The sequence below is a fragment of the Sporichthyaceae bacterium genome (assembly GCA_036269075.1).
Classification (GTDB): Bacteria; Actinomycetota; Actinomycetes; order Sporichthyales; family Sporichthyaceae; genus DASQPJ01.
The window spans coordinates 57,672-101,520 of sequence record DATASX010000087.1 but is presented as its reverse complement, the minus strand read 5'-3'; the positions used below and the strand labels follow the sequence as shown (position 1 = coordinate 101,520).

Here is a 43,849-nt window from a genome sequence, read left to right as displayed (position 1 = left end):
CAGTCATCGCCGGCCACATGCACGAGGACCTGGCCGCAGTCGCGGCCGTCGACTGAGCTCGAGAAAGGGACAGGGCGGAAATGGACGCGACCAGCACCTACCTCGCCGATGCCGGACGGTACGGGAAGATGCGCTCCGGCGAGCCGGTCGCAGCGGCGTCGAACTCCTTTCGCTGGGGTTCTGGCAGAACTTCGGCGGCGACCGCCGGCTCGAGGTGCAACGGGCCGTCGTCCGCCGCGCCTTCGACCTCGGGATCACGCACTTCGACCTGGCGAACAATTACGGACCGCCCTACGGCGTCGCCGAGGAAAACCTGGGGCGGTTGCCGGCACAGGACTTCCGGCCCTACCGGGACGAGCTGATCATCAGCACCAAGGCCGGGTGGGACATGTGGCCTGACCCGTACGGCGACCGGGGGGTCGCGCAAGTATCTGCTCGCCAGTCCGGACCAGTCGTTGCAGCGGCTGGGCCTGGACTACGTCGACATCTTCTACTCCCACCCTGTTCGCGGACGCCAGCCACTTCAGCCGGGCCTCAGGGCGGGCCACCGGTGCCGCCACGGCCGATGTGGCGACCGGCCCGGCACCGGCCCGCCGGATGCTGCCGCGATCCCCCTAGGCGGTGGGGGATCGCGGCAGCGCCTACCGCACGGCCGGCCGATTCCCGCACTGCGCCGGCGTGCGCTTCTTCCGCGCCGATCGAGCGCGGGAGAGTCCGGTCAGTCGGCAGGCTTGAGCTGGATGTTGACGGATTTGGTCTGGGTGTAGAGATCCATGGCCTCGGCGCCCAGTTCGCGTCCCCAGCCGGACTGCTTGAAACCACCGTGGGGAAGGGCTGTGTCCAGGGCGTTGTAGGTGTTGACCCAGACGGTTCCGGCTCGCAATTGTTGGGCCACGCGGTGCGCGCGGGAGAGGTCGTTGGTCCAGATGCCGGCGGCCAGGCCGTACTCGCTGTTGTTGGCGACCTGGATCAGTTCCTGCTCGGCGGAGAACGGTTGGGCGACGACGACCGGCCCGAAGATCTCCTCACGCACGACGCTGAAGTCCGGCTTGACGTCGACCAGCACGGTCGGTTGGACGAAGTACCCGGTGTCGCCGTGCCTGCCACCGCCGGTCAGCGCGCGGGCCCCGTCGGCCAGGCCTTGCTCCAGGTACCCGGTGACCCGGTCGAGTTGCTGCTGCGACACCAGCGGGCCGACCTGGGTTGCCGGGTCCAGACCGGGCCCGAGCTTCGCGGCCGAGGCGATAGCGGCGACCTGTGCGGTGAACTCGTCGAAGATCCGGTCCTCTACGTACAGCCGCGTTCCGGCGACGCAGGACTGCCCGTGGTTGAACAGCCACGCCATCGTCGAGCCGACCGCGGCGGCCTCGAGGTCGGCGTCGGCGAAGACGATGTTCGGGCTCTTGCCGCCCAGCTCCAGGGAAACCTTCTTGAGGTTGCCCTTCGCGGCCTCGACGATCCGCTTGCCGGTCTCGACCGATCCGGTGAACGCGACCTTGTCCACGTCGTCGTGGGCGGCGAGTGCGGCTCCGGCGTCGCCGAACCCGGGCACGATGTTGACCACGCCGTCCGGGATGCCTGCTTCCAGCAGCAGTTCACCGAGCAGCAGCGCGCTCAGCGGCGTCTGCTCGGCCGGCTTGAGAACCACGGTGTTCCCGGCTGCGAGTGCCGGCGCGATCTTCAAGGCGGCCATCACCAGCGGGAAGTTCCACGGGATGATGGCACCGCACACCCCGATGGGTTCGCGCAGGGTGTAGGCGTGGAACTGCCCGTCCGGGACCCAAGGGACCGAGACCGGGATGGTGCGCCCCTCCACCTTCGTTGCCCAGCCTGCGTAGTAGTGGAAGATGTCGGCGGCCCAGACCACATCGACCACCTGCGCCACCAGCGCGGACTTGCCGTTGTCCAGCGCCTCGAGGTGGGCGAACTCCTCGGCCCGCGCGAGCATCCGCTCGCCGATGCCGAAGAGCATGCGCTGCTTGACGTTGGGTGCCACTCGGTGCCACACCTTGGACTCGAACGCGCGTCGGGCCGCGGCTACTGCGCGGTCTATGTCCTCCGGCCCGCCGTGGGCCACGTCCGTGAGCCGCCCGCCGGTCGCCGGGTCGAACGTCGCGAAGGTTCGACCGGAGGCCGCGTCAACCCATTTCCCGTCGATCAACAATCGTTTCGGCGAGGAGATGAAATCCGTGACCGACGGGAGCGTCGGGTGTTCGAGGGTTGCGCTCACGATTCCTCCTTCAAGAGCTCGAATCGGCGGGTTCGGCGCGAGACCGATAGTAGGTGTGCCCGACGACACATAGGTGTTCCAAGTTGGAGCACTTCTGCACCCGGGCGGCCCGGCGGAGTGGCGGCGAGAACTCAGTTCTGACGTACTGTCAGTTTGGAGCCGCGACAGTCGCCCGGGCCAGAAGGTCGGCGCGCAGCACGTGTTTCAACACCTTGCCGGAGGCCGTTCGGGGGAGGTCATCGAGCACGAAGACACGCTTGGGGACCTTGTAGGGCGCAAGTCGGGCCCGGCAGAACGCGTCCACCTCGTCCAGCCCGAGATCGGCTCCGGCCGCGGTCACGACCGCGGCGGTGACGATCTCGCCCCAGCGTTGGTCGGGCAGGCCCAGAACAGCCGCGTCGAGCACCGCCGGGTGGTCGACGAGGACGTTCTCCACCTCCACCGGGTAGACGTTCTCACCGCCGGAGATGATCATGTGCTTCTTGCGGTCGACGACCTGCAGATAGCCGTCGGCGTCGAGGTATCCGAGGTCGCCCAGGCTGAGCCAGCTCGCTTCGCCGAAGCGGCGGGTGGCCTCTGCGGTGGCCTCGGGTCGGCGATGGTAGCCGTCCATCATGACCGGGCTGACGAAGATCTCCCCGACCTCGCCTGTCGGCAGCCGTTCGCCGGTCTCGTCGAGGATCAGGGTCGCCATCCCGGGGAACGGGCGCCCCGCCGTGCGTCCTCGCTCCGGGCACTCGCGATGGTCCACGAAGGTCGCGACGCCGAGCTCGGTGGCGCCGTAGAACTCGATGAGGGCGGTGGCCGGAAAGGTGTCGAGAACGGCGTGCATGGTCTCGGCGAGCAGGGGCGCGCCCGCCACCACGACAGAGCGCAGTCCCGTCCAGTCGTCCCGGTCTCCGGTCGCCGCCAGGTGTTGGCAGATCCGCTGCAGCATCACCGGCACGGCGAACCCGACGGTCGTGCACCGCTCCGCGCGCAGTGCCGCGACGGCTAGTTCGGGTGTGAACGTCTCCAGCACGACGACCGTGCCGCCGAAGAACAACTGGGCCAAGGAGAACAGCGCGGGCGCCTCGTGGAAGAGCGGCCCGGGGATGAGCATGACGTCATCGGGGCCGAATCCGAACCCGTCGTGGCAACGCCGGTGGTGGTCGACGAAGCCGCGGTGGCTCTGGACGCAGCCTTTCGGCGCACCGGTGGTCCCGGAGGTGTAGCACATGAAGAAGGCAGCCGCCGGGTCGATGCTGCCCGGCGGTTCGCCGGGGTCGGCCGACTCCAGCAACTCGCGGTACTCGCTCGACCCGAGCAGCAACTGCGCAGGCGCTGGGGTTCCGGCCGGCAGGGCGGCGGGCATTCCGGCCGCTGTCGGGTGCCGACCTTCGTCGACCAGCAGCAGCCGACAGCCGGAATCGGCCACGATGTACGCCAGTTCCGGTGCCGTCAGGGCGGGGTTGACCGGAACCCCGACCACTCCGGTCTTGGCCAACGCCAGGTACCAGGCCAGGTAGTCGGCGTGGTTGGTCAGGAACAGTCCGACCCGATCCCCGACGCCAAACCCGAGACCGCGCAGGGCGGCGGCGACCCGGTTGGTCCGCTCGTTCAGCATCCGCCAGGTCCAGCGGGCCCGCCCGCACACCAGGGCCAGTCCGTCCGGGTCCTGCTGCGCCTTCCACCGCAGCATCCCGCCCATTGTGCGGTCGTCGACGCTGCAGTACCGCGGGTCCGCGCCGGTCATGGTCAGTCCGGCACCCGGACCGCGTAGTTCGCGACCGCAACCGTGTCGCCCTCGTCGTCGGTGGCGGTGATCGCCACGACCGCGTAACTGCGTCCCGGTTCGCGGGGATGGAGTTCCCGGATGTTGCCGGTGCACCGCACCCGCGTGCCCACCTTCACCGGCTTGACGAGCTTGGACTCCATGCGGAAGACCGTGGCGCCCGCGGACCGCCACTGCCGGTCGATCAACGAGGCCATCATCGACATGGTGAGCATGCCGTGACCGGCGGTCTTCGGCGTGCCGAAGACCTGCGCACGGGTGTTCCACTCGATGTTGGTGTGCACCGGGTTGAAGTCCAGGTGCGCCAGCGCGGCACGGTCGATCACCTCCTGGGTGACCTGGTGCTCGACCGGCGGGAACTCCTGATCCAGCGTCAGATCCTGATAGTGCAGCGCAGTGTTCGACACGGTGTCCTCCTCACATGCTCGCATAGCGGACGAGTTCGGCACGCGTGGGCGGGATGATCAATCGGGTCCGCCACACTGCTTTGTGGTCGCCGGCCTCGTTGTGGAGATCGACGACGTCCTCGATGTAGGTCTTCCCGCGCCGGATCCACTTGTCCCGGTGGGTGATCGTCGCGCTGATCGTCTCGCCGACCACGAACGGCTCGTACAACTCGATGAACTGGCCCGGGTTGCGGGCTCCGGGGGAGCGCAACCAGGACCCGATGCCGGTGTCGATGCAGTAGAAGACCACCTGCACCACGAACAGCGGGTGCTGCCACAGTCCGCCGCGGCCGCGGGCGTACTCGGCGTCGAGGTACATCGGGTCGGTCTCCAAGCAGGACCGATTGAACGCGACGATGTCCTCCTCCTCGACGAGGAAGGTCCGCATCCCGGGCCCGGAATCGCCGACCCGGACCTCGTCCCAGGTCTCGTAGCGCTCGACACCCTGACGGAAGTCCCATTCGAAGTCGAACTGCTTCTTGGTCGTCGCCAACGGCTTGAGCCGGGCGATGTCCTCCGCACTCACAAGCGCTTTCCTTTCTCGCAGCGGATCACTCCGGCAGGTCCTTGGTGATGGTGATGGATCCGGCGTCGGTGCGAATGCGGCCGTTGTAGGTGCTCATCACGACCAGCCACTGATTCAGGGCGATGTCCTCGCCGAGTTCGTCGGCCACCTGTTCCAGGTCGACGTGGATGTCCTCGTTACTGATCACGTGCAGGTACGGCCCGCGGTCGACCACCTGCACCGGTTGGCCCGCAGTGAGCAGTGCCTCGACCGTCGCGTCCGCCTCGGGGCTCTTCATGAGCACCAGGCCGACTTCGTAGGCAGGTTCGGAGGTAGCGGTCGGCATCAGGCACCTACCTCTGCGTCGATGTGCAGGTCGGGCTGCGCGGAGAGCACGGCCTTCAGCAAATCGCTGAACTCGGCGGATCGTTGAGGGAACCTGGCGTGGACGGCGCCCAGCAGTTCGGTCGCCGCGACGACGGCAGGGGTCCAGGATTCGATCCAACCGCTGACGATCTCCCGATTGGCCGACGCCGACGGGACCTCGGCGGCAGTCACCATGCGGACCAGTTCCTCGGTCCAGGCACGGTTTCGCCGACGGTCGCGTTCGGTGGTGCGCACGATGGCCGGGGTGACCCCGTCCCCGTGCAACGGGGCGTGGCGGCCGATCAGCCTGCTGACCGCGGTCTCTGTCGCGATCGGGTCGAAGACGAGGTTGAGCACGACGGCGACCTCGGCCCAGTCGTCGGTGACGTGCATGAGGCGTTCGACCAGTTCGCGCAAGGGTTGATACACGGGATCGGTCAGCCACACCTCCTTGGCCCCCGCGTCGCTGAACGAGGGCATTGCCGTCTCAATGGCCAGCAGGTAATGGACGACGTCCTGCGCGTGGCGCAACCGGTCGAACGCCTCGAAGGTGAAGGCGGCGGACAGGGCGTCGGTCAAGCACTCGCGGGACGCGCTGAAGACCGCGCGGAACAGGCCCCACTCGACGAATGACCAGACCCGGTAGTGCCGGGCCATCTCCTGCAACCACACCGGGTCGAAGTCTTCGAAGGTGCCCTCGGCGACTGCGTCCTCGGTGGCCCGCTCGATGGAGCGCTCCTGCTCGGCCTGCAGCTTCGTGAACGTGCGTTGCCACAGCTGCGACGGGTCGCGGAAGTCGAACCAGTCCGGGTGCCGCAGCCGGGTGGACTCCACGCGCCACGCCGGTCGTCCCTCCGGCGTGCGCAGCATCCCCGGGTCGATGTCCCAACCACCGTCGATGCTCGGTTGGCCGTACAGGTTCACGGCCTCGTACTCCGAGACCCGGCGGCGGCGGGGGGTGATGTAGGTGAAGTCGCGCGGGGCTTTCGCGGTCGCGTCGGCGGCCATCCCTCAACCCTCCGATCCGTCGGTCGGGGCGGCCGAGTCGTCGGCTGCCCCCGCATTCTGGGCGGCCAGTACGCGCAACGGGTCGACGATCTCCACACCCAACTTCGCGATGTCGTCGATGGTCCACATGGGCTTGGTGTCGTCGACGTGCGGCTGCGCCACCAGGGTCCTGCCGTCGGCCCGGAGCAGACCGTTCTTGACGATGTACTCGTCCAGGCCCCAGCCGTCGAAGATCTCGTCGAAGGCGCGCATCTGCAGGTAACGCTCGGGGCAGTTGTCGAAGATCTCCTGGCACGGTTGCGAGCAGAACGCGTGCAGGCGGCCGGCGTGCTCGACCACGCGGGCGGTCGGCGCACCGGGATGCGGGAACACGGTGGGCATCGCGCAGACTCGGCACAGCGGTGGCGCTGCCGGGAAGGCCTGGAAGGGGATCATCCCCGCCTTCGGGTCCTGCAGGGCGCGGTAGCCCTCCCAGAACGAGCCGTAGATCGCGTGCCAGCCGGGGAACTGCTGCTCCATCCACTCCATGCCGCGCTCGTCCAGCCCGGGGAAGCGCCACCAGTGGAACGGCCAGGTGGCGGCACCGACCATGGCCGCGGTGTGCGGCAACCACTGCAACCGCTCGGCGGCGTGGGCGAAGTGCTTGGGGATCTTCAGACCGAAGCGCTCCAGCTTTGCGATGTAGCCGCTTACCCAGTCATCGACGATCCACTCCTGCCACTTCTCCACGTAGTTGATCCGTTGCGGGGTGAAGTACATGTACAGCGCGCCCAGCAACGGGTCGAGGAATGCGTGCTGGCACCAGAACGCCCGGTCGAAGGCCTCCTGCGCCAGCGGCAGGTTCTCGTCGACGCTGAGCACCGCTGCCAGTGTCGAGTACCCGTTGGCCATGTGCCGGGCCTCATCGGACTGGATCGACAGGAAGACCCCGGGCGTCACATCGTCGCCGTTGAACGCGGCGACCTCGGTCAGGGGCACGAACAAGGGGTTCGTGTAAGCGGTCTCGGTGACCACCGACAGCGTGATCGCACTCTCGATCGGGTCGTTCACGAAGTAGTTCTCGAAGCAGCACCGCGAGGCGCGGCCGAACACGTTCGACCCGCGCACGCGCATGCCGCGGTCGAAGCCTTCGGAATCCTCGGCGTGGCGGGCGAAGTGCCGCAGCAGGTACAACTCCTGATTGACGTGCCGCTGCTCGTCCAACGCCTGAGTGAGATAGCCCTGGCGCAACTCAGGGTTGTCGACCGTCTCGACCAGTTGCGCCATGTTCTTCATCGCGCCGTACTCGGCATAGACGAGCATGGGCAGGACGAGCTTCAGCGCCTCCATCCAGCCCCGATCGGACCGGGCTGCGGCGCCGGTGCGCGAGAGCACATCCTCGAGGGCCCCGTACTGGCGCTCGTCCTTCTCCTGCTCCATGGACAGGTACTCGCGCACCAAGGTCCGGAACGGATCCTTGGTCTTGCCAGGGATCTTGAACTTCGTCGGGTACCGGGTGGAACCGGGCACGTAGCTCGGCGCCCAGTCGAAGTCCTTGATGCGGTCATGGGCCAGGACGGCCGTCGTCATCGCAGCATCCTCACGATCTCCGCCCGGCCGGCCCGACCGGAAAGTCGGAGGTACCGGCACGGAGGGGGTTGACCTGCTCGGGCGCTCTCTCACCTACGGGGGACTGCGGCGCAGCGCAGGGCGATCGTAGGTCGGGCACAACGGTCGCGGGTGTGCCAAGTTGACGCACCTGTGCCGCCCGCCAGCGCCTTGTCGCCCAGCTGCGGACGGCAGCGGGAAGTTGTGTCAGGTTGACACAGCGGACTGCACTGCGCAGGCGTACTGTGACTGTGCCCGTGGCACAGGCGCGCCCATCCGAGCGGGCCCGAGTACCTCCGAAATCCTGGGGGACGAGCGAGATGGCCGACCCGTCCGAGACCAGCCTGAACGGTCTGCTGCCCGGGGCACGGGATCGGCTGCGGGCGCTGGTGGACGGGCGCCTGCTACGGCCTGACATCGAGAGATCGTGGCGGCGGGCGATCGACAGCGGCCTGGAACCCGGCGTCGACCTGTCGACATTGAGTGTCGCGGACATCGACCGACAGAGCCGACTGGCCGTGGCCGCCAAGCCAGTGCTCGACCAACTGTCCGACGACTTCGACGGCACCACGTACTGCCTCGCGTTGGCTGATCACCGCGCCCGCATCATCGAACGCCGATTCGGCGAGATGCAGATCGGGACCATGCTGGACCGTCTCGGCATGGTTCCTGGTGCGGAGTTCCGCGAGGAGAACTCGGGCACGAACTCGATCGCCACGGTCGTCGCCCTGGGCAAGCCGCTCACCGTGACCGGTGACGAGCACTACGTCGACGCGCTGCGCAACTTCTCCTGTTACGGACACCCGATCCTCAACCCGGTGACACAGGCGTTGGAAGGCGTCCTGGACATCTCCTGCCCCGTGGGCACGGGCAACCCCTTGATCCGGCCGCTGCTGGTCCGATCGGTTCGCGAGATCGAGCAACGACTGCTCGAATACGCCTGTGCGGCCGACCAACGGATGCTGGACGTGTACCGGACCGCCACGCAACGGCGCGGTCGACCGGTTCTGGTCCTCGGCGACACGGCGGTCCTGGCCAACCCGGCGGCGATGGAGATCTTCGACGCCGTCGACCAGGCCGCGTTCCGCGAACTTGCCAACTCCGCCCCTGCGCACGACCGGCGCACCCACACCCTGGTGCTGTCCTCCGGCGCCCGGGTGCGGGTCGAGGTCCGGCGCATCGACGGGACCGGTCGGGTGCTGTTCGAGTTCGAGCGGTTGGACGAGCACGGACCGCCGGCCCGCCGTGCGGGATTCTGTGCCCCAGTCGAGGATCTCGTCCGTTCCCTGGAGCAGGCGCGCACCCGACGCCTGCCGGTCCTGGTGTGCGGTGAGCCGGGTACCGGGCGCACCACGCTGATCCGCGAACTCGCCGCCTCCCATCCGCCGGCCGTGATCGAGGGATCCGACGTGGTCAACCTCGGCGAGTCCGCGTGGCTGGAGAAGTTCCGCGACCTCGTCTCCGGTGAATCTCTCGTGGTCGTCGAGGACCTGCAGCTGGTGCCGCCTGCCGCAGTGCGCAATCTGCTGTCCCTGCTGGAGCAGGACGCGGTCTGGTTCGCGTTGACGACGGCCCCTACCAGTCAGCCGTCGGGCGAGCACGCCATGCTGATGGCGCACTGCCCGGTGCGGATCGATCTTCCGCCGTTGCGGTCCCGGTTGCCCGAACTCGGGCGCTTGATCCACGACCTGGTCGGGCACCTGTGCCCGGGTTCGACGGTGCGGTTCCTACCGCAGACCGTCGAGGTGCTCGCCGCGCACCAGTGGCCGGGTAACCTGCGGGAACTGGAGAACGTGCTGCGCAACGTCCTGCGCAACCGGTCGGCCGGCGACATAATCCCGACCGATCTGCCGCTGGAGTACCGCGGTGGGGTCCGGGCCAGACGGCTGACCACGGTCCAGCAGTTGGAGCACGACGCGATCATCGCGGCTCTTGATGCCTGCCGCGGCAACAAGGTCGCGGCTGCCGAACGCCTGGGCATGAGCCGGTCCACGCTGTACCGGCGCATCCGCACCCTCGGCGTTCCGGACGCCTGACCTTCGGTGACCGCCGTCGGCGGACGAGATCGGCCGGCCGAGTCGAAGCTCGGCCGGCCGGTGCGCTCAACTCGAACCGATCACTTCCATGTGTGATCGCGCTTCGCGCTCAACACATGTTCAATCGCCTCGGGAGAAAAAGCTCGTTCCTCGCTTTTCTCCGCTCGGCTCATTTCCATGTGTAGATGACGTATTGACTGTCGTCGGGGCTGAATCCGTTCGGCGAGCCGTCGGGGTTCGAGACGGTGTTCGTGGACGTGTACTTGTACATGAACTCGCGGCCCTGACCCCATTCCTTGTTCCAGTTGTCGCCGGTGCGCTCGCCCTGCGACCAGCTGAACCGTTGGTCCAACGAGCTGTCGGACCGGTAGACGTCACCGTTGCCCAACTGCGCCATGAGCCGGTCGCGGGTCAGGTTGGGGCCGATCGCCTTGGCGGCCAGGGCGAAGATGTTCGCGCCCACATAGCCGGCCTGGACGATGTGGTGGTTGATGCCGCGGTTGCCGCGGGCGTACTTGTTCATGGTTGCGATGAACTCCGGGCCCCACAGCTTGTACGTGGTGTTGGTCCAGTAGCGGTTCACCGGCCACTGTCCGAACAGTGAGCCCAGGACCTCGGCTGCCAGGTGGTTACCCGAGATTCCCTTCGGCGGGTAGTAGCCCTGCTGCGCGGCTTCCACGATGAACTTCGCGATCGTCGCCGGGTTGATCACGTAGTGGATGATGTGCTCCGGCGCCGCCGCGCGCATCGCCAGCACGTACGCCGACATCGAGGTCTCCGAGATGGAGACGTCCGCACGCTTGACCATCTTGGCGCCTGCCGTGTCCATGACCCGCTGGACCTGGTTGCAGGCCAGCTGCATCTCCGGCGAGGTGAGGCAGATCAGCCCGTAGGTCTTCGGCTTGATGACATTGGCCGCCCAGTGCGCCCCGGCCATGGCCTCGTGGATCATCGACATGTGGGTCGGGAACATGAACGGGTCCTGCCACTCGGTCTGCGAGTAGGCCCAGATCCCGACCACGGGGATGTGGTACTGCTTCAGATCGTCGTGGATCGACGCGCTCGCCCAGGTCGAGTAGGTGAGGAAGGAGAAGATTCGGTCGACGCCGACCAGCTTCTTGATGCACGCCTTCGACCGGGCCACCTCGCCCGGCCCGTCGTCGCAGTCGATCACGGACATGCGCCGGCCGAGCACCCCGCCACGGTCGTTGATCGCCGACAGGGCACCGCGCACCCCGTTGATCATCGGGGTGATCAGCACGTTGCCCAGGGCCATGCCGTGCATGTTCACGGTGCCCAGGGTTATGGACTGCTTGGTGATCCCGACGTCGGTGGCCCCGTTGGCCTGGTCGTAGATCTTCTGGTTGGCCGCCTGCTGTGCCGCGTTGGTGTCGATGCTGTGCACCTGGTCGGCTGCGGCGGCACTTACGGCGGCCTGCGCCGCCTTCGGGGAAGCTGCCTCGGACTTCTTGGCCGGAGCCCCGGCCGACTTGGCGACCGCCGGCTTGGCCGCCGACTTGACCGGGGCGGTCGCCGGCTTCGTGTCGGTCTTGGTGCCGGTGGCCGGTGCGGATTTCGCGGCCGTGGTGGTCGTGGCGGCGGCCGCAGCGGGCTGGGGAGCGGTAGCTGCTGCCGGGGCCGCGTTCGTGGTGGATGCAGGTGCTGCGGGGGCGGCGGCCTGTTGCGCCACGTTGTTGCCGGAACTTCCACCGCAGGCGGCCAGCATCAGCGCCATGCTGGCAATCACCGGTACGGCGGTCGAAGCTTGCTTCCGCATTCCTTTCCTGCCGAGATTCATCCTTACTCCCTGCTCGTCGGGCGCGATGCACTGGGGTTGCGCGCAACATTAGGAAGAAAAGCCCGATGTGAGGTGCGTCAACTTGACACATCCCGGCCAGGGTGTTCAGAGACAAATCCGCAGGTCAGTGCCTCGTGTTCGGATTGCGGGGGCGCGGTGGTCCGCCGCGGTCGCGGAAGGGCGTGGCCCCGTAGTTGCTTGCAGTTGCAGTTCGCTCCAGTTCGGGCCCGGCCGTCCAGGTACCTCATCGGGTCTGACCTGCGCGGATGACTCCGACGACCTACCCCGAACCCCACCTGTCGGAGCTTGAACCTCGCTTCCCGCAAGGCAGCACGGGTTCGAATCCCGTCCCGGGCACGCGTGCGTCGACCTCGCGGAGGAAGCGCGCGGGTTCCGGACCTCAGTTGAGCCGGCCCGATCCGGGCTCGATGAACCGGAGCTTGTCGGGGTTGGCGACAGCGCGAATGCCGGTGACCGTCCCGACCTCGCCGACCTCGACGGAGATCAGTGCGAGCGGGCGGTCCGGGCCGGACAGCAGGATGCCGGTGCCGGCGTTGACCTCGATCAGTTCGGCGCGCATGTCCTCGGGCCGGATGCCTTGGTAGCCGCGGCCTCGGACCCCGACCAGCCACGCAGCGACCTTCGCTGCGCCGTGAATGGGGCGCAGGGCCGCACGGACCTTGCCGCCGCCGTCGGTCCACAGCGTGACGTCGGGGGCGAGAACTTCCAGCAACTCGTTCAGGTCACCACCGAGGGCGGCGGCGAGGAACTTCTCGGTGGCCGCGCGGCGTTCGTCCGGCCCGGGTCGAAAGCGCGGGCGGCGGGCCTGGACGTGCTCGCGGGCGCGGTGGCCCAGTTGCCGGACCGAGGCCTCGGAACGGTCCACCGCGTCGGCGATCTCGTTGTACCCGAAGCCGAACACCTCCCGCAGCACGAACACGGCGCGCTCCAAGGGGGTCAGCGTCTCCAGCACCACCAGCATCGCCATCGACACCGAATCGGCCAGCACCGAGTGCTCGGCGACGTCCGGGTCGGTGAGGACCGGCTCGGGCAACCACGGACCGACGTAGGTCTCGCGCTGCACGCGCGCCGAACGCAGCCGGTCGACGGCCAGATTGGTCGCGATGCGCACCAGGTAGGCCTTCACGTCGGCCACTGCGCGTCGCTCGGCCGTCGACCATTTCAACCACGAGTCCTGGACCACGTCCTCGGCGTCGCTTGCCGTGCCGAGGATTCGGTAGGCCACCGCGAACAGCAACCTGCGGTGGGCCAGGAAACTCGCCTCGGCGTCCACGTCGGCGCCGCGCCCGTCGGGGTCGACCGTCATCCGAGACCCCGCGTGGCCGAACCGCCACGAGGCAGCGGGATCGGCCCGCCGTACCGACTGATGAACTTGAAGCCCGGCAACGGCAAGGCGCAGAAGGCCTCCTTGTAGGTCACCGCGCGGCGGCCGGTCAACACGGCTCGCCGCGGGCGTTCGTCGGGGCGGGTGAACTGGATGACCGCGTCGTGGCGGCCGAGGCTGACCGGTTGGTGGACGTAGCCGTACCGGAACGGTCGCGGCTTGCCGCCGCGGAGCTCCCGCGCGATCGAGTCCGCGGCGTGGATCGCGCTCGGGACCGCCGCGCCGCAGGTGCCGTGCATGGTGCCCCAGTTCTGCTCGATCACGGCGGCATCACCAACGGCGTAGACGTTTGTGTGCGAGACCGACCGCAGGTAGGCGTCGGTCACGATCCGCCCGCGCTCGTCAACGGCCATCCCGGCCTCGCCGGCCACCGTGGACGCCCGGACGCCGCAGGTCCACAGCACCGCGTCGGCATCGAGCACCTCCCCACCGGCGAGTTCGACCGCCGCCGGCAGCACCTTGGTCACCTCGGCACCGACACGGACCGCCACACCGAGGCGTTCGAGCGCGGCCTCGACGTAGGACCGGGCCTTGGCGCCCATCATCGCCCCGGGCCCCTGCCCGCCCACCAGGACCACCCGCACGTCGGGATAGGACTCGGCGATCTCCGCCGCCGATTCCACGCCGGTCAACCCGGCGCCGACCACCACCACGCTGCCCGCCGCCGGCGCGGCCAGGTGCTCCGCGAGCCGGACTGCGCACGACGCGTCGTCGAATGTGTAGGCGTGTTCGGCGACACCGGGAACTGACTGGGTGTCAGTCACACCCCCCAGCGCGTAGACCAACCGGTCGTAGGCAAGGACCCGGCCGCCGTCCAGAGCCACCGCCCCTGCCGCCGCGTCGACGCCGGTCACCCAGCCCTGGACGAACTCGACACCCGAACCGTGCAGCATCTCCGGGATCTGCAGGTCGGCCAGGTCCTGACCGGTGGCCGTCTGGTGCAGCCGCACCCGTTCGGTGAACCGGGTCACCGGGTTCACCAGGGTCACGCGGACGTCGGCGCGCCGGGTTCGCCTGGCCAGGCGAAGCGCGGCCGTCATGCCGGCGTAGCCGGCGCCCAGCACAAGCACTCGGTGCTCGCTCATCTCGATCATCCTCCCGCTCTGCGCCCGATATTCGGAGCGTCGAGACAAGGGACGGATCGGGGTCGTGGTTCGTGACATCAGCATCGTGTGGCGGGGGTCACAAACAGCGCAGGACCGTCGGCTCAGTTCGTCCTGCGGTAGCGGATGTGGGTCGTCAGTGGTGAGTGCAGGACCTCGACAGGTTCGAAGCCGAAATTCTCGACCCCGTCGAAGATCCGCTCACCGGAGCCGAGCAGTACCGGGGCGATGTCCAGGGTGAGTTCGTCGATGACGCCGGCAGCCAACCCCTGCCGGACGACCGAGGCGCCACCGGCGATGTCGACGCCGTCGCCGGCGGCGACCTCGAGGGCTGCGGCGTAGGCGGCGTCGAAGCCGTCGGTGACGAAGTGGAACGTGGTGCCGCCCTGCAGCTGGATCGGGTCGCGGGCTTGATGGGTGAGCACGAACACCGGCGCGTGATACGGCGGTTCGGCGCCCCACCACCCGGTCCAGTCCAGGTCCCAGGGTCCGCGGCCGGGCCCGAACATGTTGCGGCCCATGACGTAGGCACCACGCGGGCGCAGCAGCCAGTCCCGCGCCGTCACGTCCGCGGCGGTGGCCCGCGGATCACCGATGTGCCAACCGTGCAGTTCCAACCCGCGCCGCCCGATCGGGTCCTGCAGACTCTGATCGGGACCGGCAACGAAACCGTCCAACGAGATCGACATGTGGCACGTGGTTGCCCGCACGCATCCCCCAGATCCGCGACCCCCGACGACCAGCCCAACGTTAGCGACCAACGCGACAGACCCGCCGTCCGCTACCGCAACGATGCGGGCTCTCCCTGCCTCGCCGACATGGTGGTGGGACCTTATCCTCGGGGCCATGACGATTCGCCGCATGGACAACGTCGGCATCGTCGTCGACGACCTCGACGCCGCCGTCGCGTTCTTCACCGAACTGGGCATGGAACTGGAAGGCCGAACGCCGATCGAAGGAAGCTGGGCCGGCAACGTCGTCGGGCTGCACGACATGCGGAGCGAGATCGCGATGATGCGGATCCCGAACGCCCCGGGCCGGCTGGAACTGGCGAAGTACCACAACCCGAAGGCGATCACCCCCGACCCGGCGATCGCCCCGGCGAACACGTTGGGCCTGCACCGCGTCATGTTCGCCGTCGACAACCTCGAGGACACCCTGGCCCGGCTCCGCCCCCACGGCGCCGAACTCCTCGGCGCGGTAACGCGCTACGAGGACAGCTACCTGCTCTGCTATCTCCGCGGCCCGGCCGGAATCATCCTCGCCCTGGCCCAGCAACTCACCTGACACGGCGTCAGGACCGGGACCGACGGCCTTGCCTCAGGCGACCGCCGCGCCGTTGCGCAGTGCGGCGGCTTCGATCAAGTCCGCCGACCGGCACTGGCCGGGTCGATCCTCACGCAGCAACGCACCGGTTCGGGCTGCGGCCCGCACCGTTGTCGGCTCCAGAGCCGATGTCAGTGCTGCACACAATGTTGAGACCGACAAATTCTTGAAGCACAAGTGGACCCCTGCGCCCAGTTGCTCGACCCGGCTGCCCCAGAACGGCTGGTCGAAGAACACTGAACAGACCACCGTCGGTGCGCCCACCGTCAGCCCGGCCGCCGTGGTGCCCGCGCCGCCGTGATGAACGACGGCACGGCAATGCGGGAACACCTGATCGTGATCGACCTTGCCGACGACCCGCAGCCGATCGTCGGAGGTGGCCGCGACCGAGCTCCATCCCGAGCTGAGCACGATCCGAATTCCCAACCTCTCGGCGGAGGTTCGGACGACGTCGAGGACGCGCTCATCCGCGACCGGCATGCTGCCGAAACCCACGTACACCGGGCTCTCGCCCGAGCCGATCCACTTGACGAGATCGTCGTCCAACGCGGCGTCCCCGAGCGCCTGGTGCAACTCCGGACGGAGCGAGAAGAAGCCGACGACGGGCGTCGAAGCCCGAGCGGGCAGCTTCGGCACCACGACGGGACTGAATGCCTGCAACGTCTGATCCCCGCGGCGGGCCATCCGTACGGCCGTTGCGCGCCAGGTCGGCCCCATTCCCAGCCGGCGTCGCAAGCCGTGCGGATCACCGCCAAATTTCGCCCAGCACAGGCTCTGGAACAGGTGACCGCCGGCCAGGTTCAGGAATCCGGGAAGGGAACGGCCCGTGACCACCGGAGGTAGATAGGCGCTCGAGGGTCGGTAGGGAGCGAAATGAACCGCGAAGAACGGCACCCCGGCGGCTTCCGCGCACGACAGCACAATGTCGTCGGCGAACACGCCCGCGATCATCACCTCGGCGTCCGCGCAGACCTTGGGGATGTCCTCGATCAGTTGTGGTCCGGCTTCGCGCGCCATTGCCTCCATCCGTCGGCCCAGCGCCCGGAAGTCCCTCGACGCCAGCCACTCCCGGGCCTCCGGTACCTCGAGCACGGGTCGGATGTCGGGCCCGATGCTCTCCGTGCGCAGGCCCGCGGAAATGCCCATCCAGACGAGGTCCGGTGGCACACCGAGGGTCACCTCGTGACCGCGCGTGCGCAGTTCGTCGGCCAGCACCATCATCGGCTGCACGTCGCCGCGCGAACCCATCGCCACGACAGAGATACGCATGTTCACCTCGCAAGCAGTTGTGGGATGTCAGACGTCCTCGCGGAGCAACCGGTACGAGGCCCCGGCGAACAGCGCGCCCGCCCACGCGACCGAGACGATCAATGCGGCGGCCCGCGACCCGATGTGCCATCCGTGCGGATCGGCCCAGATCGCCTCGCCGGCCTCGGCCGGCAGGTAGGGCCCGATCCACCGTGCGCCGGCTTGGGGCAGCAACTGGACCAGGAGGGGCAGAGCGAAGAAGATCCCGACCAGCGCGCTGATGGCGGCGGCGGTGGTGCGCAGCAGGCTTCCCAGGGCGAGCCCGATCACGCCGAGCAGCATCATGTACAGCGTGGCCTGGAACCCGGCCGTCCACAGCTCCCGATCGGTCGGGTCGACCGCCCAGCCCTGCGCCCGCAGTTCGGCCACCCCGACGAGCATCGCGGTCGGAGTGCAGACCACGGCGATCGCGGCGACGACGCCAACCACCACCAGCAATTTGGCCCACAGCACCGGCATCCGAGTCGGCACCACGGTCAACGTGGAGCGGATCAGCCCGCTGGCGTACTCCGCCGTGATCACCAGCACCCCCAGGACGCCCACGGCCAGTGGGGCCAGCCGGATACCGACGAGCAGGACGACCCCGGGGTCCAGCGGTGCCGTCCCGGAGCCGTCCGGAGCAGCGCCCGCCGTGGCAGCCGCCATCGGGGCCAGCCCGACCACACAGGCCGTGGCCACCGCCGGGCCGATCCGACTGGACCGCAGCGAGGCGAACTTCGTCCACTCCGAGCAGATCACCCGCCACTGGGTACTACCCAGCCCGGAAGCGCGGGTTCGCACCCGCGTCGCGACGGGGGCTGCCTCGCGCGCAGCACGCAACGACGATGCCGCCCGCGCGGAGAACCGGCGCGGCCCTGCCCCAGCTCGTGACAGAGGTCCCCACCCCGCCTTCACGAGGCAGCCCACCCCGAGGGCCTCGCACGCGAGTCCGTAGGCGGACCACATGCCCGCGGGCTCGCCGACGACCACCAGCGTGGCGGCGGCGATGAGCGCGACGCCGTACCCGGCCAGCATCAGGTTCGCCCTGGTCGCCTTGTCGCCGGAGAGCGCGGCCTGCGTTCGGCTCATCGGGTGGCCGAGCCGACCAGCCCAGGGGCAGCGCTCTGCGCCGCCGACCGGAACTCGACCGAGTGGCTGGTCAGCTCCAAGAACGCCTCCTCGAGCGAGACCTGTGCGACGCGCAGTTCGTGGACCCGAAGTCCGTGCTGCCAGGCGAGATCCCCGATCTGCTCGGGGCTTCGCCCGCGAACGGCCAACACGCCGGGGGCCGTCGGTGTGACGCTCACCGCGGCGCCGGCGAGCAGAGCAGCCAGCCGCGGACCGTCCGGTGTACGCACCAGCACGTGCTCGGGAGCGGCGCGAGCGACGAACTCCTCGACGGTGGTGTCGGCAATGAGGCGACCGCCGCCGATCACGATCAACCGGTCGGCCGTCAGAGCCATTTCCGAGAGCAGGTGGGAGGAGACGAACACGGCCCGACCGGCCGCCGCGAGCTTGCGCAACAGGTTGCGGATCCACCGGATGCCCTCGGGGTCCAGGCCGTTGCCCGGCTCGTCGAGCATCACGGTCGCCGGGTCGCCGAGCAGTGCCGCGGCGATGCCCAGGCGCTGAACCGTGCCGAGCGACAGGGCGCCAGCGGCCATGTGGGCAACCTGGGTCAGCCCCACCAGTTCGAGGACCTCATCGACCCGTGCCCGGCCGATCCCGTTGGTCTGGGCCAGCGCACGCAGGTGGTCCACCGCGGAACGCGCCGGGTGTACCGCATTCGCCTCCAGCAGGACGCCCATCTCCGTCATCGGCGCGGCAGCGCGGCGATATTGATTTCCGTTGACTCGCACCCAGCCGGACGTCGGGCGGTCCAGGCCCGCGATCATCCGCATCGTGGTCGACTTCCCCGCCCCGTTCGGGCCGAGGAAGCCGGTCACGATCCCGGGCGGCACGGTGAACGACAGACCGGCGACCGCCGCCTTGTCCCCGTAACGCTTCGACAGGTTCTGGACCTCGATCAAACCTGCTCCATCGATGCGGCGGTCCGGGACCGCGTTTCGATGTGGGCGCCTGCGACGTCGAGGTCGGGCACCGGCGTGCCGACCGCCGTCCGCACGGCCGCGAGCACGAGCAGTTCGGCCAGTGCCCGGTGCAGCCCGTCGAGGAACTCGCGTGGCTCACCGATCCCGGCCTCGGAGCTGGCCACCGACACGAGGAGCCGATCCGGGTAGCTGGTGAGCACCACGATCGGCCCGGTGCTCCCGCCGTTCGCCGGCCCGACGACGTACCCGCCCTCGATCGGGACCCCGGCCAGGGAACCTGTCGGGCGCACCACGCGCAGGTGGGACACGATGATGTTCGACCGCGCCGTGGGCGTCCTGCGTTCGTTTCGCCTCTGCCGTCGGAGAATCGCGTCGAGCAGCGGGGGCGGGATCTGGTCCAGCCACTCGCCGATCAACTCCGGCCCGCCTGCCACCAGCAGCTGTTTCGCCCGCGCGGTGACGGCGCCGATGGTGATCAGCCGTTCCCAGGGGTCCGCGACGTCGGTGGCAAGAGTGGTGGTCAGGAACGCGACCCGGTTGCCGAACGTGCGCGGTGCCGCGCCTGCTCGGTCCAGGCCGAACGGCACGCTCACGACCAGGGACCGTGTGGGAAGGCAGTCGCGCGCGGACAGATAGGCCCGCAGCGCCTCGGCCACGAGTGAAAGCACGACCTCGTTGATCGTGACGCCGGCGGCCTCCTTGACCCGCATCAGATCCGGGATCGCCAGGCTGGTCCGGGCGAAGGTGCGCCGGCCGGCCGAGTCCTCGTTGAGGATGCAGAACGGGGTGTCCTTGGGATCGGGCGGCACGATCGGTGACGCCGCGGTCTCGGCCTTCGCGGCGGCAGCGACGGTTCGGCTCGTGCGGAGCAGGGCGGGCAGGCGTCGGGCCGTACGTGCCTGGTGGGCCAAGCCCTCCCCGACCAGCTGCCCGATGCGCGGCGCTCGCCCCGGTTGCGGGGCTGACCCCACGTCAGATCCCATCTCGCCGAGCAGGATCCGGATTGTGTTCAGGAGAGCGAACCCGTCGGCGACGCAGTGATGGATGGTGAGTAGGACCGCCTGTCGGCCGTCCTGCAGGCCGTGGACCAGCGTCAGCCGCCACAGCGGGCGCCGGCTGTCGAGGCGACGGCCGGCCTGATCGGCGCAGTACGCGTCGAGCGCCTCCGCGGTGCCGGGGGGCGGCAGGACGTGTTCGTCGATGTGATCGGCGACGCTGAACGCGGGATCGAGGACGTACACGGGTTGGCTGAGACCGAACGGAACTGCCACCACGCGCGAGCGGAATGCCGGCAGCGCGTCCAGCCGGTCGGCGACGTGGCGGCGCAGCCGGTCGACGTCCAGTGGGGCGGTCGTGGAGTCCCCGCCCGGTCCCGGCCGCAGCTGCCAGAGCATCATCACGTTCATCGGCGCCTCGTCGGTCTCGACGGCACGCAAGGCGTTGTCCAGGCCCGTCAGCCGCTGGGCCGGCGGCCGGCCGGCAGGAGGCAACATCAGCAGGAGCAGACAGCAGGCCAGCAGCAGCACCGCCAGGGCCAGCCGTCCGACCTGATGTTCACCGCGCCCGAAATCCGCGGCGGCGATGGTGATCAGGACGGCAGCGTCGGTCGCGAGAGCGCCAATCACCAGCGCCCAGAACCGATCCATCCGAGCCCCGGCCGGGGCGACCAGCGCCCACAACGCGGCACCGCCGAGGGCGGCAGGCGGGCCCCACCAGGGAAACATCCAACCCGGGCGCCCGTGGTGGAGCCAGAACTGCGACTCGAGAACACCGGCGATCAGGCAGGCCACCAGCCAGGCTGTCTGTACCTGGAGCCGTGAGGGCTTCCGCAGACCGGTGCTCATGCCACCGCTACCAATGCCATGGCCTCGATGTACCGCGCGGCCGCGACGGCACCACCTGCTGCCTGGAAGGACTCCCCGACGTGCTGGGCGCACTTGCGGTGGAGCGGGTCGTCCAGGACACGGTCCAGGGCCTGTCCGAGGCGCTCGCTGGTGATGCGCCCGAACGGCACCCGGACGCCGGCGCCCGCGGTTACCACCTGGTTCGCGATTACCGGCTGGTCGTCGCACATCGGCGCCACCACCAGGGGCACGCCGTAGCGGAGCGCCTCGCAGACGGTGTTGTGCCCCGCGTGGCAGACGACCGCCGAGCAGTAGGGCATGAGCTCGAGCTGCGGGACGGCCGGCAGCACCAGCACGTCGGCGGTGGCAGGCCGGCGCCCGAGGAGGCGGCTGGGGTCGACGATCACGCCTTGCAGCCGTGCCGAGCGCTCGGACAATGCCTCCAGAGCAGTGGTCAGGAACCTTGACCCGGCGCCCGGGTTGGCTGTGCCGAGGCTGACCAGCGCGAGCTTGCGATTGCGATCGCGCCATTGCCAGGGAAAGCCGCCGAGCGTGGGCCTGGCTTCGATCGACGGGCCCACGAAGCGGATCGGCCCGCACTGCACCCGTGGCGAACCGGCGAGCTCCGGCGAGGTGAACGCGATGATGAGGTGCGGGGAGAACCTCGGGTCCACGCCGTCGGCGGCGGCGCCGGTCCGGGTCCGCAGTTCGGCGAAGAGTTCGGTCACCCAGGCGTCGAGGAGCGGCACACTGTCCAGCGGGCCGGTGAACTCCGCCGACGTGGTCGCCGAGGTCACCCACGGCAGACCGAGCCGCTCGGCCACCAGGGCGCCCGCCACGGTCTGCTGATCGACGATCAGGACGTCGGGTTGGAACTGCTCGACCGCGGCGAGGACGCCTGGCGTCATCATCTCGCCCAGGGGGATCAGGAACTCCTGCCAGAGGAACTGGAAAGCGGCAAGACCGCGCTGGCCCGCCGGGCGCTGGAGCAGCTCACCGGAGGAGTCGCGGGGCACCGCGCAGTCGAAGACCCGGGCCCTCGGGCCTGCGAGCCGCTCGACGATCTCCGGCATGCCGGCCCAGGCGACCGTGTGCCCGCGCGCGACCAGCTCCGCGGCTACTCCGAGGGTGGGGTTGATGTGCCCGACCAGGGGCGGCACCACGGTCAGGAACCGACTCATGAGGCCCGCCGGTCTGCGGCGTGGGCCGTCGGCGAGACCGCGACGCCTTGCTCGGCCAACCAGTCCAGGATGAGCGCGCAGATCTGTTCCGGCGCCTCGGCCAGCACGAAGTGTTCCTGATCCGGGACGATGGCGCTGCGGCAGTCGGGCAGCGCCTTCTCCATCTCGGCGGCCAGGCCGACCATCTCGGAATTCGCGCCGTAGACAGCGAACACCGGGCACTGGATGCGACCGAAGTCCTCCGGTGCGAGGATCTCGCCGCTGGCCGGGATGTCGTCGGCCAGCGAGGTGGTGGTCAGGAACCGGGCCGCTGTGCGGGCCAGCCGTGCCATGTGGGGGCCGTAGGTGGCGGAGATCTCCGCGATGCTCTCCTCGAGCACCAACTCCGTCCTGCCGCGCGTCAGGTTGGCGACCATCTTGACCATCCAGTCCGAAGTCGCCGGTTCGGATTCGATCGCGAAGATGCTGGCAACCCGCTCCGGGCGCCGCGCGGCCAGGCCGAACACGACTGCCCCGCCGAAGCAGTTGCCGACCAGGTGGACGGGGCCGGCGACACCGAGTTCGTCGAGCAGTGCTTCGAGGTCGTCGATGAATCGTTCGAGCTGGTAGCCCGACGTCGGCCGGCTGGAGCGTCCGTGGCCGCGCTGGTCGTACATCACGACGTCGAGGCCCGCTTGGGCCAACACTGGAGCGATCGTGAAGTAGTAGCTCGCCAAGCTGTCCGCGGGCAGGCCGTGCACGAGCACCACCGGTGGACCCTCGTGCGGGCGCATGCGCTCCACGTGGAAACGCACCTCGTTGATCTCATGGAATGTCATCGAAGGATCGCCTCCGCCGGCGCCAGGTGATCGGTGACGTGGTCGGCCAACTGACCCACCGTCAGGGCCATGAGCTCGGGGAGTTTCTTGCCCGCGACGAACTCGGCCAGGTTGATCTGCTCACCCCATCGGTCGTGCAGCATCACCGCGAGACTGACCAGGTCGATGCTCTCCAATTCGAGGTCGTCGAGGAACAACGTGTCCCTGGTGATCTCGACCTGGAACGGACCGAGGTCGGCGAGTATCTGCGAGAGCATCTCCGAGATCTCGACGAGGACCCGGTCGCTGGTGGGGTGAGGGGTCATGCTGTGGCCATCCTCTCGCGGTGGTGGCGGTACTCGATTTCCGCTGTCGTGGGTGCTTCGGCAGCCAGAGCCACGACATAGTCGCGTGGGGGCAGCCCGGGCCGGTTGGTGAGGCGGTGCAAATCAACCCGATGGTTCAGACGCTTGCCTGACTGATCGTCAGAAAGCGCGACCCAGATCTCGCGCTCGGCCGCCGAGACGACGGCGAAGTCCCGTGGACGGCCCTGAAGCCCCGTTCCGTGCGCTTTGGCAACCGCCTCCTTCGCCGTCCAGAAGCGGGTGAACCAGAGTTCGGGTGAATCCCCGGCCGCGACGCAGGTCGCCAGCAGTTCGCGCTCCGCGGGGCACAGTGCGAATTCGACCGTGTCCGTCGGGCGCGGGCAGACCTCCTCGACATCGATGCCCACGCCCCAGCCCTGTCCCGGACGAACGACGGCAACGGCGGCCTCGGCGCAGTGCGCGATGGAAACCTCGAGGCGGGGGAGCACCCGGCCGTGCATCCCTTGCACCCAGGGCTTTCCGTGCTCGTCGTTACCCACAGCGATCTCGGCCGGCCACACCGCGCCGGCGCCGTCGGCCCAGAGCAGGTGGCGCACCGCGTCCTTGGCGGCCAGCCGACCGAGCACCCAGCCCCGGCGCCCGCGGGGCGGCCGCCGGTCGTAGGTCTCCCGCTCGGCTGTGCCCAGGTAGGCGCGCATCACGAGGTCCCGGGTGGCGAGGTCGGGCCAGAGGTCCTGCACCAACACCCACCCCCCGGGCTGGATCGCGCCGTGCGCGGTCGTCTCCACGCGGCGATAGACCGCATGGGTTAGCGGGTCGGAGTCGAACCGGCGGTCGCGCCAGGCCGACACCTGCGCCCAGACGACCTGCCCGCCCCCGGGCCCCGGCAGGGACAGCTGGACGTCGGCCGCCACTGTCTTCTCGGTCAGCTCGACGATTCGGATGTGGCAGGCCACCTCGGTTCCGGGCGGCGGAGTGAGCCCGTGGAACCGGATCTCGCGCATGCTCACCGGGAAGACGACCGCGCGGTGCGGTTGGGTCTCGAAGACCCAGCAGCCCAGGACCTGCCCGACGTTGTCGAGCAGCGCCCCCGGCGCCTCGGGGGCGGTGATGATCCCGCGGATGTGCAGCTCGCCGATCGCCGTCAGCTCTGTGACGCCTTGGAAGGCCGGGCCGTGGAACATCCATCGCTGGTCGTAGATCCCCGCGGCGGTGAACTTCGGGCGGCGCTCGGAGGCGGGCTCGATCGGCCACGGGGCGGGCGCGGGCGGGTACGCCGCCGCGAGTTCCACGGCCCCCCGCGCGTAGGTGCCGAACGCCGCGGACAGGCGGCCGTCGGCCTCCGGCTCGAGATTGATCTCCACGTCCTTGGCGGGGATCGCGGGCACCCACTCGCCGAATCGCAGGTCGTGCAGCGCCACCGGCACGCTGTGCGGCGCAGAGGCCCCGGCGGCCTCGAGCAGGTGCACAGCGATCGTGGTCGCGGGCACGACGGGGAACCCGTCCGCCGCGTCCGGCCAGCCCGGACGTCGGCTGAAGAAGCAGTGGTCCATCAGGTACGGCATGGCCTCCACCGAGACGCGCAGGACGGTGGTCCGGCGCGCGGGGGCAGCAGGCAGTGGTTCCTGACGGCCCGTCAGCTGCGGGTGCGACACCGGCCGGGTGGCCAGGGCGTCCCGGCCGGCGGTGAGCAGCGCCAGGGCGGACCGTTCGGTCTCCTGCATCAGGGCCTCGAACTCGGCCAGCGCGGGAATGCGGCCGGCGAACTCGGACAGGTCCGGGCGTCCCGACGGAGCCGATCGCGGACCGATTGCGGCGCGCAGAACGTCGAGGTCGGCGGGGTCCAGCGAGATCAGTGGGCCACCGAGGTTCAGCCGGACGGCCGGGAGCGCCCGCCGCTCGACGGAAACCACGGGGGCTGGGCGCAGGCAGGCCAGGTCCGGATCGGCGCCCTCGACCCACATCGCGGTGGCGACGATCCGCAGCTGGGCCAGGCCGTCGCGCTGTGCTGATCCGGCAGCGACAGCGAGGTGGTCCCGGTCGCGCAGGATGTCGCTGACCAGGGCGGTGACCTGGCCGACGCCGAGCTGCACGAAGGCGCGGAATCCCTTGTCGTACATCGCCGCCACGAGCGGTCGGAACCGAACCGGCTCCAAGAGGTGGCGGACGAATAGGGCTCGGACCCCTGCCTCGTCGGCGGGGAACTCCGCGGCCGTCGTGGCCGACCAGACGGGCACTGTCGGCGTAAGTATCTCGAAGCGCTCCGCGCCCTCGCGGATCGGACCGAGGTACGGCTCGAGCATGGGGGTGTGGAATCCGGACTGGAAGGGCAGGACGGTCCCCAGGATTCCGCGAGCGCGCATGGCCACGATGAATGCCTCGACCGCCTCCGCCGGGCCGCACACGATCGACTGCTGCGGGGCGTTGTCGTGGGAGAGCACGACCCGGCTTTCCGGCACCGACCAGACACCGGGCGCAGCGAGTTCCTCGAGCACCAGTTCCGCCCGCGCACCAAGGGCACCGAATGACAGGCCGGGCACGCGAAACGCGTCGGGGTCGAAGGTGGACAGGAACACCTCGGTGGTGTCCGGGGGGAATACGCCGCCTGCGACCATCGCCGTCCACTCCCCGACACTGTGCCCGGCCACCGCGTCGGGGGCGATGCCCATGCGATGCAGGGCAGCGTTGAGCAGGTGTCCGACGGTGACCACGGCGGCCCCGTGCCGGCCGACGTCGCCGACCAGGTCGGTCCCAACGGGCAGGGGCGGCATCGGCAGGGCGAAATGGGCGGCCACGTCGGCCACGTGCGGTGCGAAGGTCTCCTCCAGTCCCGGGAACAGGAAGGCGACGCGGCCGCCACCGTCGGGGCCGAGCAGCGGTGTCGGGGAGAACCAGACGTCGCTGCGGCCGCGCCACGCTGTGCCGCGCTCCACGGCCCAGCGGGCGAGCGCAAGGCGTTTCTCGGTGGGGTCCACGACGGCGAGGCGGCACGGTGGTGCCGCGCGCGCGTCGAGCCGGAGGCCGGCGGTGACAACCTCGGCGTCGGGCACCGCGAGCAACTCCGCGAGCGCGGCGGGCGAGGGCGCAGCCAGCCGCAGGACTTGCTCCGGCTCGAACACCCGGGCACGCCGGTGGTCCCCGGGTCGCTGCTCGGTCGGTCGGGAGCGGGTGCCTGTCGGCGCCTGCTCGAGCACGACGTGGGCGTTGATCCCGCCGAACCCGAAAGCGTTCACCCCGGCACGGCGCGGGCCGGCGGACTCCCAGGTCGTCGCGGTGTCGATGGTGCGGAACCGCGTTGCGGCCAGGGCAGGGTGCGGCACGTCGCAGTGCAGGGTGGGCAGCAGGACGCCGTGGTGGACGGCCAGGGCGGCCTTGACCAGGCCGGCCACACCGGCTGCCGGCATCGCGTGCCCGATCATCGACTTGACCGAGCCGAGCACGGCACGTTCCGCACCCTGGACCGGCCCACCGAAGACTTCCTGAAGGGTCGTCAGTTCGGCGGCGTCACCGGCTGGTGTCGCGGTTCCGTGCGCCTCGAGCAGCCCCAGTGAGCCGGGGGTCAGGGGGTCCAGGCCGGCTGCTGCCCACGCGGCACGCACGGCGCGGGCCTGCCCGCCCGGGTCGGGGCTGGCCAGTGCCGCGGTGCGGCCGTCGCTGGCCACGCCGGTGCCGCGGATCACCGCATACACGCGATCGCCGTCGCGCTGCGCGTCGGAGAGCCGCTTGAGTACGACGATTCCCGTTCCCTCGCCGATCAGGATGCCGTCGGCGTCGCGGTGGAACGGGCGGATCTGCTGGCTCACCGACAAGGCACGCAGCTGGGTGAAGACGCTCCACATGGTGATGTCGTGGCAGTGGTGCACGCCGCCGGCCAGCATCACGTCACAGCGCCCGCGGGCCAGCTCCGTGACCGCCTGGTCGACGGCGATCAGCGAGGAGGCGCACGCGGCGTCCACCGTGCTGGCCGGGCCGCGCAGGTCGAGGCGGTTCGCGATCCGGGACGCGGCCAGGTTGGGCACCAGCCCGATCGCGGACTCCGGACGGTCCGGACCCAGCTGGGTCAGGAAGGCGTCGCGCAGCGCACTGCGTTGCTCGGAACTCAGATCCGGTACGAGCTCGCCCAGCGTACGGAGCACCTGGTGCACGGTGCGCACCCGCTGGTCCAGCCGGACCAGACCGGGCGTCAGGTATCCGCCGCGGCCGAGGATCACCCCGACGCGGTCGCGTGTGGGCAACCGCTCGGCGCCGCCGGCGTCGTCGATCGCCGCCTCGGCGACCTGCAATGCGATGAGCTGGTCGGGCTCGATTCCCGACACCGAGCTGGGCATGATCCCGAACCGGGTCGGCTCGACCTGCGCCTGCTCGTCGACGAATCCGCCGCGTCGGCAGTAGATCCGGTCCGGCACGCCCGGCCCCGAGGCAGCGTCCGGATCGTAGTAGTCGGGGTCCCACCGGTTCGCCGGGACGTCGCTGATGCAGTCGACGCCGTCGGTCAGGTTGCGCCAGTAGGTGGTCAGGTCCGGTGCGCCGGGAAGGAGGACGGCCATGCCGACTATCGCGATGCCGTCCATCGAAGTTTCCATCACCAGCCCGAGGCGCTGTAGACGACGGACGCAAGCGCCTCGGATCCCCAGGCGAGTTCGCGGAGCAGCGCGAGGGTGCCCGCGGTGGGGTCGATCAGCCGGATCCCGCGGCGGGAGTAGTCCCGGGCGAGCTCCTCGGACACCATGCCGCCATGGGGTCCGGTGGGCGCCCACGGGCCCCAGTGCACGGTCAGGGCGCGGCATCCGGTGCGTTGCGCCCAACGCGCGCCGAGGGACTCCAGGGCGTCGTTGGCCGCGGCGTAGTCGGCCTGGCCCCGGTTGCCCAGCGCGGCGGCGATGCTGCCGAACAGGACGGTGAACCGAGGGCCGTCGGGCAGTTCGCCCAGGGCGTCGAGCAGGGCGCGCGCGCCGTCGGCCTTCGTGGCGAACACCCGTGCGAACGAAAGCGGGTCCTTCTCGGCGAACAACTTGTCCTCGACGACACCTGCCGCGAACACCACCCCGTCCAGGCGGCCGTGAGCGGCGTAGACCTCCTTGACCGACTGGGCCAACGCGGTTGGGTCAGCGGCGTCCACCGAGCGGTACTGCACCGGCGAACCCAGCGCCCGTAGTTCCGCAAGTGTCGTGCTCACCTCACGGGCGGCGAGCAACGCGGAGGCGGTCGCGTCGATCTCCGCCATCGGTACGCCCCGGCCGGCGAGCACCGCGCGCAATGCCTTGCGATCGTGCGCCTGCGCCGTGGCCGGCTCCTCGGGGCCCTCGGGCAGTGGGGTGCGACCCAGCAGCTCGAGGTGGCAGCGTGCCGCGCCGGCCAGCGTCGCGGCGAACCGGGCGGTGATTCCTCGCGCGCCGCCGACGAGCAGGACGACCGCGTCGCGGTCCAGCCCCAGCGCCTCGGCTTCTGACGCACCGTCACCAGCAGGTCCCGCGCCCGTGCTGGCCAGCACGCCGAGGGTGGACTCCGTGAGTGTCAGCCCGTGGCGGCCGTCCGGGCCGCGCAACACGACAGGTTCATGGTCGTCCGCGCACAGTTCGGCCACCAGGACCTGCGCGATGGCTTCGGCAGTCCCGTACTGAGGATCGGTCGGGGGGAAGTCGAGATCCACCAGCCGGACGACGGAGTCGGGGTACTCCCGGGACAGGCTGCGCATCAGGCCGCGCAGGCCGTCGGCGCGCCCGGGGTCGCCGCCGGGGGTGTCGTCGACGCGGCGGGCCGCCAGGAGCAGGCGCGGGCTCTCGTGCAGCACCGCTTGCAGCGCCGGCACGTAGGTCGGCAGCACAGCCGGCCCGTCGCCGCACAGCGGGTCGAGGAACAGGACTCCGTCGATCGGGCCGTCGGCGGGGGAGGTCTCGTGCGTGGCCTCCCGGGACACGGCCTCGGCGCCGTGCGTGGCGAGCAGGGTCGTGACCGCCCCCACCGTGTCGTCACCGCCGAGCAGCAGGAAGCGCCTGCCGGACAGGCCTTCCATGCCTGCCTCGATGTCGGGAAGAGGTGTCCGGGCGAACACCAGGCGAGCCGGTGCATGCCCGGTGATCGCAGGTTCGGCAGGCGCGAGGGGTTCGGCGGCGACCGGTTCCACGGAGGCTGTCGCGGACGGTGACGCCAACCGGGCGCTGATCCAGTCACTGATGGCGGCGGCGGTGCGGGCCCGGGACAGTTCCTCCAGCTCGGCGTCGCTCAGCGCGTCCAGGCCGACGTCGTCGTTGCCGCCGGTCAGGCGCCGGGCGAGCAGGCCCACGATCTCGGTGCGTTTGATGGAGTCGACCGAAAGGTCGCTCTCCAGATCGAGATCGGGCTCGATCATCTCGGCGGGGTAGCCGGTGCGCTCCGCGATCGTCTCGATGACGGCCCGCAGCACGGCATCAGGGGTGATCAGGGTTTCCGTGGCCGGGGCCACGGCGACCGCCGCAACCACCTGCGGCACTACGGCGATGGTCTGCACGGGAGCCGACAACCGAGCCGGAACTGACGACAACGGCGCCCCGAGGTGGGCCAGCAGGACGTCGCGTTGCGCCGCGATCATCTCCCGGCCGGTCCGGACGAAGTCCGCGATCAGCGACTCCACCGCGGAGGTTGATCCGTGCCCATTTGCGTTCGCTGCCCAGGGAAGTTCCGTGATCCGGGCCGGTTGAAGCGCGCCGGGCAACAGTGCTCCGTCGGCGGTACGAACGAGATGCCCGTCCACCGTCCAGCCCGCCCGACGTGCCGCCTTGGCCCGGCCGGCGTCGACGGCGTCTCGCCCCCGCAGCAGGCGTCCTGGATCGACGTGGACCCCGGCGACGGCCAGCTCCGCCAGCGCGTCGAGGAACCCGGCTATGCCGTCTCGTCTGCCCTCGACGGATATTGCGCGGTGCGGCCGATCCCCGAGAACGGCCGAGACGAACTTGGTGAGCACCGAACCGGGGCCTGCCTCGACGAACACGCGGGCTCCGGCCGCGTACATCGCCTCCACCTGCTCGGTGAACCGCACCGGCGAGACGAGCTGGGCGACGAGCTCTGCCCGGATGGCAGCGGGGTCGTCCGGATAGGGGGCGGCGGTGCGGTTGGCGAACACCGGCAGTTCGGCCCCGCGGACCTCGCGCGTGGCGAGCACCTCGGCGAACAGCGCGCCGGCACGCGCCACGACGGGACTGTGGAACGCGCACGCCACCGCAATCTGCTTGACCGAGAAGCCCGCCTCGGCCAGATGCGTCATCGCCTCGGTCAGCTCGGCCGTCGCGCCGGAGATCACTGTCTGCCGCGGGGTGTTGAGGTTCGCAAGGACCACTCGGCCGAGAAGCCCGCAGGCCTTCAGGACCGCCTCGACCTCGGCGGCCTCGGCGACCACGGCGGCCATGGCACCCGGGTCGTTGCTCTCGCCGACCGCCTCGAGGATGACGCGGCCGCGCTCGTGGCTGAGCAGCGGAAGGTCGGCGACCGCCAACGCGCCGGCTGCGCACAGCGCCACCAGTTCGCCGTAGCTGTGTCCGCCGAGAAGGTCCGGGCGCACGCCCGCCATTGCCAGCAGGTCGGCCGCCGCGAGGCCGGCCATGCCCAGGGCGGGTTGGGCGATCCGCGTGTCCAGGACCCGCGCCCGCTGCTCGGCTACCGCCTCCGGGGTGAACGCCGCCGCGGGGAAGAGCACCTGTGCGGATTCGGGGCCGAGCTGCAGGTGCCGGTGCAGGAACGGGAAGGCCGTGAACAACTCGGCGAACATGCCGACGCGCTGGCTGCCCTGCCCAGGGAACAGGAAGGCGGTCCGGCCGGTCTCTGACGCACCGTCATCCGACGGCCCGTCAGCTCGATCGCGGTCGGCGAGGTGCACGCCGGCGGAGGGCGCATGCTCACCTGCGGTGGCGCGGCGGAGCAGGCAGACGAGTTCGGCAACATCCGAGGCCACGATCGCGACCTGCACCGGGCCGTGCCCGGACTCGGCCCGGACAGACGCGGTCAGCGCGAGATCACGGAGCCGCCACGGGCTGTGCGGGTCCTCCGCCAGGCGCAGCAGTTGGCTCACCTCGACCGTGGCGCCGGCCGGGTCCGCGCCACGGAAGACGAAAAGTTCCGCGGGCCAGTGGTCCAGCCCGTGCACGGGCCGCAGGCCGTCGTAGGCGCGCAGGACGGCGTGGAAGTTGGTTCCGCCGAAGCCGAACGAGCTGACGCCGGCCACCCGCTGTGCGGCGGGCGTGGGCCATGGACGGGCCTGGGTGTGGAAGGCGAATGGGCTGGTCCCGGCCTCCCAGGCCGGGTTAGGTCGCTGCAGGTGCAGGGTCGGCGGCTTGACGCCCGTGTGCAGCGCCAGGGCGGCTTTGATCAGCCCGGCCAGCCCGGCGGCGCATTTCGTGTGGCCGATCTGGGACTTGACCGATCCGAGCGTGCAGCCCTCCGGCACCGCGCCTGAATCCTGGAACAGCCCTGTCAGCGTGGTCAGTTCGGTGCGGTCCCCGACGACGGTCCCGGTCCCGTGTGCCTCGACCAGGCCGACCGCTGCCGGGCTGATGCCGGCGCCTCGGTATGCCCGGTCCAGCGCAGCCCGCTGTCCTTCCGGTCGCGGTGCGGTCAGGCCGAGTGAGCGCCCGTCACTTGCGCTGCCGACTCCGGCGACCACGGCGTAGATGCGGTCCCCGTCGCGTTCGGCGTCGGCCAGGCGCTTGAGGACCAGGCAGGCCACGCCCTCGCCGAGCGCGATGCCGTCGGCCGAGGAGTCGAACGGACGCGAGTGTCCGGTCGGGGACAAGGCGTGCACGGAGGCGAAGAGCAGATAGTCGTTGATCCCGTTGTGCAGGTCGGCCCCGCCGCACAGGGCCATGTCCGCGGTCCCCGCGAGCAGCTCTTTGCAGGCTACGTCCAGAGCCGCCAGCGACGACGCGCATGCAGCGTCGACGGTGAAGTTCGATCCACCCAGATCCAGCCGGTTGGCGATTCGGCCCGAGATGACATTGGACAGCACACCGGGGAAGGTGTCCTCGGTGATGACCGGGAGTTGGGCCGCTATCCCTTCCGGAACGCTGCCCAGGTAGGCCGGCAGCAGTGCTCCGATCACACCCGCGCCGGACAGGTCGCTGCCCGCTTCGGCGCCGAAGATCACACTGGTGCGAGAGCGGTCGAAGCTCCGGCCGGGTGCTGTTGTGTCCCCTTGGCCGAGCGGGTCGTACCCGGCATCGACGAGGGCGCGGCGGGCAACCTCGAGTGACAGCAGCTGAACGGGCTCGATGCTGCCGAGGGCCGTCGGTGGGATCCCGTAGCCAAGCGCGTCGAACGGCACGGGCGAGAGGAACCCACCCCACTTCGACGGGGTGGTGCCCGCCCCGCCGTCGGCGGACCAGTAGCGGGCCGGGTCCCAACGTTGCGGTGAGACCTCGGTCACGGCGTCCCTACCCGCGACGATGTTGGCCCAGAACGCGGCCAGGTCCGGCGCCTGTGGGAAGACGCAGGCCATGCCGACCACGGCGATATCCATCGGTGCCGTGGGTCCACAGGTCGGTTGCGACTCGCCGTCAATAACCTGACGCAGCGTCAGTGCTCTTTCGGTGAGCAGCTTCGCAGCGCCCGTGCTGACGGCGGTGTGCAATTCGGCGACGGTCGTGACGCTGTCGCGCAGGACGGCCACCTGACCGGCCATGAACATGCCGCGGTTGACCTGTTCCTGCTCGGCGACCTCGACGAGGTCGGCCCCCACCCGTTCCAGACCTTTGCTGGCGATGCGTAGCCGGCCGATGTTCAGGCGTTCCAGGCGCTCCCAGATCTCCCGGTCGGCCACGCCTTCGGCACGCAACCGTTCACGCAATGCCTCGAACTCGGCGGCGAATGCGCTGGGGAGGCAACGAGTGACGTGACCCGGTGCGGTCTGCAGCAGCGTGGTCTCCTGGGCGCGCAGCACCTGACGCTGGAACTCCGGCTGCACGGCGCCGCAGGCCACAGCCTCGGCGGTGAACAAGTAGGCGGTTCCCATCAGGCACCCGGCCGCCACCCCGCCGGCACCGGCAGAGCGCGGCGCGAGCGGCGCGGCCAGGGCGGCAACCAGCGCGGCCGAGCGTTCGTCGTGGATGCCACCGGCGAAGAGGACGTCGACCCGTTCCTGGCCTTTCGCGGATGCCAGGAAGTCCTCCAGCACCGCGAGCTGCGTCTCCCACAGCGCGAAGCTGTGCCGCGGCCCGATATGACCGCCGCACTCCGCACCCTCGAACACGAAACGGCGAGCGCCGTCGGCGAGGAACTGTTGGAGCAGGCCCGGGGAGGGCACATGCAGGAAGGTGGTGATGCCGACTTCCTCCAGCGCCCGCGCCTGCGACGGCCGGCCGCCGGCGATGATGGCATGGGTCGGACGCACCGCCATGACCTCGGCAAGCTGTGCGCTGCGGACGTCCTCCGGGGCGAACCCCAGAAAGCCCACGCCCCACGGTGAATCGCCCACAGCGGCAGCGGTCTGCGTGAGCAGCGTTCGCGTCTGGTCGGCTCCGGCGAGCGCGAGAGCCACGAACGGAAGCGCTCCCGAGGCCGCGACCGCCGCGGCGAACTCCGGCTGATCGCTCACCCGCGTCATCGGCCCCTGGACAACTGGCAGGGCGGTGCGCAGCTGCTCGCACAGCGGCGCCGCCGGACCGAGCCACCCGGCCGCGGCGTCCGGCACAGCCGCTGCGGCCGCCAACTGTGAGATCGACTCCCGTACCGCGTTCAGCGCCCGCCCGGTGGTACCCCAGCGTTCCGCGAACATCGCCGCCAGTGATCCGTCCTGACCCACGGCAAGCTCGATCCCGATGGTCTGCTTGCCTCGGCGGCCCTTGAGGATCCGTCGGCCGTCCACGACCACGGTTTCCGATCCGTCCATGCGGCGCACCAGGGCCGCGACCTCGCCCGGGATCGAGGACTCGGACAGCAACGCCAGCTGGCTGTCCAGGACGACCCCGGCCGCGCCGGCCGCGACCGCCGCCGCGGCGGTTCGTGGCCCGATGCCCCCGCAGGCCCAGATCGGGACTGAGATCTCCGGTGCGGCCAGCAGTTGCTGCAGCAGCACGAACTCGCTCAGTTCGCCGACCCGCCCGCCGCTCTCGGCACCTCGCGCGATCAGGCCGTGCGCCCCGGCCGTGACGGCGTCCAGAGCCTCGGCCAGGTCGATGACCTCGATGAGCAGGCGATGGTGGTCGCGGATCTGTGCGGGCTCCCAGCCGGCGACGACGCCCGACGCCAGCAGCACCGTGGAGGGCGGGCAGTCGGCCGCGCGCAACTCCACCGGCGACACAGCACAGCCGGGGGCGACCCTTACGCCGTACGGGCTGCGGGCGTCGGCTCCCAGCTGCGCCAGCGCCTCTCGCGCGGGCCGGTCACCGGCCCCCAGGTCCAGCACCCCGAGTGCGCCGGACGCGCACACGGCCGCGGCCAGGCCGGCGTCGGGCCGGTGGAACGGTGAGATGCCGATGACAGCGTCGGTCCAGCCCCAGCGTGCGCGCATTGCTCGTCCCCTCGTGGCGCTGTGGCGGTCTGCGCCGGAGAACTCCGGGCGCGCATGGCGTAGCGCCGCAGAGATGTCGTGCAAAACCGTTCAGCCGGTGCTTATCGGTTGTTCATGAAGACGTGCAAGGCACGTTCTACAGAATTCGTCACGAACTGCGGCCGAAATAGGTGAATGGGCTGGAGTGCCATCGCTATTTCGATGTGAACATACAAGGCGCTGGACACGCCGCGTCAAGTAAAAACCGCACGGACAAAGATCTTGACAAGGACCTCAAGATCTCGATTGCATGCGTCTATCAGCTTTCCGGCGGACCTGGATCACCGCGGTCCTGCCGGATCCTGAGGCGACTCGGTCACCGGCCGGGATTCGTTTACCTGCCAGCAACAAACCCGAGGGTGGGTGCACTTTCGTCGCGACCGTGTGCGCAAAGTCGCAGGCGGAAGCTCCACGGCTGGGCCGGCTCACAGATGATTCTTGTCCTCCCACGGACACTCAGAACGCTCGGTGTCCGGGAGGTGAATCGATTTCGTTCGATAATGTCAGCTCCGCCGGCCGCCACAAGTGGCATCAGAAAGCCGCGAAGGGCCCGGCTGCGAGGTTCAGCGCGCCGGTAAGGCGTCCACCTCGCCGGAAATGGATGCGCGCATATCGAAGCGCGACCGGCCTTACAAGCGCCTTGAGCGCGCCTCCGATTAGCGGTCAGGGATTCCCGGGGTGACCGCGTACGGCGCAGGACCGTGGCGGCCCCCGGCGCAAGACGGTCGGCACTTGGACAACGGCAGGTTTCGGTCCTTTCACCGCCCTGTACGGTCAGGCACTCGTTTCCTCTGGGGAAAGGCTTGCCTGAGGAAAGGCTTGCCTTTTACCAACCAACTAGATGGTTGGTACACGATCAGGTTCTACACCGCATCCACACCGAGCACAATGGTTTCTCCATCCGGTCGACGAGGGAGGGTCGGATAGTGCGAAGAACGCAACACCGACGACGCACCGGGAGGCAGCCAGACAAATCCTGACCGACCCTGCGACACCTTGGACGGGAACCGGCTGAGATCCGGCTGCCACGGATGCCCGTGACGACAAGGGAGCGAAGCCCCGTGGGACGTCTGACCGGCAAGGTCGCCTTCATCACACCGGCGCAGCCCGCGGGCAGGGCCGGCCGCACGCGATCCGGATGGCCGAGGAGGGCGCCGACATCATCGGCGTCGACATCTGCGAGCAGATCGGCTCGGTGCCCTACCTACTCGCGACGATGGACGAACTGGCGGAGACCGCCGAGCAGGTCGAGAAACTCGACCGTCGCATGGTGTTCGGCAAGGCCGATGTGCGTGACCTCGCGGAGCTGACCGAGGTCGTGGAGCGTGGTGTGCGCGAACTGGGTCGGCTGGACGTCGTCAGTGCGAATGCCGGTACCTGGTCCGCCGGCACCTGTTGCCGATCCCCTGGACGGAGGCCGTCGACATCTCCAACACGGTGTTGTTCCTGGCCTCCGACGAGGCGCGGTACATCACCGGTGTCACGTTGCCGGTCGACGCCGGCTTCCTGGCCAAGGTCTAGCCGCCGGTGACCTTCGGCCCCGGTCGACGGGGCTCGGCTCGCGGATGAGCCCGCGGGACTGCCCGCGGAACTAATCTTGCATAATTGAGTGAGACTCAGCAAGATGGCCGAATGCAAAGCGTCCCGGCCGCCTTCATCGCTGCCGCCAGTGACCCCCTCGGGTACGCCGAGGAATGGAAGCGGCGCACCGGTCGGCCGGTGGTAGGTACGTTCCCCATGCACTTCCCGGCCGAGGTGGCGCACGCGGCCGGGGCGTTGACGATGGTGGTCCAGGCCTCCAAGGAGGCGGTCACGGTCGGCGGCGGGAGCTTCTACCCGTTCTTCTGCGGCTACACCCGAAGCGTCGTGGATCAGGCGACGAAGGGGCGACTGGACTTCCTCGACGCCGTTGTGTTCGGCGACCACTGCGTGCAGATGCTCTCGGCCGCCGACGTGGTGCGGGTGCGCCGGCCGCAGTTGCACGTCGGGTTCCACCAGTTGGTCCCCGCCCTGCGCGACAACTGGTCGTTGCCGAACGCGGAGCGGACCCTGCGAAACTGCGTGGCCGATCTGGAGGAGCAACTCGGCGTCGAAGTGAGCGACGACGCGATTCGGGAGTCGATCGCTCTGTACAACCGTGGGCGTAGGGCAGTCCGCGAGCTCTACGAGCTGCGGCGGTCCGGGCAGGTCGACCTGACCGGGCGTCAGCTGCAGGACATCGTGAAATCCTCGATGGTGATGGACCGTCAGGAACACACGGCTCTGCTGGAGGACTTCTGCGCGCAGATGCGTGACGCGGCCGGTCGGACCAGCGACCGTCGAGTTCCGGTTTACGTCTCCGGGCATCTGTGCCACGCCCCGAAACCGGAGATCCTGGATCTGATCGAGGACTGCGGCGCGGTGATCGCCGACGACGACCTCTACACCGGATTCCGGTACGTCTCCTGCGACGTCGAGGAGACCGGTGACCCGGTGCAGGCACTTGCGCGCTGGTACATCGAGCGCAACGAGGTTGTGCCCTGCCCGACCCGGTTGGACCCGAGCACGGACTGGGACGGCTTCCTGCTCGATGCGGTACGTCGGTCGGGTGCGCGGGGCCTGATCGTCCTGCTGGTGAAGTTCTGCGAGCCGCACTACTTCTACTACCCGCGGATCAAGGCCACTTTCGAGAGCCATCAGGTGCCGCACCTGCTGATCGAGACCGAGCACGAGACAAACGCCGCGGGCAACATGCGCACGCGGATCGAGGCGCTCGTGGAGCTGATCCGACGCACCGAGCGCCCAGCGCGGGAGGAAGTTCGTCCATGACCGTCGCAACCGCCGGGCCGAAGCGCGCCAACCGTCTGCAGGCAACGAAGCGCAACAACCAGATGGTGACCGCGTACTGGGAGGAACTGTTCCGGGCTCCGGAGGAGGGGCGCCTGGTCTGCTGGTACGAGGGCATCCAGATGAACCCGATCCTGCAGGCCGCTGACGTCGCCTGGTGTCACGGGGAGGCCATGTCGGCCCTGCTCGCGGCCCGTAATCAGGAGGGTCCGGCCCAGGCGGTCGCCGAGGCGCAGGGTTACGACCGTGAGCTGTGCTCCTACGCCCGAACCCATATCGGCTGCGGCGTGCTGACCCAGCAGGAGCACAACCCGGATGACGACCTTGCTCCGTTGCCCGGGGAAGCGTTGCCCGAGCGGAATCTCGGCGAACGGGTGCCCGTCCCCGACATGATCATCAGCGCCTACCCGTTCTGCTCCACCGGGCAGCAGTGGGACGACATGCTCTATCGCACCTTCGGCAAACGGGTACCGATCTTCAACATCTCGATGCCGTGGATCTGGGGCAACAAGTCGAGCGCGAAGTACATGGCGGGCCCGGAGTTCCGCGACGCCGTGGACTTCATGGTCGCGCAGCTTCGCGAGTGCGTCGCCTTCATCGAGGGCCGGACCGGCAAGCGCTACGACTGGGACCGCCTGAGCGAGCTGATGGGCCACATCAAGCAGGCCTCGGAGCTGCGGCTGGAGGCGATGGCACTATGCCGATCGCGCCCCTCGCCGGCCTCGTTCTTCGAATGGACCAACTCGATCGCTCCGGTGAACTTCCTGCCCGCCGGGCCGGAGATCGTGGAGTACTTCGCGGACAAGAAGGCCGAGATCGCCCAGCGACTCGTCGACGGTGTGGGTTCGGTCCCGCAGGAGCGCTACCGCCTGTACTGGGACGGCATCATGAACTGGAACAAGATCGGCTGGCTGGCCGACAAGTTCGCCAACTACGACGCCTGTGTGGTCTCCGGCCGCTACACCCACCTGGGCTTCTGGCAGGAGCCTCAGGTCATCGACCTCGACGACCCGTTGGACGGCATGGCGCAGAACTTCCTGTCCTGCCCGATCTCGATCTCGGCCCCGCAGGTGATCGAGAAGACGATCGAGCACTGCCGGGACTACTCGATCGACGGGATGATCCTGCACGGTGCGCACACCTGCCGGGCCTTCTCCTACCCGCAGTTCCTGATCGGTGAGGCGGTCGGCAGGGATCTGGCCATCCCCTCGGCGATGTTCGAGGGCGACATGGTCGACGAGTCCTTCTACTCCGACGAGCTGGTCAACAGTCGGGTGGAGGCGATGCTCGAGCAGATCGACGCCCAACGGGCCCGGGCGTAGCCCGATGAGTGCCACCGCTTTCGTGCTCGGCCTGGACTTCGGATCGACGACCGGCAAGGCCGTCGTTCTGGACGAGTTCGGCGCCATCCGCGGTGCTGCGGTCTCCACCGCGGCAACGATGTCCGACCTCGGGGTCCGAGAAGCCATGGCCGATGCCCTGCGCCAGGCGGGAATCGAGGAGTCCGAAGTCGCTCGCGCCGTGGCCACCGGTTACGGCAGACGGATGCTGGACATCGCCGACCGCACGATCACCGAGATCACCTGCCATGCCCGCGGAGCCGTGCATCTGGTCCCTGCGGCGCGTCTGGTCGTCGACATCGGCGGACAGGACTCAAAGGTGATCGCGATCGACGACAACGGACTGGTGGCCTCGTTCCACATGAACGACCGATGCGCGGCAGGCACCGGGAAATTCCTGGAGACCCTCGCCACTGCCTTGGACGTGGAACTGGAGCAGATGGGGCCCCTGGCCCTGGAGGCGACCGAGGACGTGCAGATCTCCGCGATGTGCGCGACGTTCGCCTCCACGGAGGTGATCAGCCTGCTGGCGGAGGGCCGGAACCGCATCGACCTGCTCGGCGGCGTGCACGCGGCGGTGGCCCGGCGCACCAGTGGGATGATCGCTCGGGTCGGTGTCCGTGAACCTGTCGTGATGACCGGGGGAGTGGCTCGGAATCCTGCCGTCGTGGAACATCTGGAGCGAGAACTGGGCATCCGGTTGGTCCTCCCGGAGCAGCCTCAGGTGGCCGGGGCGTTGGGTGCGGCGTTGTTCGCGCTCGACGACCTACGCACCGAGGGTTCTCGGCGACCGGTCGACGACGAGACGCACGATCCCGCTGTCGAGCGGTCCGGCGGGGCGTGTGCGCCGGCTTGCCCGGCGAACAACCTCATCACCCTGGAGACTCGTCGGTGAGCAAACCTCTGGAGCAATGCGCGGTTGTGATCACCGGCGGGACCTCCGGGGTGGGGCTCGCCGCCGCGAACGCCTTCGGCGCCGCGGATGTAACACGCCTGGTGCTGATCGGACGCAACGCCGAACGCGGAGCGGCCGCTGTCGACCAGGTGCTCGAGGCATACCCCAAAGTCGCCGTGCACTTCGTCGCGGCCGACGCGAACGACCCGGCGGCCGCGGTCGCGGCCGTTGACGAGGCCCGGGGATTGCTGGACGGTTTGGACGTGCTGGTCAACTCGACGACCGCGGACTACTGCCCGGCGCTGCTGCGCGATGTCCCGATCGAGGACATCGCCGCCGCCCTCACCCAGCAGGCACTGGCACCGATGCACATGAGTCGCGCAGCGCTGCCGGTGATGAGCGCGCAGAACTTCGGAGTCATCCTGAACATCGCCTCCGACGCGGCCAAGGTGCCCACCCCCGGCGAAACCGTCATCGGGGCGGCGATGGCAGCCATCGTCATGTTCTCCCGCACCCTTGCCATGGAGGCCAAGCGCAACGGCGTCCGGGTCAACGCGATCACCCCGTCGCTGGTCACCGACACCGAGACTTCCCGTCGCGTCATGAGCGACGGATTCTCGAAGAAGTTGTTCGAACGCGTCGCCGAACTTGCGCACCTGGGGCTCACAGCGCCGGAAGATCTTTCGGCGCTGATCGTCTTCCTTGCCGGACCGGGTGCGGCTCGCATCACCGGCCAGGCGATCAGCGTCAACGGAGGGATTTCCGCCGGATGAGCAGCCGCACCGGAGCCGTCCCGGACCCGAAACGGCAGACCCGATTGCGGATGGCACCGGAGGAGCGAGAGGCCGAGATCCTCGCCGTCGCCCGGGGTCTGCTGCGTGAGGTCGGGTACGAAAAGTTCCTGCCCGCTGAGGTGGCCCGCCGCTGCGAGGTCTCCGAGGGCCTGGTCTACCGCTACTTCCCTACCAAGCGGGACCTGTTGGCCCGGGTGGCGCAGGAGTGGCTGGCCGAGGTGTTGGTGCACGAGCCGGACATGGATACCTGCGGCTCGGCGGCCGAGGGCCTGCGAGCAGTTGTGGACTACGCGTTCGAAGTCATCCGCGCCGAACCTGCTCTGACCCGCTACATCCTGCTGCAACTGCGAGCGGAAGCCGATTTCCGCGGCAGCGCGGTGCATCTGCTCAACCGGCGCCTGACCGAACACTTCACCAGGGTGGTCGAGGCGGCAGTCGCCGGCGGGGAATACCGCGACGACGTGCCGCTGCCGGTGATCCGGGACATGATCTTCGGTGCCATCGAGCACCAGACCTGGGCCTACCTGCGCGGCGAGGGTGACTTCCCGCCGCGCAAGGTCGCCGCAGGAATCGCCGATGTCATCCACAAGGGCATGCTGGTCCGGCGGGCCCCCAAACGGCGGAAGGCGTGACGCCGTGCTCGTCGAGTCCTACTGGCCGGGGGACACCACCCAACCGCTGCTGGACGTCACCCTCTCCGACCTGCTGAGGGCCGCCGCGTCGACGTGTCCGGACCGAGTGGCTGTGGTCGAGGGCACGCCCGATCCGGAGACGCGCCGGCGATGGACCTATCGAGAGTTGTTGGCCGGTGCCGAACGAGTCGCGCGTTCTTTGCTGGCGCACTTCGAGCCCGGCGAGCGGGTCGCCGTCTATGCGGCCAACTGCCCCGAATGGCTGTTGCTGCAGCACGGCATGAGCCTGGCCGGCCTGCTGCTGGTGCCGCTCAACCCGGCCTACAAACGCGAGGAGGTGGCCGCGATCCTGAGCAGTTGCCAGGCTGCGGGGATCTTCTTCGGCCCGCCGTTTCGCGACAACGACCTGTCCGCGAACGTCGAAGCGACAGCGCTGCCACACCTACGGGTTCGCGTCCCGCTCAGCGAACTGGACGACTTCCTCGCCGATGCCCACGCAGCGACGACCCTGCCGGTCGTGTCCCCGGGGGATGCCCTGCAGGTGCAGTACACCTCCGGCACCACCGGTGTCCCCAAGGGCGCGGTGCTCCATCACCGCGGCGTGGTGAACACATCGCGATACGTCGCGCTGCGGGCCGGCTTCCGCGACGGCGGAGTGTGGTTGAACGCCATGCCGATGTTCCACATCGGCGGATCAGCGGTCACGTCGATCGGCTGCCTGTCGCGCCGCGGGACCTACGTGCTGGCACCGGGATTCGACCCGGCCTCGACCCTGCAACTGATCGAGAGCGAACGCGCCGAGACCATGCTGGTCGTACCGACGATGATCCTCGCTCTGCTGGACCATCCCGACCGGACCAGGCACGACCTTTCCAGTCTGCGGACCGTGTGCTCCGGTGCCGCACCCGTTCCGGGACAGTTGGTGGAACGGACCAAGTCGGTTTGGAACTGCGGATTCACGATCCTGTTCGGGCAGACCGAGATCAACGGCGTCGTCTGCCAGACCAGTCTTGACGATGCTGTCGAGGACCAGGCGAACACTCTGGGCAAGCCGCTGCCGCACGCCGAGGTGAAGATCGTCGATCCGTGGCTGGACAAGATCATGCCGCTCGGTGAGGTGGGCGAGATCTGCGTCCGCGGCTACCAGACGATGCGTGGCTATCTGGGCCTCGTCGAGGACACTGCCGCGACATTGCAGGAAGACGGTTGGCTTCGCACCGGCGACCTGGGTTGCATGGACGAGCGGGGATACGTGCGGATCGCAGGCCGGTTGAAGGACATGATCGTGCGCGGCGGCATGAACCTGTTCCCGCGCGAGATCGAGGACGTAATTGCCCAAGCGCCCGGCGTCGCTGCGGCCGTGGTCATCGGTGTCCCGGACGAACGCTGGGGCGAAGTCGTCGGAGCGGTGATCACCCCGTCAGATCCGAACCGGCCGCCCACCCCGGAAGAGCTGAACTCCCACTGCCGTCGGCATCTGGCGGCACACAAGTCCCCGCGGCATTACTACTTCACCCTCACGCTGCCCCTGACGCCGACAGGGAAGGTTCAGCGCTTCCGGCTCACCGAGATGGTGGCTCTGCGCAGCCTGCAGGCCGAACCGTGGACGCCGGAGCCCGCGCCGACGACTTGACCGGCTTCAGGCCCACTCCAGGTTCCTGTCGACCACTGCGCGCAGGAATCCCAGGCGCGCGTCCAGATCCGCAGGTGGGGTGACCCGGAACGCCCAACCAGAATCGTGCGCTTGTCGGTACACCTCGTTGAGCAGCCCGAACCCGGCCGGATCGAGCTTCGTCACGTCGCTCATGTCGACATGCGCGGTCGCCGCGAACGGAACGAGCGGACAGACGGTGCGCCAACGCTGCGCGGCGGCCTGCAGCAGGTCGCCGCCGGCACGGTCGAAAACTCCGGCCAACCGGACCGATTCGTCCTGCCGGCCCGAGGCGGGAGACCGGTCGCGATAGGGGCGACCCTGCGCGCGGTCGACGAGTGGTGAATCGGTGGACAGCGCTGAGTCAGTCATCTGCATCCCTTCGAGATCAAGCACGGCGAGAGGACGAGCCGGTCGGAGCAGTCGGGTCGGCGGTGGGTTGTAAAGCATCTTGCGGGATTGAGTGAGACTCAGCAAGATGTCCGGTGCAAAACGTTTCGAGCCCAGTGCGTCGGTCGCCCGTCCGCCTCCCGGCGGTCGGCGGCCGACCGTGCGGCAAGGAGATTGCCGATGTCGTCGAGAACCTGCACCTGGGTCGAGGAGCGAATTGCGGCGTTGGACTCGCGCCATCCGACCGAGACGGTGAATGCGCAGGTGCTGGGCGAGAAACTGCGCAGACGAGGCCAGGTCCGCCATGCGAGCCGCAGTCTGCACGACGTGGCGGGGCAACTGGAGAAGGTCCTCGCGACCAACCTCGACGGGCCCTTCACCGTCTCCGGGCTGGGACGGCTCGCCGGCGGCGCGTCCAAGGAACAGTTCGCCTTCGACCTGGAATGGTCGGAAGGTTCGGCGACCCGGCAAGAACGCCTGGTGCTGCGGCTCAATCCACCGGCCTCGGTCGTGGAGACCTCGCGACAACGCGAGTACGAGGTGCTGCGCGCACTCCATGGCCTCGTACCGGTTCCGCAGCCTTACTGGGCCATCACCTCGCGGGAGCCGTTCGGCGAGTACGGGATCATCTGCGCCTTCCGGCCCGGGGTCGCCGCCCCGACCAAAGGCGGTGGTGGACCGTCGGGCCTGGGGACCGCCTACGGAGAACTGGCTCCCCACCTCGGCGAGCAGTTCGTCG

At 69.3% G+C, this 43,849-nt stretch carries 31 protein-coding genes and 2 pseudogenes (1 of these 33 running past the window's edge); 12 read left to right on the top strand and 21 right to left on the bottom strand.

What is annotated here, in order from left to right; all coding sequences use genetic code 11:
- Nucleotides 1-214 precede the first annotated feature (214 nt).
- Nucleotides 215-358 (top strand): annotated as a pseudogene (locus VHU88_16440) (aldo/keto reductase).
- Between the two features lie 360 nt (nucleotides 359-718).
- Here the strand turns inward: VHU88_16440 and VHU88_16435 are convergent.
- From VHU88_16435 to VHU88_16405, 7 genes are all read right to left on the bottom strand, one after another.
- Entirely contained in the window at nucleotides 719-2,230 is a 1,512-nt protein-coding gene (locus tag VHU88_16435; protein ID HEX3613278.1) for an aldehyde dehydrogenase family protein, read from the bottom strand.
- A 148-nt stretch (nucleotides 2,231-2,378) separates the two neighbouring features.
- On the bottom strand, nucleotides 2,379-3,965 hold the full coding sequence (locus tag VHU88_16430; protein HEX3613277.1) for an AMP-binding protein: 1,587 nt from the start codon (nucleotides 3,963-3,965) through the stop codon (nucleotides 2,379-2,381).
- Between the two features lie 2 nt (nucleotides 3,966-3,967).
- A complete protein-coding gene (locus tag VHU88_16425; protein ID HEX3613276.1) occupies nucleotides 3,968-4,411 on the bottom strand; it encodes a MaoC family dehydratase in 444 nt (147 codons plus the stop codon).
- A gap of 10 nt (nucleotides 4,412-4,421) precedes the next feature.
- Entirely contained in the window at nucleotides 4,422-4,976 is a 555-nt protein-coding gene (locus VHU88_16420; GenBank protein HEX3613275.1) for a hypothetical protein, read from the bottom strand.
- Nucleotides 4,977-5,001: 25 nt separating this feature from the next.
- Nucleotides 5,002-5,301, bottom strand: coding sequence for an MmoB/DmpM family protein (locus VHU88_16415; protein HEX3613274.1), 300 nt, complete (start codon nucleotides 5,299-5,301; stop codon nucleotides 5,002-5,004).
- Nucleotides 5,301-6,329, bottom strand: coding sequence for a hypothetical protein (locus VHU88_16410; protein ID HEX3613273.1), 1,029 nt, complete (start codon nucleotides 6,327-6,329; stop codon nucleotides 5,301-5,303). The genes VHU88_16415 and VHU88_16410 overlap by 1 nt, the downstream gene beginning before the upstream one ends.
- A gap of 3 nt (nucleotides 6,330-6,332) precedes the next feature.
- The gene (locus VHU88_16405) at nucleotides 6,333-7,898 is read right to left on the bottom strand and encodes a hypothetical protein (protein HEX3613272.1); all 1,566 of its coding nucleotides are present in this window, start codon (nucleotides 7,896-7,898) and stop codon (nucleotides 6,333-6,335) included.
- Between the two features lie 338 nt (nucleotides 7,899-8,236).
- Here VHU88_16405 and VHU88_16400 point away from each other — a divergent pair, with 338 nt between their 5' ends.
- Complete coding sequence (locus tag VHU88_16400) at nucleotides 8,237-9,952, top strand: helix-turn-helix domain-containing protein (GenBank protein ID HEX3613271.1); 1,716 nt, start codon at nucleotides 8,237-8,239, stop codon at nucleotides 9,950-9,952.
- Nucleotides 9,953-10,121: 169 nt separating this feature from the next.
- Here VHU88_16400 and VHU88_16395 read toward each other — a convergent pair whose 3' ends face one another.
- From VHU88_16395 to VHU88_16380, 4 genes are all read right to left on the bottom strand, one after another.
- Entirely contained in the window at nucleotides 10,122-11,729 is a 1,608-nt protein-coding gene (locus VHU88_16395; protein ID HEX3613270.1) for an ABC transporter substrate-binding protein, read from the bottom strand.
- A gap of 421 nt (nucleotides 11,730-12,150) precedes the next feature.
- The gene (locus tag VHU88_16390) at nucleotides 12,151-13,077 is read right to left on the bottom strand and encodes an RNA polymerase sigma-70 factor (GenBank protein ID HEX3613269.1); all 927 of its coding nucleotides are present in this window, start codon (nucleotides 13,075-13,077) and stop codon (nucleotides 12,151-12,153) included.
- Nucleotides 13,074-14,240 (bottom strand): FAD-dependent oxidoreductase, encoded by a 1,167-nt coding sequence (locus VHU88_16385; protein ID HEX3613268.1) that lies wholly within the window; start codon nucleotides 14,238-14,240, stop codon nucleotides 13,074-13,076. Before VHU88_16385 ends, VHU88_16390 begins: the two co-directional genes overlap by 4 nt.
- A gap of 122 nt (nucleotides 14,241-14,362) precedes the next feature.
- The gene (locus VHU88_16380) at nucleotides 14,363-14,947 is read right to left on the bottom strand and encodes a dihydrofolate reductase family protein (GenBank protein HEX3613267.1); all 585 of its coding nucleotides are present in this window, start codon (nucleotides 14,945-14,947) and stop codon (nucleotides 14,363-14,365) included.
- 157 nt (nucleotides 14,948-15,104) lie between these two features.
- Between VHU88_16380 and VHU88_16375 the strand changes: the two genes are divergently transcribed.
- The gene (locus tag VHU88_16375; GenBank protein ID HEX3613266.1) at nucleotides 15,105-15,545 is read left to right on the top strand and encodes a VOC family protein; all 441 of its coding nucleotides are present in this window, start codon (nucleotides 15,105-15,107) and stop codon (nucleotides 15,543-15,545) included.
- A gap of 33 nt (nucleotides 15,546-15,578) precedes the next feature.
- Here the strand turns inward: VHU88_16375 and VHU88_16370 are convergent, their stop codons facing one another.
- Genes VHU88_16370 through VHU88_16330 form a run of 9 tightly spaced genes read right to left on the bottom strand, consistent with a single transcriptional unit; the run spans nucleotide 15,579 to nucleotide 34,543 of the window.
- Nucleotides 15,579-16,853 carry a glycosyltransferase gene (locus VHU88_16370; GenBank protein HEX3613265.1) on the bottom strand — a complete coding sequence of 425 codons (1,275 nt, stop codon included), beginning with the start codon at nucleotides 16,851-16,853 and terminating at the stop codon, nucleotides 15,579-15,581.
- Nucleotides 16,854-16,880: 27 nt separating this feature from the next.
- Nucleotides 16,881-17,960 (bottom strand): hypothetical protein, encoded by a 1,080-nt coding sequence (locus VHU88_16365; protein HEX3613264.1) that lies wholly within the window; start codon nucleotides 17,958-17,960, stop codon nucleotides 16,881-16,883.
- Entirely contained in the window at nucleotides 17,957-18,901 is a 945-nt protein-coding gene (locus VHU88_16360; protein ID HEX3613263.1) for an ATP-binding cassette domain-containing protein, read from the bottom strand. Before VHU88_16360 ends, VHU88_16365 begins: the two co-directional genes overlap by 4 nt.
- Nucleotides 18,898-20,766, bottom strand: a complete 1,869-nt coding sequence (locus VHU88_16355; protein ID HEX3613262.1) for a wax ester/triacylglycerol synthase domain-containing protein — start codon at nucleotides 20,764-20,766, stop codon at nucleotides 18,898-18,900. The genes VHU88_16360 and VHU88_16355 overlap by 4 nt, the downstream gene beginning before the upstream one ends.
- A complete protein-coding gene (locus VHU88_16350) occupies nucleotides 20,763-21,947 on the bottom strand; it encodes a nucleotide disphospho-sugar-binding domain-containing protein (protein ID HEX3613261.1) in 1,185 nt (394 codons plus the stop codon). Before VHU88_16350 ends, VHU88_16355 begins: the two co-directional genes overlap by 4 nt.
- The gene (locus VHU88_16345; protein ID HEX3613260.1) at nucleotides 21,944-22,765 is read right to left on the bottom strand and encodes an alpha/beta hydrolase; all 822 of its coding nucleotides are present in this window, start codon (nucleotides 22,763-22,765) and stop codon (nucleotides 21,944-21,946) included. Before VHU88_16345 ends, VHU88_16350 begins: the two co-directional genes overlap by 4 nt.
- Complete coding sequence (locus VHU88_16340; GenBank protein ID HEX3613259.1) at nucleotides 22,762-23,070, bottom strand: phosphopantetheine-binding protein; 309 nt, start codon at nucleotides 23,068-23,070, stop codon at nucleotides 22,762-22,764. Before VHU88_16340 ends, VHU88_16345 begins: the two co-directional genes overlap by 4 nt.
- Complete coding sequence (locus tag VHU88_16335) at nucleotides 23,067-27,641, bottom strand: beta-ketoacyl synthase N-terminal-like domain-containing protein (protein ID HEX3613258.1); 4,575 nt, start codon at nucleotides 27,639-27,641, stop codon at nucleotides 23,067-23,069. The genes VHU88_16340 and VHU88_16335 overlap by 4 nt, the downstream gene beginning before the upstream one ends.
- An 11-nt stretch (nucleotides 27,642-27,652) precedes the next feature.
- Nucleotides 27,653-34,543 (bottom strand): SDR family oxidoreductase, encoded by a 6,891-nt coding sequence (locus VHU88_16330; GenBank protein ID HEX3613257.1) that lies wholly within the window; start codon nucleotides 34,541-34,543, stop codon nucleotides 27,653-27,655.
- Nucleotides 34,544-35,720: 1,177 nt separating this feature from the next.
- Between VHU88_16330 and VHU88_16325 the strand changes: the two are divergent.
- The 8 genes and pseudogenes from VHU88_16325 to VHU88_16290 all read left to right on the top strand — a co-directional run bounded on the left by VHU88_16325 (nucleotide 35,721) and on the right by VHU88_16290 (nucleotide 42,702).
- Nucleotides 35,721-35,900, top strand: a pseudogene (locus VHU88_16325) (SDR family mycofactocin-dependent oxidoreductase).
- A gap of 77 nt (nucleotides 35,901-35,977) precedes the next feature.
- Nucleotides 35,978-36,103: an SDR family oxidoreductase gene (locus VHU88_16320; protein HEX3613256.1), complete on the top strand. Its 126-nt coding sequence runs from the start codon at nucleotides 35,978-35,980 to the stop codon at nucleotides 36,101-36,103.
- 111 nt (nucleotides 36,104-36,214) lie between these two features.
- Nucleotides 36,215-37,390, top strand: coding sequence for a 2-hydroxyacyl-CoA dehydratase family protein (locus VHU88_16315; GenBank protein HEX3613255.1), 1,176 nt, complete (start codon nucleotides 36,215-36,217; stop codon nucleotides 37,388-37,390).
- A complete protein-coding gene (locus VHU88_16310; GenBank protein HEX3613254.1) occupies nucleotides 37,387-38,730 on the top strand; it encodes a 2-hydroxyacyl-CoA dehydratase family protein in 1,344 nt (447 codons plus the stop codon). Before VHU88_16315 ends, VHU88_16310 begins: the two co-directional genes overlap by 4 nt.
- Before the next feature lie 4 nt (nucleotides 38,731-38,734).
- The gene (locus VHU88_16305; protein ID HEX3613253.1) at nucleotides 38,735-39,643 is read left to right on the top strand and encodes an acyl-CoA dehydratase activase; all 909 of its coding nucleotides are present in this window, start codon (nucleotides 38,735-38,737) and stop codon (nucleotides 39,641-39,643) included.
- A complete protein-coding gene (locus VHU88_16300) occupies nucleotides 39,640-40,416 on the top strand; it encodes an SDR family oxidoreductase (GenBank protein ID HEX3613252.1) in 777 nt (258 codons plus the stop codon). The genes VHU88_16305 and VHU88_16300 overlap by 4 nt, the downstream gene beginning before the upstream one ends.
- On the top strand, nucleotides 40,413-41,069 hold the full coding sequence (locus VHU88_16295; protein HEX3613251.1) for a TetR/AcrR family transcriptional regulator: 657 nt from the start codon (nucleotides 40,413-40,415) through the stop codon (nucleotides 41,067-41,069). Before VHU88_16300 ends, VHU88_16295 begins: the two co-directional genes overlap by 4 nt.
- 4 nt (nucleotides 41,070-41,073) lie before the next feature.
- Complete coding sequence (locus VHU88_16290) at nucleotides 41,074-42,702, top strand: AMP-binding protein (GenBank protein HEX3613250.1); 1,629 nt, start codon at nucleotides 41,074-41,076, stop codon at nucleotides 42,700-42,702.
- A gap of 6 nt (nucleotides 42,703-42,708) precedes the next feature.
- Here the strand turns inward: VHU88_16290 and VHU88_16285 are convergent, their stop codons facing one another.
- Nucleotides 42,709-43,092 (bottom strand): STAS domain-containing protein, encoded by a 384-nt coding sequence (locus VHU88_16285; GenBank protein HEX3613249.1) that lies wholly within the window; start codon nucleotides 43,090-43,092, stop codon nucleotides 42,709-42,711.
- Nucleotides 43,093-43,290: 198 nt separating this feature from the next.
- Between VHU88_16285 and VHU88_16280 the strand changes: the two genes are divergently transcribed.
- A protein-coding gene (locus VHU88_16280) for a phosphotransferase family protein (GenBank protein HEX3613248.1) crosses the window boundary here: on the top strand, nucleotides 43,291-43,849 show its 5' end (the start). 629 nt of this gene lie beyond the right edge of the window; the window shows 559 of its 1,188 coding nt (coding positions 1-559); the start codon lies at nucleotides 43,291-43,293; its stop codon lies off the right edge, out of view.

Bases quoted from the DNA above. Each gene is read 5' to 3' on its own strand.
- VHU88_16430 (HEX3613277.1), bottom strand. From the start codon at position 3,965: ATGACCGGCGCGGACCCGCGGTACTGCAGCGTCGACGACCGCACAATG.
- VHU88_16335 (HEX3613258.1), bottom strand. From the start codon at position 27,641: ATGGACGGCATCGCGATAGTCGGCATGGCCGTCCTCCTTCCCGGCGCA.
- VHU88_16370 (HEX3613265.1), bottom strand. From the start codon at position 16,853: ATGCGTATCTCTGTCGTGGCGATGGGTTCGCGCGGCGACGTGCAGCCG.
- VHU88_16390 (HEX3613269.1), bottom strand. From the start codon at position 13,077: ATGACGGTCGACCCCGACGGGCGCGGCGCCGACGTGGACGCCGAGGCG.
- VHU88_16405 (HEX3613272.1), bottom strand. From the start codon at position 7,898: ATGACGACGGCCGTCCTGGCCCATGACCGCATCAAGGACTTCGACTGG.
- VHU88_16340 (HEX3613259.1), bottom strand. From the start codon at position 23,070: ATGACCCCTCACCCCACCAGCGACCGGGTCCTCGTCGAGATCTCGGAG.
- VHU88_16375 (HEX3613266.1), top strand. From the start codon at position 15,105: ATGACGATTCGCCGCATGGACAACGTCGGCATCGTCGTCGACGACCTC.
- VHU88_16380 (HEX3613267.1), bottom strand. From the start codon at position 14,947: ATGTCGATCTCGTTGGACGGTTTCGTTGCCGGTCCCGATCAGAGTCTG.
- VHU88_16410 (HEX3613273.1), bottom strand. From the start codon at position 6,329: ATGGCCGCCGACGCGACCGCGAAAGCCCCGCGCGACTTCACCTACATC.
- VHU88_16350 (HEX3613261.1), bottom strand. From the start codon at position 21,947: ATGAGTCGGTTCCTGACCGTGGTGCCGCCCCTGGTCGGGCACATCAAC.
- VHU88_16415 (HEX3613274.1), bottom strand. From the start codon at position 5,301: ATGCCGACCGCTACCTCCGAACCTGCCTACGAAGTCGGCCTGGTGCTC.
- VHU88_16395 (HEX3613270.1), bottom strand. From the start codon at position 11,729: ATGCGGAAGCAAGCTTCGACCGCCGTACCGGTGATTGCCAGCATGGCG.
- VHU88_16345 (HEX3613260.1), bottom strand. From the start codon at position 22,765: ATGACATTCCATGAGATCAACGAGGTGCGTTTCCACGTGGAGCGCATG.
- VHU88_16365 (HEX3613264.1), bottom strand. From the start codon at position 17,960: ATGAGCCGAACGCAGGCCGCGCTCTCCGGCGACAAGGCGACCAGGGCG.
- VHU88_16285 (HEX3613249.1), bottom strand. From the start codon at position 43,092: ATGACTGACTCAGCGCTGTCCACCGATTCACCACTCGTCGACCGCGCG.
- VHU88_16310 (HEX3613254.1), top strand. From the start codon at position 37,387: ATGACCGTCGCAACCGCCGGGCCGAAGCGCGCCAACCGTCTGCAGGCA.
- VHU88_16385 (HEX3613268.1), bottom strand. From the start codon at position 14,240: ATGAGCGAGCACCGAGTGCTTGTGCTGGGCGCCGGCTACGCCGGCATG.
- VHU88_16315 (HEX3613255.1), top strand. From the start codon at position 36,215: ATGCAAAGCGTCCCGGCCGCCTTCATCGCTGCCGCCAGTGACCCCCTC.
- VHU88_16400 (HEX3613271.1), top strand. From the start codon at position 8,237: ATGGCCGACCCGTCCGAGACCAGCCTGAACGGTCTGCTGCCCGGGGCA.
- VHU88_16295 (HEX3613251.1), top strand. From the start codon at position 40,413: ATGAGCAGCCGCACCGGAGCCGTCCCGGACCCGAAACGGCAGACCCGA.
- VHU88_16330 (HEX3613257.1), bottom strand. From the start codon at position 34,543: ATGCGCGCACGCTGGGGCTGGACCGACGCTGTCATCGGCATCTCACCG.
- VHU88_16355 (HEX3613262.1), bottom strand. From the start codon at position 20,766: ATGAGCACCGGTCTGCGGAAGCCCTCACGGCTCCAGGTACAGACAGCC.
- VHU88_16305 (HEX3613253.1), top strand. From the start codon at position 38,735: ATGAGTGCCACCGCTTTCGTGCTCGGCCTGGACTTCGGATCGACGACC.